Source organism: Plantibacter sp. VKM Ac-2885 (genome assembly GCF_015351205.1).
Classification (GTDB): domain Bacteria; phylum Actinomycetota; class Actinomycetes; order Actinomycetales; family Microbacteriaceae; genus Plantibacter; species Plantibacter auratus.
In genome coordinates this window covers 508156-561946 of sequence record NZ_JADKSK010000001.1, presented here as the reverse complement: position 1 = coordinate 561946, position 53791 = coordinate 508156, and the positions used below count along the sequence as shown (strand labels likewise).

The following is a 53791-nucleotide window of genomic DNA, read 5'->3' as shown; positions in this document are numbered from 1 at the left end:
AAGGAGAAGCGATCACCATGGCAGGACTCACCCTCGAAAAGGGCAACAACCTCTCGCTCACGAAGACCAGCCCCGGCCTGACCGTCGCGACGGTCGGTCTCGGGTGGGACCCGCGCACCACGAGCGGTGAGGCGTTCGACCTCGACGCCTCGGCGCTGCTCGTCGGCGCGAACGGCAAGGTGCGCTCCTCCGCCGACTTCATCTTCTACAACCAGCCCGCCTCAGCGGACGGCTCCGTCAAGCACCTCGGCGACAACCGCACCGGCGACGGCGAGGGTGACGACGAGCAGATCTCGGTCGACCTGAACGCGGTCGGGGCAGACGTCGAGCGCGTGATCATCGCCGTGTCGATCGACAAGGCCGACGAGCGTCGCCAGAACTTCGGCCAGGTCCGCGGCGCGTACTGCCGCATCGTCGACCAGGACGGCACCGAGATCGTCCGCTTCGACCTCAGCGAGGACGCCGCCCCCGAGACCGCCATGCTGTTCTCGGAGCTCTACCGCAACGGATCCGAGTGGAAGTTCAAGGCCGTCGGCCAGGGCTACACCACCGGTCTCGCCGGCATCGCCGGCGACTTCGGCGTCCCGCTCGGCTGAGCACCGACGCCTCCACCACGAGCAAGCCACACACGAGAGCAAGGTCGACCGCATGAGCACGCCACTCACTCCGCCAGACGCCAACGAACAGGCAGCAGCCTCCCTCGTGCTGCACGCTCCGGATGCACCGGACGTCGTGCAGGCCGAAGAGGCACCGGGCATGGTCCCGGTCCCGGCGGAGCGCCAGACGGAGATCCAGCAGCAGGCGCGCTCCTTCGTGACCGAGGTCGCGACGCTCGACCCGCGCTCGCCCGAGTTCACGCAGAAGATCGAGGGCATCTCCCAGATCGGCGGCAAGGAAATGGTGCAGTCGAGCGGGTACTCCTCCCGCATGCTCGACCGCTCGTCGACCTCGGTCGCCGGCGCGAAGCGTTCGGGTGACAGCGCGCAGATCAAGGTCGCGACCACGCTCGGCGACCTCCGCAGCACCGTCGAGGACCTCACGCCGAACCAGGCGGACCTCGGCGTCGGCCGCAAGATCCTCGGGTTCATCCCGGGCGGCAACAAGCTCGCCAAGTACTTCCAGAAGTACGAGTCCGCGCAGACCCAGCTCGACAAGATCATCAAGTCGCTCATGGCCGGCCAGGACGAGCTCCTGAAGGACAACGCCGCCCTCGCCGGCGAGAAGGTCCAGCTCTGGGAGACGATGCAGGCGCTCAGCGAGTACGCCGTCTTCGCGAAGGCCCTCGACGCCGCCTGCGTCGCCAAGATCGACGAAGCCCGCTCCTCCGGACGCATCGAGGAGGCCCAGAAGCTCGAGGCCGACGTCCTCTTCCCCGTCCGCCAGCGCCACCAGGACATCCTCACGCAGCTCGCCGTCTCGGTGCAGGGCTACCTCGCGATGGACCTCATCCGCAAGAACAACCTCGAGCTCATCAAGGGTGTCGACCGCGCTCGCACCACGACGATCGCCGCCCTGCGGACCGCCGTCGTCGTCGCGCAGGCCCTCGCGAACCAGAAGATGGTCCTCGACCAGATCGACGCGATCAACACCACGACGAACAACATGATCCTGCAGACGAGCGAGATGCTGAAGGATCAGACCACGCGCATCCACCAGCAGGCCTCCACCGCCGGTGTCAGCGTCGAGACCCTGCAGCGCGCGTTCGACAACGTCTTCCAGACTATGGACGCGATCGACACCTTCCGTGCCGAAGCCGCCAAGAACATGGAGGGCACCGTCAACGCGCTCGAGTCGGGCCTCGAGAAGGCGAAGCCGTACCTCGAGCGCAGCCGTCAGGCCGAGCAGCGCGAACTGCGGTAGCCTCACGCTCGGGTGACCGGGCGCACGGGTCGCTGAGGACGAAGGGGACGAGGGATGGCATTCGGACGACTGCTGAACGCACTGCGGACCGGCGGGGCCGAGCCGCTCGGCGTCGTCGACGCCACGCCGGCGCCCGTCGGTGAGACCGAGGACGAGCAGACGGCCCGGCACCTCGACGAACTCCGCGACTCGGTGCGCTCCGTGGGGCGCGACCTCCCCACGCTGCTCACCTCGCAGCTCCGACAGATCGACGACCAGTTGCGCCTCGTCGTCGCGACGATCGCCGACCAGGGTGCGTCGACCGAGCAGCGCGTGCTCCTCGCCGCGATGGTGACGGACTACCTCCCGAGCCCCCTGCGCTCCTTCCTCGCGCTGCCGGCCGCGGACCGCACCGACGACTCCCGCAGCACGATCGTCTTCGCCCGTCAGCTGGAGCTCATCGAGGAGACCATCCGCGACCTCCTCAACCAGATCCGCATCGGCGCGATCGCCGAACTCTCGACGCACGGTCGGTTCCTCTCCGACAAGTTCCAGGAGCCCGACGCCGGTCTCGTGCTGGGTGCGCACTGATGGCGTCGCTGATCGCGGGCGCGAACGCCGCGCTCACCGCCGAGAACCCCGGTCTCGACGCCGTGCTCATCGGGTTCGGCTGGGACGTCATCGCGAGCCGCGGGCCGCAGAGCGAGCCCGTGCCGCTGGCGATCATGTGCGGTGACGACGGCAAGGCGCTGTCCGACGACCACCTCGTGTTCTTCAACCAGGTCGAGAGCCAGGACGGCGCGGTCACCTTCTCGTCGGAGGCCGACGATGAGGAGATCGACGTCGAGCTGACGCGCGTGCCGGACGCCGTGTCGAAGATCGCCTTCCTGCTCTACATCGACCCCGACGTCCGCGGGCCCGGCGACTTCTCGCCCGTGCGCTCGGCGTTCGTCCGCGTCGCCACGCCCGACGGTCGGGAGCTCGTGCGCTTCGACGTGCCGATCGCCGAGGTCCGCAGCAGCCAGGCGCTGCTGCTCGCCGAGCTGTACCGGCACCGCTCGGACTGGAAGTTCCGCGCCCTCGGGCAGGGGTACGCCGGTGGTCTCGCCGGCGTGGCGCGCGACTTCAGAATCGACCTCTGAGCCGTGCCGCTCAACACCTCCCCGGTGCGACGGGACATCGACTACCTCCGTCGTCGGGTGAAGCCGAGGCCTGCGCCGGTCGCGCAGGAGGAACCCGTGGCGAGCGCCCCGGCGGCACCTGCCCCCGCGGCGCCCGCCGCGTCGCCAGCACCGTCGACAGGACTCACGCTCGGCGGGCCGTCGACGCCCGCCGCCGCACCCCCTGCCCCGGTGGCATCGGCAGCGCCGTCGGCACCGTCGGCACCGTCGACGGGACTCACGCTTGGCGGGCCCTCGACGCCCGCCGTGGTGACCCCCTCGGTGAACGCGGCGTCGCCGCCCCCGTCGACGCCCAGCACCCCACAGCCCTTCCCCGCCCCGACGGCCGAGGAGGTCCGCGTCCTCGACGACGAGACCCCGCTGGTCCGGCTCGACCCGCGTCAGTCGGCGATCGGCAGCCTCATCGTCGGCGGAGCGACGGCGATCGTGTGGGAGACCGTCGAACTCGTGACGGGCGTCGCGACCGCCGACGGCATCGACGGCACGCCCGTGACGACGCCCGGCAACCGGCCGCTGCTCGGCTTCGACGGCGGCGACGCGATCCTCGCGCTCCGGCACGTGCACCTCATCCGGCGAGCGCTGTTCGTCGGCGCAGCCGGTCGTCCGCTGACGGTCCAGCTCTTCGACGGCGAGAGCTTCGCCGCGGCTGACGACACCGGCGCACCGCCGGTCGTCTCGCTGCTGCGCATCGGGTCGAGACTCGAACTCCGCCTCGAACCCCTTCCCGCCGAGATCCCCCTCCAGACGCTCCTGCAGCAGTTCGGCTTCGAGCCGACGCCGTACGTCGTCGCCCGCGAACCCCGGAGACGATGACCATGCGCCACTTCAGTTACGTCGACGACAAGCGCGCGTCGCGGCTGTTCCACAAGCTCCCGAGCCCCATCAGCATCGACTCCCCGCCGGAACACGTGGCGGCGGCACTCGGCGCCACGCTCTACAGTCCCGGCACGCGCCCGACGCTCGCGAAGGACGTCGTGAAGCAGGCGAAGCACGGCTGCCTGAGCATGGTGCTGTGCCTCGAGGACTCGGTCCCCGACGACGCGGTCGAGTTCGCCGAGACGAACGTCGCGGAGGCGATGCAGCAGCTCGCCGCCAAGAGCTCGGGGTCCAAGCGCCCGGTGTTGCCGCTGCTCTTCATCCGCGTCCGCACGCCCGAGCAGCTCGAGCGGGTCGCCGGGCTCCTCGGTCCGGGACTCGACCTCCTGAGCGGCTTCGTCATCCCCAAGTACGAGAACAGCGACGGGGTGGCGGACCGCTTCTTCGAAGCGCTCGGTCGCGTGCAGCGCGACTACGGGCAGGACGGGTCGAACGGCGCGCGTCGGCTCCGGGTCATGCCGATCCTCGAGTCGCCGCGGATGATCCACCGCGAGACCCGCGACGACACCCTCTCCGGGATCGTCGACGTCACCAAGGCCCACCGCGAGGACGTACTCGCGGTCCGGATCGGCGCCACCGACCTCTCGAGCGCCTTCTCGCTCCGGCGCTCCCGCGACCTCACCGTGTACGACGTGAAACTCGTCTCCTCGGTCATCGCCGACGTCGTCAACGTCTTCGGTCGACCGGGCGACGACTTCGTCATCACCGGCACGGTCTGGGAGCACTTCCACAACGCGGAGCGGCTCATGCGCCCGCAGCTGCGCATGACGCCGTTCCAGGACGCGAACGAGGCGCAGCTGCGTCAGAAGCTGCTCCTCAAAGGACTCGACGGCCTCATCCGCGAGATCGCGCTCGACCAGGCGAACGGGTTGCTCGGCAAGACGGTCATCCACCCGAGCCACGTGCCGGTCGTCCACGCGATGTCGGTCGTGAGCCACGAGGAGTACGTCGACGCCCTCTCCGTCGTCGGCGACGTGGGTGGCGGCGCCAACGCCTCCCCCTACCGGAACAAGATGAACGAGATGAAGCCGCACCAGGCGTGGGCGCGCAAGACCCTGCTCCGCGCGGATGCCTTCGGGGTGGCAGCGGAGGAGACGACCTTCGTCGACCTCCTCGAGACGAGCATGCGGTGACCGTATGGACGGGCGCATGGACAGGCGGTTTCGTGCGCGACGCCGTCGGCATCGGCCTGCGCTCGGACGCGTCCCGGAGCCTGATCCCGGTGGAGGACCTCGTCGGTCTCGCGCTCCGCGACAACCCCAAACGCGCGCAGCTGCTCGTGTCGACGGTCCTCGCCAAACACGTGCCGACCGTGCCCGGCCTGGCACTCGCCGCCGGAGAACTGCTCGGACTGCTGGTGCGGAGCGCGCTCGACGGCAGCGATCCGGAGACGGCTCCGTTCGACACCGTGGCGCAGCTCTTGGCCCGTCGGGAACGGCCGGATGCTGACGGCCTCGCCGCCCTCACCGCCGTCCGCGAGCACCTCGCCCAGCTCCGCGATGCGGCCCCAGCTGCCGGGCCGGAGCTCGTCACCGTCGGTTATGCGGAGACGGCGACCGGGCTCGGCCACATCGTCGCCGACGCGCTCGGCTCGCCCTACCTCCACTCCACGAGGCACGAGGCGGACGTGCCCTTCACGCCGTTCGAGGAGGAGCACTCGCACGCGAGCGACCACCGCCTGTACCCGAGCGACCCCGCGTGGGCCACGGTCGGCGGCACCACGGTGCTCGTCGACGACGAGTTGAGCACCGGACGCACCGTGCGCAACACGATCACCGCGCTGCACGCCAACACGCCGCAGGCGCACTGGGTGGTCGCCGGCCTCATCGACCTCCGTTCGGATGCGGACCGACAGCGCTTCGACGACCTCGCCGACCGCCTCGGCACCCGGATCACCGTCGTGGCGCTCGGCGTGGGTGCCGTCGACCTACCGGAGGACGTCCTCGCCCGCGCGCGAGCGGTCATCGACGCCGCACCCGCCGCGTCGGTAGCCGGATCGACCGCAACCGGCGACGTCGTCGTCGTGGACGCCTCCGACCTGCCGCCCGTGCGGAGCGCGCGCTTCGGTGCGCCAGGACGCCTCGACGACGCGGTGACCGCCGCGATCGCCGACCGGGTCCTTCCGAAACTGCCGGACGGCGAGGTCGTGGTGCTCGGCTCCGAGGAGTTCATCGCGGTACCGCTGGCCGTCGCCGCCCACCTCGACCGCACCCGCGGAGCGACGCGCTTCTCGACCACCACGCGGTCCCCCATCGCCGTCATCGACCGTGACGACTACGCCATCGCGAGCGCGGTGTGCTTCACCAGCCACGACCGTACGATCGACGGCTTCGGACCCCGCTTCGCCTACAACCTCTCGCGCGGCGGCTCGCGGTTCGCGGCGGTGGCCCTGTTCCCGGAGCCGGGCGCCGACCGCGAGCTCCTGCTCCGGCCCGACGGCGTCGTCGAGGCACTGCGGACCGTCACCGACCACGTCATCGTCGTCCTCCTCTCCGAATCCGTCCCGACCCCAGCCGAATGGAACCCCGCACCGTGACCATCGACGCCGCCGCCCTCCCCGAGCCGCTCACCGGACCGGACTTCGGGTCCTACGACGCCTCGGAGGTGCGCTGGCTGCTGACCGACCTCGGTGACACCCGCCTCGAGGCCGACGCCTCCGAACGTGAGGCCGCGATCCAGAGCGGTCGCGCGCACTACGCCGAGTCGCTGCCCATCGAGTACCTGCCCTCCCCCGAGTACGAGGAGCTCTACCGGGACGCCCTCGCGCGGTCGAGCCGACGTCTCGCGGTGGCCGTCGGCGTCGTCACCGACCTCGTCCTGGCCTCCCGCGCGAACCGGCCGGTGCTGGTCTCCCTCGCCCGCGCCGGAACGCCCATCGGGATCCTCATGCGTCGCTGGGCGAAGGAGGTCCGCGGGATCGACGTGCCGCACTACACGATGAGCATCGTCCGCGGTGTCGGCGTCGACGGGACCGCACTGCGCTACCTCGCGGCGCACCACGACCCGGAGCAGATCGCGTTCGTCGACGGCTGGACCGGCAAGGGCGCCATCGCGCGCGAACTGACGGCGGCGCTGGAACGCTTCGCCGAGACCGACGGCATCCGCTTCTCCGACGAGCTGGCCGTCCTCGCCGACCCCGGACACTGTGTGCCCGTCTACGGCACCCGTGACGACTACCTCATCCCCTCGGCATGCCTGAACTCCACCGTCTCCGGCCTCGTGTCCCGCACGGTGTACAACCGCGAGCTGCTCTCCGACGACCAGTTCCACGGCGCCAAGTTCTACCGCGAGCTGAGCAGTCACGACGTCTCCGGCGCCTTCCTCGACGCGGTCTCCAGTCGCTTCGCCGAGGTGGTCGACGACGTCGCAGCGGGCGTGGAGGAGGCCTCAGCTGCCGATCGCGAACCGAGCTGGATCGGCTGGGAGGCCGTCGAGCGGATCCGGGAACAGTACGACATCCCGACGGTGAACCTCGTGAAGCCGGGTGTCGGCGAGACCACCCGCGTCCTGCTCCGCCGGGTGCCGTGGAAGGTGCTCGTGTCACCGGACGCCCTCGACGACGTCGCGCACGTGCTCCTGCTCGCCGAGCAGCGCGGTGTGCCGGTCGAGGTCGTGCCCGGGTTGCCCTACAGCTGTGTCGGACTCATCAACCCGTTGAGCGACGCCGCGGCGGGAGACGCCCAGTGAGCGCCCTCGTCGCCTGCGACCTGGATCGCACCCTCATCTACTCGCCGAAGGCGTTCTGGCTCGAGACGCCAGACCCCGAGGCGCCGTCGATCATCGTCTCGGAGCTCTGGAACGGCGTGCCGATCTCGTTCATGACGCGCGAGTCGGAGCGCCTGCTGATCGAGCTGCGCTCGCAAGCCGTGTTCATGCCGGTCACGACGCGGACGGTGGCGCAGTATCAGCGGGTGCAGCTGCCGGGCGGCGCACCCGCATACGCGATCACGAGCAACGGCGGCGAGATCCTCGTCGACGGCGTCCCCGACGCCGACTGGCGCGATCGCGTGCGAGCGCACCTCACCGACCACACCGCTCCGCTCGACGAGGCACTCGCGCGCTTCGAGGAGCTGGCGTCGCCGACCTGGATCCTCAAGACGAACGTCGCGGACGCGCTGTTCTTCTACTCGATCGTCGAGCGCGACGCGATCCCGGCGGGCTGGCTCGAACAGGTCGAGCAGGAGTGCGAACGGCTCGGGTGGACGGTGTCCCTGCAGGGACGCAAGCTCTACTGCGTACCCTGGACGCTCACGAAGCACGATGCCGTCAGTGAAGTCGCCCGCCGCCTCGACGGCCCACTCGTGCTCGCGGCCGGCGACTCGCTCCTCGACCAGTCGATGCTGGAGACCGCCGACCTCGCGTTCCGGCCGGCGCACGGCGAGCTCGACGACGAGGGCTTCACGATCGACACGCTGACGGTCACCGAGCGGCGCGGCATCCTCGCCGGCGAGGAACTGCTGCAGCTGATGACGGCGGCAGCCGTCCGGGGCCGCTGACCCGAGGCCCGATCACCAGGGCAGGTCGAGACTCGGTACCAGGCCGCCCGCGGCCGCGCCGGAGCCCGGGCACACGAGCACGCCGTCGGCGTCGGCGAGCCCGCGGAGCATGGCTGCCCCGTGCCATGGCGTCGGCTCCGCATGCGGCGTCGCCGAATCGGGATCGTGCACCGAGCGGTAGGGACGCAGGACCGTCCCGGAACGGACCCCGTCGACGGGCGAGGCGAGCACCGCCGGTCGCAGGGCCGGAAGCTCGAGTCCCTGGAGGCCGGCGAGCACCGGGTGCACGAGCGTGAGGACACTGAGCAGTGCGGCGAGCGGGTTGCCGGGCAGCCCGACGAACAGGCGGCCGTCCGGCAGCCGCGCGAGCAGCGCAGGGCCACCCGGGCGGACGTCGACGCCGTCCACGAGGAAGTCCGCTCCGGCGTCGCGGAGCAGCGCTCGGACATGATCGGCGCGGGAGTCGCCGGTACCCCCCGTGGTCACGACGAGGTCCCGCTGGTGGCGGGCAGGAGCGCCGACCGCACTCGTCAGCCCGAGGGCGTCCGCCGTGGTGGACGTGTCGTCGCCGACACGGACACTGGACGTGACGACGCCACCGAGCGAGGCGATCACTCCCGGGAGCGATGGACCGAAGCTGTCGCGCACGAACCCGGGTGCGGGCACGCCGCTCGTGACGACCTCGTCGCCCGTGAGGACCAGGCGGACGCGCGGGGTCGGTACGACGGACACGCGGTCGAAGCCCGCGCCGGCGGCGACCGCGAGGTGGACGGGACCCAGGCGAGTGCCGGCGTCGAGGACGGTCGACCCCGCGGGTGACTCGATTCCGGCGGGCCGGATGTGCCGCCCCGGCCGCGGCTCCCCGTTCGGTGCGGACGGTGCGAGGTGGAGGCGAGCTGATCCCGAACCGTGCTCGACCATGCCGTGCTCGAGCTGGAGGACCGCCTCGGCGCCCGCCGGGATCAGCCCACCGGTCAGGACGTCGACCGCGACACCATCGCTGAGTCCGACCGACCGGGCGCGTTCGGCGTCGCCGCCGGTCAGCAGGGTCCACGGGCCGTTCCCGGAAACCGCCCAGCCGTCCATCGCCGAGGAGGCGTAGTGCGGGATCGCGATGGGCGAGACGAGCGGCGCCGCGAGGACGTGCCCGAAGGCCTTGGCGAGCGCCAGGGTGTCGACGACGTCGGACCGCTGCGCGGCACCCGCCGCATGCGCGATGCTGCGGGCGTCCGACCAGGAGGACCTCGTCATGCGGTCGAGTCCGAGGCGACCAGCCGCTCGACGGCCGCGGTCGCAGCCTCGGCGGCGGCGACCGGATCCGCCCCGCTCGCGAGCGCCTTCCCGACGGCGATGCCGACGAGGTAGGTGGTCAGCGGGGCGGCCGGACGCAGCACGGCGTGCGCGGCCGTGCCCGCGAGTCCGAGGACGGCGTCGATGTCGACCGCGACGTCGCCGAGCTCCAGCTCAGCGGACACCCGGTCGGTCCAGTCGGCGAGGACGGCATGCAGGTCATCGGTCATGGGAGACGCTCCTCAGGGTCGGCGGTCGGCGTGGTGGACGCGGTCGGCGCCGGCGACTCGACGGCGGTGACGACCCCGAGTCCGGTGGCGTCGGCCCAGGTGTCGACGTCGGCCGAGCCGCCGTCGGGAATGGGCACCTGGCGGAGGACGAGTCCGGCGAGCAGCTGGCGGACGGAGACACCCGCGAGGTCACCGCTCGGTTGTGACGCCCGGAGTGCGGCGACCCGGTTTTCCAGGGCCTCCCGGTGGTAGACGGCGAGCAGCGACTGCTCACGACCGGAGTCGTCCACCGCGACCCAGCCGTCGGTGTCGGCCCCGGTCGCGGCTGTGGCTGCGTCGAGCACCGCGGCGAGCGCCGGCGCGGCATCCGGCATGTCGCAGGCGAGGACGGCGACCTGTGCGAGACCCTCGGCCGCGACGCCATCACGCAGGGCGTCCAGGCCTGCGGCGATGGCTGCGGCAGGGCCACCGAAGACGGGGCGCTCGCGGACGAAGCGGACCGGAGCGGTCGTCCCGGCCTCGGGGCCGACCACGACGACACGGCCGCCGGCCGCCCGCGCAGCATCGATCGCGAGCTGGAGGAGCGTCCGGCCGTCGCGGAGCAACGACGCCTTCGCGACGCCGCCGAGGCGGGAGGACCGCCCTCCCGCGAGGATGATCGCGTCGACGGGCATGGCACCAGCCTAAGCCGCGATCCAGCCCCCGAGGCGGCTGCGGATCCGGTGAGGCACCTTGCCCTCGTCCGATGGTGGTGATAGCCATGAGCCATGACTCGCATCACGGCGCGCAGACGCGTCACCCGCATCACGGTGGGACAGCCCGCACGCACCCGCGAGGACGTCCTCGCCGTCGAGGAGCCGCTCGAGATCCGCGTCGGTGGTCGTTCGCTCGCCATCACGATGCGGACGCCCGGTCACGACGTCGACCTCGCGATCGGCTTCCTCGTCTCGGAGGGCGTGATCGGCCGGGGTGACGACGTCCGCACCGCGCGGTACTGCGCCGGCGCGACGGACGAGGGCGTCAACACGTACAACGTGCTCGACGTCGCCCTGTCCCCCGGCGTCCCCGCCCCGGATCCGAGCCTGGAACGGAACTTCTTCACCACCAGCTCGTGCGGCCTCTGCGGCAAGGCGAGCATCGACGCCGTCCGGACGAGCTCGCGGTACTCCGTCGCGGACGACGACTTCCGCCTCGACCCGGCGCTCCTCGTGACCTTCCCCGACCGCCTCCGGGCACAGCAGGCGGTCTTCGAGCGCACCGGCGGTCTGCACGCGGCCGGCCTGTTCGACGCCCGCACCGGCGAGATGCTCGTGCTCCGCGAGGACGTCGGTCGGCACAACGCCGTCGACAAGGTGGTCGGATGGGCGGCGAAGGAGGGGTTGCTCCCGCTCCGCTCCATGGTCCTGATGGTGTCGGGGCGCGCGAGTTTCGAGCTCACGCAGAAGGCCTCGATGGCCGGCATCCCGATGCTCGCCGCCGTCTCCGCGCCGTCGTCGCTCGCCGCCGAACTCGCCACCGAACTCGGGATGACGCTCGTCGGCTTCCTCCGAGGCGACTCGATGGTCGTCTACAGCGGTGCGCACCGCCTTGCCGACCCGGCCGAGGACTCGGCACCAGCAGCACTCCAGACCGGAGCGAGCGCATGAGCGCCGAACCGCCCGTCGAGGACGTCACGGACGCCGACATCGAGGTCACCCACCCGAAGCACGTCGCCGTCGGCCTGCCCGGCATCCTGCATTCGATGGAGCCCGCCCTCCGGCAGCTCGGGCCGAAGCGGACCGCGGAGCTGTTCACCTCGATCAACCAGCGCGGCGGCTTCGACTGCATGAGCTGCGCCTGGCCCGACCCGGACGACCGCAAGAAGCTCGAGTTCTGCGAGAACGGCGCGAAGGCCGTCATCTGGGAGGCGACGCCGGTCGTCATCCCGAGCGCCTTCTGGGCCGAACACCCGCTCAGCGATCTCGCCGACAAGTCGGAGTACTGGCTCGGCATGCAGGGTCGGCTGTCGGAGCCCGTCTACAAGCCGGCCGGTTCGGACCACTACCGGCCGGTGAGCTGGGACGAGGCGTTCGCGATCGTCGGTGAGCAGCTGCGTGGGCAGGCGTCCCCCGACGAAGCCGTGTTCTACACGAGCGGCCGCGCGTCGAACGAGGCGGCCTTCGTCTACCAGCTCTTCGTTCGCGCCTTCGGGACCAACAACCTCCCCGACTGTTCGAACATGTGCCACGAGTCCACCGGCACGGCGCTCGGCGAGGTGATCGGCGTCGGGAAGTCGACGATCCGGTACGAGGACTTCGAGCAGGCCGACCTCATCATCGTGATGGGCCAGAACCCGGGCACGAACCATCCGCGCATGCTCACGGCGCTCGAGGACGCGAAGCAGGCGGGCGCGACGATCGTCTCGGTGAACCCGCTCCCCGAGGCGGCGCTCGAGCGGTACAAGAATCCGCAGACGGTCCGCGGCATGGTCGGGCGCGGCACGGTCATCTCCGACCAGTTCCTGCAGATCCGGCTCGGCGGCGACATGGCGCTGCTGCAGGCGGTCTCGAAGCGGGTCCTGGAGGCCGAGGCGGCAGCTCCGGGGACGATCCTCGACCACGCGTTCCTCGCTGAGCACTGCCTCGGACTCGAGGAGCTGACGGCCCACCTGGCCGACCTCGACGAGGCGGCGGTGCTCGAGGCGACCGGCCTCTCGAGCGAGCAGATCGACGAACTCGCCGAGCGCTACATCGCGTCGAACGCGACGATCGTCACCTGGGCGATGGGTCTGACCCAGCACAAGGCGGCGGTCAACGGGATCAAGGAGATCATCAACCTGCTCCTCCTCCGCGGGAACATCGGCAAGCCTGGCGCCGGTGCGTCGCCGATCCGCGGGCACAGCAACGTGCAGGGCGACCGGACGATGGGTATCTGGGAGCAGATGCCCGAGTCCTTCCTCGCCGCCATGGAGCGCGAGTTCGCGGTCCCGATGCCGCGGGAGCACGGGGTCGACGCGGTGAACGCGATCCGAGCGATGCAGCGGGGCGAGGTCCGCACCTGGATCTCGCTCGGCGGCAACTTCGTCGCGGCGATCTCCGACACCGCCGCCGCCGAGGCCGCGATCCGCGGAACGCAGCTGTCCGTGCAGATCTCCACGAAGCTCAACCACTCGCACGCGGTCACGGGCGAGGCGGCGATCATCCTGCCGACCCTCGGGCGCACCGAGATCGACCTGCAGGCGAGCGGACCGCAGATGGTCAGCGTGGAGGACTCGGTGTGCGCGGTCCACGCCTCGCACGGCCGTATCCCGCCGGCAGCGCCCGGTCTGCTCTCCGAGGTCGCCATCATCACGCGCCTCGCGCGTGCGACGCTCGGTGAGGACTCGGGCATCGCCTGGCAGGCGTTCGAGGACGACTACGACACGATCCGCGAACACATCGGACGGGTCGTGCCGGGCTGCGAGGGGTACAACGAGCAGATCCGCCGCGAGGACGGCTTCGTCCTGCCGAACGGACCGCGGGATTCCCGCACGTTCACGAACCCCGAGGGTCGCGCCCTGCTGACGGTCAATGAGCTCGAACCGATCCACTGCCCGCCCGGTCGGCTGCTCCTGCAGACCCTGCGCTCACACGACCAGTTCAACACGACGATCTACAGCCTGAACGACCGGTACCGCGGCATCAAGAAGGGCCGGAACGTCGTCTTCGTCAACCCGGACGACCTCCGCGACCTCGGCCTGGAGGACGGGCAGACGGTGGACGTCTTCAGCGAGTGGGCCGGGCAGCCGGATCGGGAGCTCCGCGGCTTCCGCGTCGTCTCCTACCCGACCGCTCGTGGATGTGCCGCGGCGTACTTCCCCGAGGCGAACGTCCTCGTCCCGCTCGATTCGACGGCAGACCGCAGCAACACCCCGGTCTCGAAGGCGATCGTCGTGCGGTTGCAGCCGGCCGCCTGACACCCGGAGCGACGTCGGCGCGGGCGACGGTCCGAGCGGTTCATTCGTACGCTCGGAGGAGCTGCCAGCGTCCGCGCGCGGCGTCGAGTCGGATGTCGAAGACGAAGGACCGGCCGTCTGCAGCGGTCGCCTGGAACCGCCAGGCGGGGGTCGCCGCGGGCGGATGGGTGACGAACGAGACGTTCGGCTCGAGCGGGGTCGGGGTGTCGGTGACGAGGTACCGGGCTCCGTCCCAGAACAGTCGCTCCGGCACGCCTGCCGGCGTCGTCCAGACCGCGATCTCGGTGCTCGTTATCAACATGCGTGGCCTCCCGTCGTTCGAACATACGTTCGATCGAGAGTGAGCCTAACCCGACATCCGACGACACGCCAGCCCGGATCGGCCGGGGATTCAGTCTCCCGGCGTGTCGGCGAGGAACCGTTTGATGTCCTCGCCCATCACCGCCGCCTCGGTGTGGTGCAGGTAGTGGCCGCCGTCGAGTCGGACGAGTTCACCCCGGTCGACTCCGGCGAGCTGCTCCTCGTGGAGGGGCACCCAGTCGGAGAGTTCCGGGTCGTCGCCGACGACGAACATGAGGATCGGCAGGTCGGCCGGGAACGCTTGGGATCGGGCCGCCTGGAAGTTGCCGGGCGTGTGGGCGATCTCGTCGAGAAGCGTCGGCGACATCGCATTGCGGTTCGTCAGGATCGCGAGTTGGCGCTTCGTGTCGGCGTCGTACGGGAGGCCCTCGTACGGGTCGGGCGCGATGGCGGTGAGGAGGCGGAGGATGCCGAGCGCCTGCAGCGTCTCGACGCCGTCGGTCGGTGTCGGCTCGTCGCTTCCGGGCTGGGTCGGGACGCTCGTGTCGATCCCGATGAACGCCGTCACCTCGGCGCGGAACCGCTCCAGATACTCGAGGGCGTAGATACCGGCGATCGAGTGTCCGGCGAGGACGTAGCGGTCGATGCCGAGGTGCTGCAGGGCGGCGTGCACCTCGCCGGCGATGTTGGCCGAGGTCCGGGGCACGTCCGTCTGATCGCTGAGGCCGTAGCCGAACGGCTCGACCACCACCACCCGGTACTGATCGCGGAGCTCGTCGACGAGCGGCTCGAAGTCGAGGCCGGGTGCCGCGGTGCCCTGCCCGGGCAGCAGGACGATCGTCTCGGCGCCGGAACCACTGATGACGACGTTCATGTCCTTGCCGTCGACGTCGACCAACTGCCCATAGGGCTGCAGGTCGCCCGCTTCCGACGAACTCGCGACGGCGTTCACGATGCTCGTCGTCGCGAGACCCGCTGCGATGAGGCCGGCGATCGTGGCGATCGAGATCAGTGGAACCTTCAGGAGCTTGCGCATCGTCACCCATCGTGAGGAGTCGGCGGCGGGCGGTCGCACCGCGCCGATTCCATCCTCACGGAGCGAGCGCATCGCCACATCCGCCGCTGGGCGAGGACATGCCCGACACGCCTACGCAATTGTGCGCAAGTGAAGCGCGGCTTCGAGTGCGACCGACGACTGAGCCGGCTGGAAGCGGTGGGCTTCCAGCCGGCTCCTGGTCGGTTCGCCTACTCGGCGGGCGGCGGGCTCTGCGGCTGCGTCGGCTGCTGCGACTCCGTCGGCTGCTTCGGTTCCTGCGGAGGCTGCTGGTCCTGCTGCGGAGGCGCGGGCGGAACCGGCGACGACGGGACCTGCGGCTGCGGAGGCCCCCACTGCTGCGGCGCGGGCTGTGCCGGAGCAGGCTGCCCGGGCGCGGAGCCCTGCCAGGACGGAGCGGGCCACTGCTGGCCCGGCTGCTGCGGGGCCGGCTGCCCCTGCTGCGGCTGCCCCTGGAAGCCCTGCCCGGGGTGCCCCTGCCCATACTGGCCGGGGTTCGGCTGGCCGGGGTTCGGCTGGCCGCCATACGGCTGCTGCTGCCCCTGGTACGGCTGCTGCTGCCCCTGGTGCGGCTGCTGCGGGTACGGCTGCCCCTGGTAGGGCTGCTGCGCCTGCTGCCCCTGGTACGGCTGCTGCCCCTGGTACGGCTGCTGGCCCGGGTAGCCCTGCTGCCCCGGGTAGCTCTGAACCGGGTAGCCGGGTGCGGCCTGCTGGTACACCTCCGGACGGTACGGCTGCTGCCCGTAGGACACCCGCTCGCCCTCCGGCTTCGGCGAGAACGCCCGGACGATGACGGGGATCACGGCGGAGATCGCCGCAGCGAGTGTCGTGGCCGCGGCGATGCGCCACCACCAGTCAGCCCAGGTGCCCTCGGGGAACGCCATGGGCAGCACGAGCACGAGGACCGTGGCGATGATGAGCGCGATCGTCACGATGCCGGTGGCCCTGACCACGGTGGACGTGGCGCGGGTGACGAAGTGGAGGAAGTACACCTGGATGATGATGAGCGCCAGACGCACGATGATGAGGATGCCGAGGAACAGCATGATCTGCGTGGACCAGACGAACCCGTCGGAGGTGTTCGGCGGCTGGAGCCACCCGTTCCACAGCTTCAGGAGGCCGACGGTGACGAGGAAGATGTTCACCAACGTCGACACCGCGAGGTACCACTTGTTGGGTCCGTGGCCGGCTGCGGCGTCGAGCGACACGGCCCCGACGAAGGCCGCGAGCAGCAGCAGCGTGAGCCAGACCCGCCCAGCGATGTCGGCCTGATCGCCGACGATGATGAAGTATCCGCCGATGATCGCCGCCGCGACGAGCGTTCCGATCGTCAAGGTCAGCGCGAGCACGGCCGACCGTGAGCGGCGCGGTGTGGTCTCGACCATTCGAAATCCCCAATCTGTCGTGAGTGCCAACAGTACCGGGGTGGCATCCGCATGGAAGGGAGGCCTCCCTACCTCCGGGGAGGACCCCGCTTCTCCACAACGGAGAAGCAGGGCCGCGGTCGGGCAGTCGGTCAGGGGCGGTGGTAGTCGGCTTCGGCGACGTGCTCGAGCCAGGTCGTGCTCGTTGCCGGGTCGTCCGCCTGTTCGAACATCGCGAGGTGCTCCATGTAGTCGTCGGGCGTGGCTCCGTGCCAGTGCTCCTCGCCGGGTGGGGTGTAGACCGTCTGGCCCGGCTGGACGACGAGAACGGCACCGTCGCGCGTGCCCATGAGGGCGACCCCCTCGGTGACGTGGAGGGTCTGCCCGTTGGCATGGGAGTGCCATGCGGTGCGGGCGCCGGGGAGGAACCGTACCTTCGCGACCATCATGTGCTGGCCGTCCTGCTGCGGCGCGGCCAGCAGGTCGAGGTAGACGTCGCCGGTGAACTGCTCGGCGGGGTTCTTGATCGTCGCGGGTTTCGGTTGGATCTGCATACGGACGACGCTACGGCCGTGCACGTCGGCGAGGGAGTGTCCAGCAGTACACCCTTCGGCGATCGCGACAGTACTGTGGACTCCGTCCCCGCCGAGCCCGCAGCGGTGTGACCCCGAGCCAAGGAGAAGCACATGTCGGTCGGCCTGCTCGCCGTTGTCGATGACATCCTCAGCGCAGCCCTCAAGGCGAGTGCGAAGACCGCCGGCGTCGTCATCGACGATGCGGCCGTCACCCCGCAGTACGTGCAGGGGCTCACCCCCGCTCGGGAGCTGCCGGTCGTGTGGCGGATCGCCCGCGGCAGCCTCATCAACAAGTTCGTCATCATCATCCCGATCGCCCTGCTGCTCACGGCGTTCGCCCCCTGGGTGCTGCCGTTCCTCCTCATCATCGGAGGCACCTACCTCTGCTTCGAGGGCGCGGAGAAGGTCATGGAGTGGTTCGGCATGCACCACGCCGAGGCGGAGGAGGACGTCCGCGACGAGAAGAAGCTCGTCTCCGGGGCCGTCCGCACCGACCTCATCCTCAGCACGGAGATCATGCTCATCTCCCTCGCCAGCCTCGACTCAGGGCTCGGCATCTGGATGACGCTGGGCGCCCTCCTGGTCATCGGCCTCGTCATGACGGCGGTCGTCTACGGCGCGGTCGCCCTGCTCGTGAAGATCGACGACATCGGACTCCGACTCATGAAGAACCCGTCACGCGGCGTCCGCCGCACCGGTGCACGGATCGTCGCGTCGATGCCCGCGGTCTTCCGCGTCATCAGCATCGTCGGCACGATCGCGATGCTCTGGGTCGGCGGCCACCTCGTGATCGCGAACCTCGCCGAGACGTTCTGGCACGGCCCGTACGACCTCCTGCACGTCGTCACCCACGCGATCGAGGCCGCCGGACCGGTCGTCGTCTGGATCGCCGACACCGCGATGTCCGCCGTGTTCGGTGTCGTGCTCGGTCTGATCGTCGTCGCGATCGTGACCGGGATCTCGCGCCTGCGGTCACGGAACCAGCCCGCGAAGGCTGCTCACTAGCGGCGACAGCCGCGCCGCCGAGCGTCAGCGGAGCGGGCGGGCGTAGCAGAGCGACATCGGGATGACCTCATACGGCGAGTAGATCGGGATGGGTTCGTAGCCGAGCCACTCGTAGAGCCGCACGGCCTCGGGCTGGCGGTCGCCGGTCTGCAGGATGAGTCGGGACGCCCCCTCGGCACGGGCGGTGTCCTCGACGGCGGTGATCAGGCGCTTCGAGACACCCCGGCCGCGGTGAGCCGGGAGGGTGACGACGCGCTTGAGCTCCCATTCGCCGTGCAGTCGGCGCAGGGCGGCGTGGCCGACCGGCTCGCCGTCGATGAGGGCCAGGAAGGTCGCGCTGATGTCGGCAGGATCGACGGTGAACGCGGTCAGCGCTCGCTCGGCGGCCGCCGGGTCCCAGTCCTCCCAGGCCGACGCGTACCGGGCGTCCATCTCCTCGTCCATCGCGGCGCGGAGCCGCACGGCCCGCTCGTCGTCCCAGGCGACTCGCTCGATGACGACGGGGTTCAGCTCGGGCATGCGGTTCCTTCGGGACGGGCTGCGGCGGCGCGATCGGCACGTCGACGCCGTCTGCCAGTGTCCCACGACGAAGACCCGCCAGACCCGTCAAGGACGGGTCTGAGCCTGGGATCAGTTCGCGGTGTCGGCGACCTGGACCGCCACGTGGTACTTCGTGCCCTCGACGTCGCTGATCGTGACGACGGCGTCGTACTCGGAGCCGCTCGACGGATCGGTCAGCGTGCAGTCGACGGTGGTGTCGTCGATGAGCTTCACGCGCTCGTCGCCGCAGTCGAGGTCGGGACGGGTACCGACCTGCTCCTCCAGCGCGCCGGCGGCCGTGTCCTCGATGTCCGAGGCCGGCACCGTGAGGCTCGCGCTGGCGCTGAAACTGCAGCCGGCGAGCAGGAGCGAAGCGGGGAGCGCCACGAGGGCACCGATGGACAGCAGGCGGTGACGGGTCATGCCGCCAGTATGGCTGCGCGGAGGAGACCGGGCGATGGGGACTCCTGCCCAGCCTGCGCTGCTACCGTGGCGAGACCCAGGAACCCGTCAACCGCGGAGGCACCGTGCTCACCATCCCAGGCGCCGTCGTCGGCCCCGCGCTCCGACTGATCCGCGCGAACCGCGCCTTCGTGAGCGAGGCCGGCGCGCGCCGCCGGATCCGGGAGCGCACCCTCCGGCCGGCGTCCTATGGTCCACCCAGCACCCTCCGCAGCGACGTCCGGGTCGACGTCGAACGTTTGGGAGACTGGCCGGTGTACACCGTGTCCCCCACGGGACGACCGGCGATCGGCGGGGTCGTGTACGCGCACGGCGGCGGCTGGGTCGGCGAGATCGCACCGCAGCACTGGACGCTGGCCGCCACCATCGCCGCGGAGACCGGCGCGGTGGTCACGCTGCCGATCTACCCGCTCGTGCCCTACGGCACCGCGGCCGTGGCGCAGGACGGCGTCGTCGAGCTGGTCCGGCGCAGCATCGAGCGGCACGGGCCGACCGTCCTCGCGGGCGACTCGGCCGGCGGTCAGATCGCCCTGTCGGCTGTGCTCCGACTCCGGGACGAGGGCGTCGTCCTCCCGATGACCACCCTGCTGTCACCAGCACTCGACCTCACTTGGAGCAACCCGCGGATCCCGCTCGTGCAGCCGAGCGACCCCTGGCTGGCGACGCCGGGTGGGCGCGTGTTCGCGGAGCATTGGCGCGGCGACCTGGACATCACCGATCCGACCGTGAGCCCCCTCTTCGGCGACCTCGCCGGGCTCGGACCACTCACGGTCTTGAGTGGGACACGCGACGTCCTCAACCCCGACGCCGAGTTGCTCGTCGAACGAGCCGAAGCGGCCGGCGTCACGGTCGACTACCACGAGGGCACCGGACAGTTCCACGTCTGGGCACTGCTGCCGACCCGCGCCGGACATGCCGCCACGCAGACGATCGTCCGCAGCGTCACGCTCGGGCTGCGCTGAGTCGCCCGAAACGGCTCGAGATCGCGGCGGAATCGGACATCTTCGGGCGACTCAGGGCCGGATCGAGACCGAGCTACGCGGTCCGACGCTTCCGGACCTCGCGCAGGACCATCTGCTCCGGGCACACGGTGGACAGGAAGTCGCCCACCGACAGCGCGAGGCGCTCACCGACGAGCGAGTAGAGGATGCGGTTCGCGTCGCGGCGCTCGGAGACGAGGCCCGCCTGGCGCAGGACGCTCAGGTGCCGGGAGATGGTCGGACCGGTGGCGTCGAAGCGTGCGGCGATCTCCCCCGCGGCGAGCTCGCCGTCTTTGAGGTCCTGCAGGATCTGCCGCCGCGTCGGATGAGCGAGCGCGGCGAAGATGTCCGACGCTGTATCTGCCATGTTTGCAATCTAGCACAATTGCGATATACAGTTTCGCTATATTGCTAACAAGCGAAGGAGACAGCATGCGAGTGGCCATCGCCGGTGGGACCGGGTTCGTCGGACGACACCTCGCCGAGCGACTGCAGCACGACGGGCACGAGATCGTCGTCGTCTCCCGACGCACCGGCGTGGAGATCGACGACGTCGAGGCATTGGCCGCCGCGTTCGCCGACTGCGACGCGGTCGCGCACTGCGCCGGGATCAACCGCGAGCTCGGCGACCAGACCTTCCAGCGCGTGCACGTCGACGGCACCCGGGCGGTCGTGGACGCGGCCCGCCGCGCCGGCGTCGATCGCGTCGTGCTGGTGAGCTTCCTCCGCGCGCGCCCCGACTGCGGCTCCGGATACCACGAGACGAAGTGGGCGGCCGAGGAGATCGTGCGGGTCTCGGGTATCGCGCACACCGTCCTCAAGTTCGGCATGATCTACGGCGCCGGCGACCACATGGTCGATCACGTCACGAAGGCCGTCCGCACCTTCCCGGTGTTCGCGACCGTCGGCTACCGCGAGCGTCTCGTGCGTCCCGTGCCGGTCGCGGACGCCGTCGACGTCCTCGTCGCAGCACTCGAGGGCCGGGTGTCGGAGCCGACCGTCGCGGTCATGGGCGCCGAGGAACTCGAGCTGGGTGCGGCCGTGCGCCGGATCGCGCACGTGGCCGGACGCCGCCCGCTGTACGTCCCGGTCCCCGTGTGGACGATCCGCCTGCTCGCGCGCGCGACGGAACGTCTCATGAAGACGCCACTCGTGGCGAAGGCGCAGGCGCAGATGCTGGCCGAGGGCGTGAGTGAGTCAGCTCCACCCGCACCGGAACTCCCTGCGGACCTCCGTCCGTCCCGCCGCTTCGACGAGTCCCGGATCCGTGCCGCGCTCCCCGCGGGCCGGTTCACCCTCGGCGACATCCGCCTGTCGCGCTCATCCCACTGAGTCGCCCGGAATTGCTCGAAATCCGTGCGGAATCGCGCAGATTCGGGCAGCTCAGGGCATTGAGGTCGGGGCGGGCCCCGTCGACTCGCGTTCGATGAGCATGGTCGCGAGCTCGAGGTGGTGGGAGAACGGCTTCTCCCCGGCATGCAGGCGGAGCAGGGTGTCGACCGCTGCGCGTCCGATGTCGTGCATGGACGTGTGGACCGTGGTGAGGCGGGGGACGGTCAGCATGGCCGAGTAGGTGTCGTCGTAGCCGACGACGCTCACGTCCTCGGGGACGCGAAGCCCGGCCCGCAGGACGGTGCGCACGACCGCGAAGGCGTCGGCGTCGTTGGTCGCGAACACGGCGGTCGGTGAATCCGCGCTGGCCAGCATGCGCGCGACGGCGTCCCCGGCAGTACCCATCCCCTCCTCGGAGACGAGGTCCGGATCGAGCGGGATACCGGCCCCGCGAAGTGCTTCGCGGTAGCCGACGGCGCGCGCCCGCAGGCCTGGATTCGCCGGGTTCCCTCCGACGAAGGCGATCCGCCGGTGGCCGAGATCGAGCAGGTGCTCGACCGCCTGCTGCCCGCCGGCGGCGTGGCTCGAGCCGATACTCGCGACCGAGCGGTCGAGCGGATCAGGCGAGTCGACCGCGACGAGCGCGATGCCCGCGTCGAGGCACGCGTCGACGACGTCGGCGGCGATGGGGGTCGTGACGACGATCATGCCGATCGCCCCTCGCGCCGCGACGCCGTCGACGAAGCCGCGGTCGAGCGCCACCTCGTCTCCGGTCGCATCCGTGGACCCGAAGCCGGAACCGGGCGACAGCACCCGCGTCACGAGATCGATGTCCGACCGCTGTGCCGCGGCGACCATGCCGTCGAGGACACGGAGGGAGTAGACGCTGTGCAGGGTGTCGAACACGACGTGGATGCTTCGTGGAGCACCGGGGATCGACCGGGGTGTCGGGCGGTACCCGAGCTCGCGCACGGCCGTCTCGACCCGGGCACGGGTCGCCTCGGACATGCCCGATCGACCGTTGATCACCTTCGAGACGGTCGCGATCGAGACACCGGCGCGCTCTGCGATCGACGCCAGCGTCGGACCCGTCATCGGTGTTCGTGCCATGGAGTCCCCTCCCTCGTCCCACAGCGGGCGGCCGCCGGTCGCGCCCAGCCTAGCGAAACAGTTTCGAATCGACGCGTTGACGACGTCACGCAGTCTCGCTTACCGTCGGGATCACGGCGCACGACGCCGAAAGACTTTCGTCATCCCGATCTGCACTGGAGCACGTCATGACCACCATCCCGTTCACCGGCGACTGGATCGTCCGCGCACCCCGAGGCCCCTTCGCCGCTGTCCAGGGCGGCGCTGACGACTCGCGAGCCGTGACCCTCCCGCACGACGCCCTGCGCGACGCCGAGCGGTCGCCGGACGCACTCGCCAAGGGCGGGGCCGCCTACTTCCCCGCCGGCGCCTTCAGCCAGGTGAAGACCTTCGAGGTCCCTGCCGAGTGGTCCGGTCGCATCGTCCGGCTCGAGATCCAGGGCGCGTTCAGACACGCGATGGTGTACCTCAACGACGAGTTCGCCGGCAATCGTGCCGACGGCTTCGCGCGCTTCTTCGTCGAGCTCACCCCGTTCCTCCGCTTCGGCGAGACGAACACGCTGCGCATCGAGACCCGCGCAGGGCAGGACTCCCGCTGGTACGCCGGAGCCGGCCTGCACCGCCCGGTCCTCCTGCACGTCGACGAACCCACGCACATCGAGCCCGACGGTGTCCGCATCACGACGATCCGGGTCGAGGACGACCAGGCGGTGCTCGAAGTGGCGACGACCGTCGTCAACCGGGGTCTCACCAGGAGTGCACGCATCCTCGCGACGGAACTCGCCGGCCCTGACGGGAGCGTGGTCGAGGGCGAGCGCACGCCGGTCACCGTCGCGCCAGGCGATAGCGCGCTCATCCGCCAGCGCCTGTACGTGCCGGACCCGGCCCTGTGGAGCGTCGACTCACCGGCGCTGTACTCGGCGCGGACCTCGCTCGAGGTCGACGACCGACCCGCCGACGAGGCAGCCGTCGTCCACACGGTCCACGGCATCCGCACGGTCACCGTCGACCCGCGCAAGGGTCTCCGCATCAACGGTGAGCCGGTACTCCTGCGCGGGGCCTGCATCCACAGCGACAACGGTCCGCTCGGTGCAGCGTCGATCGCGCGCGCCGAGGAACGGCGTATCCAGCTCCTCAAGGACGCCGGCTTCAACGCGATCCGCGCGGCCCACAATCCGGCGTCGCCCGCCATGCTCGACGCCTGCGACCGCATCGGCATGCTCGTCATTGACGAGGCCTTCGACATGTGGGGCCGGGGCAAGACGGACAACGACTACTCCCTCGACTTCGCGCAGTGGTGGCGGGCCGATCTGGAGTCGATGGTGGCGAAGGACATGAACCATCCGAGCGTCATCATGTACTCGATCGGCAACGAGATCGTCGAGGTCGGCACCCCGCACGGCGCGATCCAGGCGCGGGAACTCGCCGAGCACGTGCGGGCGTTGGATCCGACACGACTCGTGACGAACGGCGTGAACGCGACCCTGGCCGTGCTCGACGATCTGGACGGCATCATGGCGGCGGACCAGGGGTTGAACGAGCTGATGGGCGAAGCGGGCGCGAACATGATGAGCCTCATCGGTTCCTCCGAAGCTGTCACGACGCGCACCGAGGAGTCCAGTGCGGCCCTCGACGTCCTCGGCCTCAACTACGCGGACGGCCGCTACGCGAGCGATGCCGAGCGGTTCCCGCACCGCGTGATCGTCGGCTCGGAGACCTTCCCGACCCAGATCGGCGACCTCTGGCCGCTCGTCGAGGCGAACCCGAACGTGATCGGTGACTTCACCTGGACCGGCTGGGACTACCTCGGCGAGGTCGGCATCGGTGCGACCTCCTACGCTGAAGATCCCGAGGCGAACGGTGCACTCGAGCGCGAGTTCCCGTACCTCACCGCGTGGTGCGGCGACTTCGACATCATCGGCTGGCGGCGGCCGGTGTCGTACTACCGGGAGATCGTCTTCGGTCTGCGGTCCGAGCCGGCCATCGCGGTCCTCCGACCGGAACGGCACGGGCAGACGATCACGATGCAGTCCCCGTGGGCGTGGAGCGACTCGGTCGACTCGTGGACGTGGCCCGGCTTCGAGGGCGCGCCGGTGACGGTCGAGGTCGCCGCCGACGCCGACGAGGTGGCCCTGCTGCTCGACGGTGTCGAGGTGGCGCGCGGGCCGGTGGGTGGGCGCCGGCCGAAGCTCGCCGAGTTCGAGACCGTCTACCGGCCGGGCACGCTCGAGGCGGTCGCGTTCCGCTCGGGCGCGGAGGTCGGCCGCACCGCGCTCGTCTCCGCCACCGGCCCGACCAGGCTCGTGGCGACCGCCGACCGGACCACGCTCCGCGCCGACGACACCGATCTCGCCTTCATCGCGATCGAGCTGCGTGACGCGGCCGGCGTCCTGGTCACCGGCGCCGACCGCGAGGTCTCGGTCAGCGTCGCGGGTGCGGGTCGGCTCGCGGGCTTCGGAACCGGTACCCCGAAGACGACCGAGCGCTTCGACGCGACCACGCGCACCACGTTCGACGGACGGGCGCTGGCGATCGTCCGGCCGAGCGGGGCCGGCGCCATCACGGTGACGGTGAGCGGTGCCGGCCTCGACGACGTCGTCCTGGATCTGGAGGCGGTGGGGCGCTGAGTCGCCCGGATCTGCACAGGATCAAGCGGAGATCAAGCAGATCCGGGCGACCGAGTCCGCCTAGTGCGGGTCGAGGCGGTTGAGCATCGCGACCGTCTGGTCGTACTCGCCCCGGACCTCGGCGTAGCGCAGGAACTTGACGTTCTCGACCTGGATCTCCGTGGCGTCGGGCTGCGACTCGATGAGGCCCATGACCTCGTCAGCGAACGCGTCGAGTGGCATCGCGAAGTCGCTCTCCTCCTGGCCGGGCATGAGCGAGGTGCGGACGGCCGGCGGGACGAGCTCGACGACGCGGACGCCCGTGGCCGCCAGCTGGAGTCGGATCGACTCGCTCAGCATGTGGATGGCAGCCTTGCTCGCGTTGTAGGTCGGCGTCACCCGCAGCGGGGTGAATGCGAGCCCGGACGAGACGGTCATGATCGTCGCGTCCGGTCGACTGCGGAGCTGCTCGAGGAACGCGCCGATGAGCCGGATGGGCCCGAGGACGTTCGTCGTGATGATCTCCTCGGCGGTCGCGACGAAGTCGGAACCGGTCCAGTCCTCCCCGCGCATGACGCCGGCCATCGTGATGAGCACGTTCAGCTCCGGGTGCTCCGCGATGACCTGCTTCGCGGCGGTTTCGATGCTCGCAGGGTCGGCTGTGTCGATCCGCACGGTGTGGAGGCCGGGCTCGTCGGCGGCGATCGACTCGAGGAGTTCGGTGCGTCGCCCGCCGATGATGACGGTGTTGCCGGCTGCGTGGAGGCGTCGTGCGAGAGCGAGGCCGATGCCGCTCGTCGCGCCGGGGATGAAGACGGTGTTTCCGGTGATCTGCATGCATCGAGTCTCCGTCGGTGACGACGGCCGCACCAGGGTCCGGCCATCCATGGATCCGCGATCCCTGGATCGCCTGGCCGCGGAGGCGGATACTGGCGGGATGGATCGCCCAGCGCTCGCCGACTTCCTCCTCCGACACCGATCGACGTTGCAGCCCGCGGACGTCGGTCTGAGCAGCGGACCTCGGCGACGGACGGCCGGGCTCCGACGCGAGGAGGTCGCGCAGCTCGCAGCGATGTCGACCGACTACTACGCGCGGCTCGAGCAGCAGCGGGGTCCGCAGCCGAGCACGCAGATGCTGGGTTCACTCGCGCGGGCGCTCCGGCTGAGTGCCGAGGAACGCGACTACCTGTACCGGATCGCCGGACACAACGCACCGACCCGCCTCGCAGCGACCGACTACGTCGCGCCGGCGCTCCTGCGCGTCCTCGACCGGCTCACCGACGCACCCGCGCTCATCCTGTCGGCGCTCGGCGAGACGCTCGTGCAGAACGACCCTGCCCGGGCGCTGTTCGGTGATGCGAGCCGGTACCGGGGCCTGGAGCGCAGCGCGATCTACCGCTGGTTCCTGCACCAGGAGGAACGCGAGCGATACCCCGCCGAGGACCGGGACCGACAGAGTCGAGCGCAGGTCGCGTCGCTGCGTGCGGCCTACGGCTCGCTGGGGGCACAGTCGCCGGCGGGCGAGATCGTCGAGGCGCTCACCGGGCACAGTGAGGAGTTCCGACGACTGTGGGCGACGCACGAGGTCGGTCGGCGCTTCGAGGACCACAAGGTGCTCATCCACCCCGAGATCGGCCCCATCGAGCTGGACTGTCAGGCCCTGTTCACCGAGGACCAGTCGCAGGCGCTCCTCGTCCTCACGGCCGCACCGCACACCGAGGCCGCAGGCAAGCTCAAGCTCCTCGCCGTCCTCGGCACCCAGACCTTCGAGGGTGCGCGGTAGCGGAAGCGCCGGCCGAGCGGTTCAGGCCGTCGGTGCCGTCCGCAGCTTCCGACGGCGGACAGCCCCGCCGATCGCGACGCCGACGATCCCGACGATCACCGGGACGACCAGCCCGAGGACGACGACAGCGAGGACTGCCAAGACGAAGCTCGGCGTCAGGCCGCCGCCGATGAGGTCGACCACGAGCAGCGGGATGAACGCCAGCAGGACGAGCCAGGCGAGACCAGGCTGACGCGACACCGCGAGGATACCGACCGCGAGCCAGACACCCGCACCCCAGAGCAGGAGGCCGAGGGTGAAGCGCCAGGAGTCGTACGCCTGGTACGGCAGGAGTTGCGGACCGGGTGCGGCCAGATCCGGGTTGCCGATCACGACCAGCGAGGCGACCACGAGGCCGACGGCGGCGAGCACGAGGGCAAAGACACCGAAGACACGCACGGCTACCTCCTAGGGTCACGAATTCAATCAGGTGTGGCCCAGCCAACCACACCGAGGGGAGATGTCCCCATTCCCTGCCCGTCGCGCACCGCGTACGTTCGAGGGATGGACGACGACGGACACACCGAGACCGGCGAGCAACCACACGCACCGGAGCAGCACAAGCTGCTGATCGAGTGGCTGGAGATCATGCACCCGCGCCTCGCACGATTCGAGGACTTCCTCACACCGCGCGAGGTCGTCACCGATTACTCGCGGGACTCGCTCGTCTCCCTCGAGCGGCTCATCCTCCACCGTTGGCCGGACCGCCACGCCTTCGCGCAGGAGCAGGACACCGATTTCAACGACGGTGCCACGCGATACATCGGCGAGACCTACCTGCGGATCGCCGGGGGCGGGTGGTTCGTGAACCACGATCCGAAGTTTTTGTACTCGGGTCGGCTCTGCATTCTGCTCGACGTCGAGATGCCCGTCCCGATCTCGCCGCTCAACCTGATCATCACGATGTTGAGCCGGCGCACCGGCAATGTCCTCACAAGGATCTGGGACGGGCAGACGAAGAACGTCACCGAGCGGCGTCTCACCGAACCGGGCTGGGAGCCGAAGCGCGAGCCGTTCCCCGGCGCGATCCCGATGTCCCGCTTGAGCTCAGCCCTCACGCCTTCCGTCCGCTGACCCCCTGGGTCTCAGCCACCCACGCGGTCGAACGGCCAGGCGAGATGTGCTGGACTTGCCTGATGACCACACCGCTCGAACGCGCGCTCGCCCTGCAGGCGATGCACGTACCCGGAGACCCGCTGATCCTGCCGAACGCCTGGGACGTCGCCTCCGCCCGCACCGTCCTGGCGTCCGGCGCCCGCGCCATCGCGACGACGAGTGCCGGGGTCGCCTGGTCGCTCGGGTACCGCGATGGGAACGAGCTGACTCGCGACGTCGCCCTCGATACCGTGCGACGGATCGCATCGTCGGTGTCCGTCCCGGTCACCGCGGACATCGAGGGCGGCTACGGAGAGACACCGGACGAGGTCGCCAGCTCGATCGCCTCCTGTATCGACGCGGGCGCCTCCGGCGTGAACCTCGAGGACTCGCTCCGCCCGATCGCGGAACAAGAACGACGGATCGCGGCAGCATGCTCTGCCGCTGACGAGGCGGGTATCCCGCTCTTCATCAACGCCCGGATCGACACGCATCGACTCGGCGACATCGGAGGCGACCGCTGGTTCGACGAGACGGTGACGCGTGCCGCTGCGTATGGACGGGCCGGCGCGAGCGGGATCTTCGTACTCGGAGCCCTCCGAGTCGACACGATCGAGCGGCTCGCCGATGCGACGACCCTGCCGCTCAACGTCGCCTTCGGTCCGGGAACGCTGTCGATCAGCGAGCTCGCGAGAGCCGGCGCGAGTCGCATCAGCGCGGGCTCGTCGATCGCGGAGGCCGCCTACAGCCTCGCGCAGCAGTGGGCGACGGCGATGCTCGAGACGCCCGATGCGGCTCCCGCATCACCGCCCACGCTCGGCTGGGCCGCACTGAACCAGCTCATCCGGGACTGAACGCCCGCGAGCGAAACCCCGCAGCACCGGACTGTCTCCATCGACGCGTCGGAATGGTCGTGCGGCGCGGGAACGCGACCTGGGCTGAGAACACCTCTGCGCTCAGGACGTAGGCAAGCCGGTCGCGAGCGGCCACAATGAAGTCAGGCGGAAGGCGGACCATGGACAATGATCTGCGAGGCGGCACGGATCCGGAGGCGATCCCTGCAGGCATCGTGGGCGCAGTGATCCGGGTTGCGGTCTCCCTCACCCTTGCGGCCATCCTTCTCGCGTTGACTCCGGTTGTTACTGTGTCCGACGGCATACCGTCCTGGGTTGCCATCGTGATGTTCGGAGCCGCGCTGGTGGCCGTCATTGATGGGTTGCGCACATCGGTGATCTGGTGGCGCCAGAAGGCGCCCACCGATTGGAAGACCCGGCTGGCGACGGCGCGATCACGGATCTGGCCGTAGGCCCGATCCGACGCCCTCCGATACCCTGAGGGCAGTGAACCGTTCTTTCGCTCTGTGACCCAGAGGCCTTTCAGCGACACCCGTTCGCTCCTCCCACGAGGGGCGGTGATTTCGTGCGCCCGGAACGGGAGCTCCCTGCGGAGTTCCCCTGCACCCCGGCCCCCACTCGAAACCACTCCGGAAAGAACACCCACGCATGACGTCCATCGACGCTTCCTCCACCCCCTCCGACGACCGCTCGGCTCTTCGCGCGAACTGCGCTGACTGCTTCGCGCTCTGCTGCACCGCCTTCGGGTTCCAACGATCAACCGACTTCCCGATCGACAAACCCGCGGGAACGCCCTGCCTCAATCTGGCGGACGACTTCTCCTGCACCATCCACGAATCCCTGCGCCCACGAGGGTTCCGTGGATGCACCGTCTTCGACTGCTTCGGCGCGGGCCAGCTCGTCTCGCAGGAGCTCTTCAGCGGCACGAGCTGGCGGGAACGCCCCGACACGAGCGCCGAGATGTTCGCCACGTTCTCCGTGGTGCGCCAGCTGCAGGAGATGCGCTGGTACCTCGTCGAAGCCACCGAGCGGACGGCCGCGTCAGACCTGGTGGTGCACGTCAGCCGGCTCCGTACCGGGATCCAGCGGACGCTCGACGGTGGCACCTCCGGGATCCTCGCCTGCGACGTCGAGTCCCTCCGCGCTGACATCCGAAGTGTGCTGATCGACGTCAGCGAGGAGGCGCGGGGCGGGTACCTGGCCGGCGCCGACACCGAGCCGGGCGACGACCTCCACCCCTCGGCGGACCTCGCCGGCCGCGACCTGCGCGCTCGTCGACTGTGCGGAGCAGACCTGCGCGGGGCTATTCTCATCGGCGCAGACCTGCGTGGAGCGGACCTGGCGGGCGTCGACCTGCTCGGCGCCGATCTCCGCGGTGCACGACTCGACGGAGCCGACCTCTCGGACGCCCTGTTCCTCACCCAGATGCAGCTCAACGCGGCTCTCGGCGACGAGTCGACGCTCCTGCCGACCGCCCTCGACCGACCGGGGCACTGGACGACGGCGCGTCGCGCTTCCTCTCCGACAGATGGGGAGTTGTCCCCGTAGGCCTCGGGCGGCCGTCCCCGATACCGTCGATGACATGATCCGCATGCACCGCACCCTCGCCTTGACCGCCCTCGTCGCAGCGACCGTCGGAATCGCCCTGACCGGGTGCTCGAGCCCGCAGCAAGCCCCCGACGACGCCCTGGCGCTCGGCACGGGTGTGGCCGTCGAGGTCGGGACGGGCGTCGAGAAGTCGTTCGCCATCGACGACGTCCGGGAGGGGAAGCTCAGCGACCTCGCCGAGATGGGCGTGCAGTCGACGCCGTCGGACGAAGGGAAGACCCCGTACTTCGTCACGTACTCGGTCACGCTGACGGACGGCGACATCAAGGACGCCGACCGCTCCGCACTCCCCGTGCCGACGACGGACGAGTGGAAACTCAGCGGCACGGGCAGCTACCAGCCCATCAAGGTCTTGGGCCAGTTCGACTGCACCCCGGACGGCAACGCGACGGCCGGGGTGTCCCCCGACGCCCCGCTCGTCGCCTGCCAGGCCTTCCTCGGCGACAAGGGCGCCTTGCCCACGGTCATCGAGGTCAAGGACCTCGGCACCTGGGCGACGAAGGACTGAGCTCCCGCGACTCGAGCTGCACCTGCACCGGCGAACGGTCTTCCACCGTGCGCCGGCGCAGGGTAGTGTCTGCCGTGCGATAAGCGAACAGCGTGTTCCATTATCGAATTCTTGACGATGAAGTGAGGAATCGATGCAGTTCCACCACCACGGCTACGTCTCCGGCGATCCGCGGGTCCTGCCCGCAGCGGGCGTCGGGGTCGATCGACCCGAGGACCTCCCGGACGAGGTCGACGTCCTCATCGTCGGCAGCGGGCCGGCGGGCATGATCGCGGCCGCCCAGCTGTCCCGCTTCCCGTCCATCACCACGCGCATCGTCGAGCGTCGACCGGGACGCCTCGCGATCGGTCAGGCGGACGGCATCCAGGCCCGCAGTGTCGAGACCTTCGACGCCTTCGGCTTCGCTGAGCGCATCACCGCCGAGGCGTATCGCATCACCGAGATGGCGTTCTGGCAGCCCGACGCGGAGGACCCAGGTCGGATCGTCCGCGGCGCCCGACCACTCGACGACACCACCGGCGTCAGCGAGTACCCGCACCTCATCGTGAACCAGGCCCGAGTGCTCGACTACTTCGCCGAGTACATGGCGAACGCCCCGACCCGGATGCGACCCGACTACGGGTGGGCGTTCCAGGGACTCGAGATCGACGACGACGCGGAGTACCCGGTCGCGGTCACGCTGCTGGACACGAGCGACGAGTCCGCCGGCGAGACCAGGACCGTCCGCGCGAAGTACGTCATCGGAGCCGATGGTGCCCGGAGTGCCGTCCGCCAGGCGATCGGCTGCACCTTGGCCGGCGACCAGGCGAACCACGCGTGGGGCGTCATGGACGCCCTCGCCGTCACCGACTTCCCCGACATCCGCACGAAGTGCGCCATCCAGTCGGGTTCCGGCGGCAGCATCCTGCTCATCCCTCGCGAGGGCGGACACCTCTTCCGGATGTACGTCGATCTCGGCGAGGTGCCGTCGGGCGGCAGCGAGGCCGTGCGGTCGACCTCGATCGAGCAGATCATCGACCACGCGAACACCATCCTGAGCCCCTACCGGCTCGACGTGAAGCATGTCGCCTGGCACAGCGTCTACGAGGTCGGCCATCGCCTGACGGACCGCTTCGACGACGTCCCGATCGACGAACTCGGCTCGCGCACGCCGCGTGTCTTCATCACCGGTGACGCCTGTCACACCCACAGCGCGAAGGCCGGGCAGGGGATGAACGTGTCGATGCAGGACGGCTTCAACCTGGCGTGGAAGCTCGGCCACGTGCTCGAGGACCGGAGCCCCGAGAGCCTGCTGGCGACGTATTCGGCCGAGCGTCAGGTCGTCGCCCGGGAGCTCATCGACTTCGACCGCGAGTGGTCGAGCCTCATGGCCAAGCGGCCGGAGGAGTTCGACGATCCCTCCGAGCTCGCCGACTTCTACGTACGGACGGCGGAGTTCCCGGCGGGCTTCATGACCGAGTACACCCCGTCGGAAATCGTCGGCGAGGCGACCCACCAGCACCTCGCGAGCGGCTTCCCGATCGGCAAGCGGTTCAAGTCCGCACTCACCTCGCGCGTCGCGGACGCCAACCACTGCCATCTCGGACACCACGCCACGGCCGACGGGCGCTGGCGGATCTACGTCTTCGCGGATGACGCCTCGCCGGCGTCTGGCCGATCGGCGGAGCTCGCCGCCTGGCTGCAGGACGCACCGGAGTCACCGCTCCGCGTGGTGCCCGACGGCGTGCGGGCCGACGACTGGTTCGACGTGAAGGTGGTCTACCAGCAGCGCCACACCGACATCGACCTCGGCGCCGTCCCGCCGGTGTTCCTGCCGCGCGTCGGCCCGTTCGACCTCATCGACTACGAGAAGGTCTACGCCCGCCATCCCGACGTCGACATCTTCGCCGAGCGCGGCGTCGACCGAGCGGGTGCCGTCGTCGTCGTGCGTCCGGACCAGTACGTCGCCCACGTGCTCCCGCTCACGGCCACCGCGGAGCTCGCGGCGTTCTTCGACGGCGTGATGGGACGACAGGCGACGACCGCGAACGCCTGATCGTCAGGCGAGCTCGGCGTCGATGTCGGCGAGGTCCAGCACGAAGCGGTACCGGACGTCGTTGCGGGCCAGCCGATCGAGCGCGACGTCCACGTCGGCTGCCGGGACCACCTCGACGTCCGCTGTCACGCCGTGGGTGCCGCAGAAGTCGAGGAGGTCCTGCGTCCACCGGCGACCACCGCTCCCGGCCGACGTCAGACGCTTCCGGCCGAGGAGCAGGTCCATGGCCTGGATGTCGATCGGGCCGAGGTAGCCGAGCGAGCAGAGCGTCCCGTCGAGGTCGAGGACGCGGAGATACGGCACGAGATCGTGCTCCACCGAGACGGTGTCGATGACGAGGTCGAGGCTGCCGGCTGCCGCAGCCATGGCGTCGGCATCGGTCGAGACCACCACTCGGGACGCCCCGAGCCGCAGCGCATCGGTCGCCTTGCCCTCAGACGTGGTGAAGACGGTGACCTCGGCGCCAAGCGCGCGACCGAGGCGGACGGCGAGGTGACCGAGACCCCCGAGGCCGACGACGCCGAGTCGCGTCCCCTCCCCCACGCCGTTGGTGCGGAGTGGCTCCCAGACGGTGATGCCCGCACACATCAGGGGTGCGACACCGGCCGGGTCGAGGGAGGTCGGGCGGTGGTAGACGAAGCTGTCGCGCACGACGTAGCGCCCGGAGTACCCGCCGAGCGTCGTGCTGCCGTCGACGCGGTCGCGGCCGGCGTACGTGAGCGTCGGGAACTCGACGCAGAAGTTCTCCTGATCGCGCAGACACATCGTGCAGGTTCCGCACGAGTCGACGATGTTGCCGACGGCGACGGCGTCGCCGGGCGCGAAGGACGTCACGTCCGAGCCGACGGCGACGACTTCGCCGACGAACTCGTGACCGGGCACGAGCCCCGCACCCGGGCCCACGGAGGCGAGCGCGTGCAGGTCGCTGTGACAGACGCCGCAGTGCGTGACACGGACATCGACGTCGTCCGGTCGGAGCTCGCGGCGTTCGATGACGGTCTGCTGGAGCGACCGAGGGGCGGCCGTGGACATGAGGGCGGTTGTGCGCATGCGGTCGATACTACCTACTAGTTGGTAGCATCGATACACTCGAGCGATGAACACCGCAGAACAGACTCGTCAGCGCATCCTCGACGCCGCGACCGAGGAGTTCGCCACCCACGGCATCGCCGGCGCACGGGTGGACAGGATCGCCCAGCGCTCAGGCATGAGCAAGCCGATGATCTACGCCTATTACGGCGCCAAGGACCAGCTGTTCGACGCCGTCTTCGACGCGCACGTCATCGCCAACGGCGATCGCGTGCCGTTCACGGCGGCCGAGCTCCCCGAGTACGCGGCCCGGCTGTACGACGACTACCTCGCCGATCCGGCGCTCGCCCGCCTCGTCATGTGGAAGCGGCTCGAACGCGAGAGCACCGGGTACCTCTACAGCGGCCTCGAGGACCACGACCTCCGCCACCTCCGGGACATCGAGGCGGAGCAGCGAGCGGGATCGATCCGTCCCGACCTCGACCCGGCCGACGTCTGGGCGCTGCTCATCTCGACCGCGGCGACGTGGGCGCAGGCGTCCATGACCGTGGTCGCCACGTCCGCAGACGCATCCGAGGTCCACGACCGTCGGCGCACAGCGCTGGCTGCGACGATCCGCGCCGGGCTCTGCACTCAGGAGTAGCGCGGCGAGGATCAGCACCACGGCGAGCGCCGCGCTGAGCACCGTCGTACCGATCACGAGGAGCGCCACGATCGCGCCCAGCCCCAGTAGGACGGCGATCGCGAGGCGCCGTCGTGCACCGATCGCGACCGGAGGCGGAACCGCCTCGACACGGGCGAACACCGTCGCGACCAGTGCGGTCAGTGTCAGTGCCACCGCCAGCCAGAGGGGCCGTCCGAACCACCACCCGAGGCTGTCCGGCGCGGGGAGGGCGATGCCGGTCAGAAGCGCGAACACTGCCGACGCACCGGCCATGGCGAGGAGTACCGGCATGTGCCAGAGGTAGATCGTCATGGCGCGACGGGTGACGAAGTCGGTCACGAACGCGACCCGGCGACGCGCGCTCAGCCGAGTGAGTCGCTCGCGGACGAGCGACAGCAGTGCCGTGTGGGCGACCCCGACGAGGAGCAGCGCCGCGGTGGGCGGGTTGATGTTCGCGATGAGGTCGCTCGAGTACACGCCGGCCCACCAGGTGAGCACGAGGACGACGACCGCCCCGACACCGGCGAGCGCCCGGACACGCCGGCTGAGCGCGCCGATCGAGCCGTCCGCCAGGAAGAACCCGAGTTGCTGGAGCGCGGTCCAGACGAGGACGAGGTTGATGAATCCGAGGGCGTCGACACCAGTGGCAGCACGCAGGACGTCGACCAGCACGGCGGCGATGGCGAGTGACGCGATCGACCGGAGCGGTGCGCGCTCGTGGGCGGCGGCGAGCGCAGGCAGCAGTGCCTGGCAGAGCAGGAAGACGCCGAGGAACCAGAGTGGCTGGCCGAACCGGAAGCCGGCCATGGCGACGAGGTCGGCGGGGACACCGGCCACGGTCAGTATCGCGAGGGCGGCTCCCACACAGCCGATGGTGACGACCGCGGGGAGCAACAGGCGATGGAGCCGCGCGGCGACGAACGCCGAGGCCGGCGCACCGTGCGACCGGTGGCGTCGGTACGCGAGCAGGCCGGCGAACCCGCCGATGACGAAGAAGAGCGGCATGACCTGCAGGACCCAGCTGAGCGGGGCGATCCAGGCGGTGCCGTCACTCGCGTTCTCGAACACCGGACCGGCGGAAGTCACCGTCACGCCGACCATCATCGCGTGCAGGACGACGACACCGACGATGCAGCAGGCACGCACGAGGTCGATGCCGCGGTCACGGTCACCCCGGGTGCGATCGAGCCCGGTGCGGACCGGTCTGGTGCGATCGATTCTGGCGTCGATCGGTGCTGCGTGGGTGATGGCCATGACGGTCCTCCTCGGTGATGTTCGAGGAGGTTACGAACGCGGCACCCGAGGGCACATCACCCGGCGGTGTCGTCGCGCCCCGTACCCAGGGGTGAGGCGCCGACGCGCGGAGTCCGCGTCAGCACGGTGCGACGAGTCCGGTGTCGTAAGCGAAGATGACGGCCTGCACGCGGTCGCGCGCGCCGACCTTGGCGAGGACCTTGCCGACATGGGTCTTCACGGTCTGCTCCGCGATGAACAGGGTCGCGGCGATCTCGCTGTTCGACCGCCCATGGCCGATGAGGACGAGCACCTCGCGCTCGCGCTCGGTGAGCTCCGCCAGTCGCGCGGCGCCATGCGAGGCGCGGGGCTTCTGCGCAGCGAACTGGGCGATCATCCGCCGGGTGACGCTGGGGGCCAGCAGTGCGTCACCGGCCGCCACCACCCGCACGGCGTGCACGAGGTCTTCGGGCAGCGCGTCCTTGAGGAGGAAGCCGCTCGCCCCGGCCTGCAGGGCGTCGTAGACGTAGTCGTCGATGTCGAAGGTGGTGAGCATGATGATGCGGGGGACCTTCGCCGCCGGGTAGCCCGGGCCGAGGATGCGCTTCGCCGCCTCGATGCCGTCGAGCTCGGGCATGCGGACGTCCATGAGGATGACGTCGGGGTCGAGCCGCGCCGACAGCGTGACCGCTTCGGCTCCGTTCGCGGCTTGCCCCGTCACCCGGATCCCGTCGTGGGCGTCGAGGAGCGCGGCGAACCCCGCTCGGACCATGGCCTGGTCGTCGGCGATGAGGACGTCGATCGTCATTGGCGGTCCTTCGTCGAGCTGGATCGGGGGCGAGAGGGCGTCGAGGTCGGCTCGCCGGTGGGCAGCACGGCCGTCACGAGCCAACCGCCGACACCGTCGGGGCCGGCGTCGAGGGTGCCGTCGAGGAGGGCGGCGCGTTCGAGCATGCCGCGGAGGCCGTGACCAGCGCCGTGCTCCCCCGCGCTCTGCGCAGGACCGTTGTGGATGCGCAGCTGCACCGCGGTCGCATCGACTCGGACGTCGACGACGATGGGCGCGCCCGGTGCGTGCCGGACCGCATTGCTCATCGCCTCCTGCACGATGCGGAACGCCGCGATCTGCACGGTCGGCGGGACGGGGACACCCTCGTCGCCACGGTCCATCGAGAGGGTGATGTCGGCGCCGACGCGACGCAGGCCGTCGGCGAGCGCCGGGAGGTCGTCCAAGCCCTGTTGCGGAGCGAGTTCTGCGACCTGGTCCTCGGTGCGCAGGACGCCGAGCAGACGCCGCATCTCGACGAGCGAGCCGCGCGCGGTGGCGGCGATGTCGTCGAACTCCGCCGCGGCGTCCTCGGCTAGGCCGGGCACGCGATACTTCGCCGTCGAGGCCTGCACCTGGATCACGGACATGCTGTGCGCGACCACGTCGTGGAGCTCGCGGGCGATCCGGGTACGCTCCTCGACGAGCACGCGCCGGGACTGCTCGGCGGCGGAGATCTCACGCTCCCGGGTCAGTTCCTCGCCCACCCGGACGCGTCCCGAGACGAGCAGCGCCACGAGATATGCCACCCCCGCGACGGATGACGCGACGATGAGGTCCGCGGCCATGGCTGTCGCGTCGGCGGCGGACGGGACGAGGAGCGCCGCGACGAGCGAGCCCGCGATGCCGACGAGCAACGGGATGAGTCCCAACAGCCAGTCGTGGAGGAAGGTGACGACACCGACGAACACGGCGAAGGCGATGAGCGCGGGCACCGACCATGGCCACGGCCACACCGGATCGTGGTCGGGCGAGGCGACCAGCGGGAGCACGAAGGCCGCCGCGGAGAACAGCACGACCGCGACGCGTGGGAGCACGACGGACAGGAGTGGCGCGCCACAGACCGCGGCTCCGAGGAGGAACGACGCCGGGAGCACGGTGCCGTAGAGGAGGCTCTGGATCGGAACGAGGACGCTCAGCAGGACGACGCCGACGCCCGCGAGGACGAAGAGTCCGACGGTGCGGCGGGAGGTGCCGCGCGCCGTCCGATCCATGAGGGTCATTGTCCCATCAGCGCCAGGGCCGGCGGGTGCTCCTCGGTGTCTGACTCCGCCGGCGTCCCGTCGCCGGCCGCATCGGACCTCTCACGGCGACGACGACGGATGGCTGCGACCCGGTCGACGACCAGGCCGAGGACGAGCGCGACGCCCACACCGAGCACGGAGCTGAGGAACGGCTGGTCCTCGAAGAGCTTGCCGGCGACCACGCCGATGATCGCGCTGTAGGCGGCCCAGGTGGCGCCCCCGATGACACTGAGCGGCAGGAACCGTCGCCACGGGTATCGGAGGGCACCGGCGGACATGTTGACCACGACGCGGCCGACCGGGATGTACCGCGCCCCGAGGATCAGCGGGGCGCCTCGATGCCCGAGCGTCCGCCCTGCCCGATCGAAAGCCGCCGCGATCCGGGGACGCCGCATCCACGCGAAGCGCGTCGTGCCGACCCCGCGGCCGATGAGGTAGGCGATGTTGTCGCCGATCGCCGCACCCACGGCCGCGACGGCGCAGAGGAGCAGGAGGTTCGATCCGCCGGTCGAGACCGCGACGGCTGCCGCGGCGACGAGCACCGTCTCGCTCGGGATCGGCGGGAAGAACCCGTCGATGACCGCGGTCGCGAACATCACCACGTACAGCCACGGTGAGGTCACTGCGTTGAGGATGAGCTCGTTGATGACGTCCATGCTCCGACGCTACGAAGCGGACGGCGCCGCAGCATCACCCTGGGGTATCGCGGACCCCCTACCCCGGTGGTGTTCTGCGGCGCCGCCGGTGCCAGTCCTCGCCGGTGCCGGTCCTAGTCGACGACGGCCGGGACCTTCGGTTCAGCGTGCCCGCGCGGCGCGAGCGCTTCGTGCGTGCTGATCTCGTAGGCGTTCTCGGCGTGGAGGACGACGTCGAGGCCCTGCGCCTCCGTCTCGGCCGAGACTCGGATGCCCATCGTCTTGTCGAGCACCTTCGCGAGCACCCAGGTGATGGAGAAGGTGTAGACGAAGACGGCGACGATCGCGAGCGCCTGCTTGCCCAGGAGCAGGAAGCCGCCACCCGCGAGGAGCCCCTCTCCACCGCTCGGCGCGAGCGGCACGGCGAGGACACCGATGAGGAGGCCACCGACGACGCCGCCGACGAAGTGCAGGGCGGTGACGTCGAGGGCGTCGTCGAAGCCGAGGCGGACCTTGAGGCTGACCGCGAAGTAGCAGACGACCGCTGCGGCGGCACCGATCGCGAGCGAGCCGAGCGGGGTGACCGCACCGCAGGACGGCGTGATGGCGACGAGTGCGGCGATCGCGCCCGAGCAGGCACCGAGGGTGGTGGGGTGACCGTCGCGCAGCTTCTCGACGACGAGCCAGACGATGACGCCCGCGCAGGTCGCGGCGACGGTGTTGAAGACGGCGACGGCGGCGTTGTTGTCCGCGGCACCGAGGGCGCTGCCGTCGAAGCCGATCCAGCCGACGAAGAGCAGGCCGGCACCGAGGAGCGTGAGTGGAAGGCTGTGCGCCTTGGGCTGTGACGGGAAGCCGTTGCGCTTGCCCAGGACGATGGCGAGTGCGAGGGCGGCGACCCCGGAGTTGACGTGGATCGCGGTGCTGCCGGCGTAGTCGATCGAGCCGATCGTGTTGGCGAGCCACCCGCCTTGCACGCTGCCGTCAGCGGAGTCGAAGGCGAAGACCCAGTGCGCGACCGGGAAGTAGACGAGCGTCGACCAGACACCGGCGAAGACCATCCACGCGCTGAACTTCATCCGACCGGCGGCCGCTCCGGCGACGATCCCGATCGTGAGACCGGCGAACATCAGGTGGAGTGCGGCGAGCGCCAGCGGCGGGAGCGCGCTTCCCTCGGGGGCGACGAGCAACTGACCGAGGCCGGGGTACTCGGTGGGGTCGCCGACGAGCCCGAGGCCGCCGAGGCTGTCACCGAAGACCATCGAGTAGCCGAACGCCACCCAGAGGATCCCGACGAGACAGAACGACGCGAAGATCATCATCATCATGTTCATGGTGACGCGACGGCTGACCATGCCGCCGTAGAACATCGCCAGGCCGGGCAGCATGAGTGCCACGGCCACCACCGCCGTCAGGAGCCATGCCGTGTTGCCCGCGATTGCAGCCGTGTCCATCCGGACCTCCAGGGTTCGCGCGGGATCCGAAACGGACGACCGCATTTTCAATAGGTCATCCAATTGTCGTGACGACCGGTTTCAATGCAGTATCGAATCCGTTTCGTGTTCGTTACGGGTTCGCGTGTCAGGTCCGGACGGGTTTCGCCCCTCGGCAGACTTGAAAGATGGACGACGTCGACGTTGAGTGGTTCGATCAGCCGATCGAGGAAGCGGTCGAGATCCACGACGCATCCGACGATTGGGCCGACATGGGCAGGCACTGGGAAGACCTGCTCAAGGACTCGCTCCACCCCCTCCCCGCCCACGTCGATCACGTCGGCTCGACCGCGGTCCCCGGTCTTGCCGCCAAACCGGTCATCGACATGCAGATCCAAGTGCCGGACATCGCAGATGAACCCGCCTACCTACCCGCCCTGGAAGAGCTAGGGATGGTTCTCCGCGCTCGCGGTGCGAACTTCCGCTTCCTGCGACCGCCCGCGGGACGCCCACGGAATGTGCACATCCACGTCTGCGGAATGGACTCGGTCTGGGCCGAGGAACACCTCGCCTTCCGAGACGCTCTTCGAGGGAATCCTGGCCTGGCACGCGAGTACGAGCGCATCAAACGAGGATTGGCAACGACCGTTTCGGAACGCGCCGACTACAACCGCGGCAAGGAGTCGTTCATCCGAGAGGTCGTCGCGAGGCACACATCTCCCTGACCCGAAACTCGACGCAGGGAGATGTGCGTCACAGAGGCCAGTCGTCGGGGTACCGGAACGGAACGGCGACGATCTGCACGTCGTCCTCATAGGTGAGGCGGCCCGGCGTCATCGTTCGGAGCTCGCCCCAGGGGATGTCGTATCGATCGAGGAGTGCGAGATAGCCGCCGGTGAGAGTGAGGAGATCGATAGCCGTCTCCCTGAACCACGATCGTGCGCCAGAGTGTTCGTAACTGCCCGGCGAGACGAGGGATGGGTTCGCGTATGCGGCATTCAGCCGATCGTTGCTTTGACGCCACCATGCCGCGTCCTTCCCCGACAGCCGCCCGGTGTCATGCAGCCCGTTCGCCATGGCGAACACACCGGGGAAGCGGCCGTTTCGATTCGGAACGGCACTCTGGAAGCGAACGAACATTCCTCGACTGTATGCGGGAGCACGAGTGCACCGGCAGGAGTGTCCAGCCTTCTGGTCGGGCGCGGAGAGCGTCTCTCTGCGATCGGCCGAAGCTGATCATGGGAGATCGGCACCCGTCACGAGCGAGTGGATCGGCGGAAGCCGGTGCCGCGCAGTGTCACGTGCCTCATCGACGATGGTGACCACTGACACGACCTCGGCCCCACCTTCCTTCGCGAGCTCCGCGACCGCCAGAGCCTGGCTTCCTGTTTCCACCCAGTCATCGACCAGAACGAGTCGAGCCCCAGGCTGCAGGTGATCACGGCGCATCGACAGCGTGCGTTGCTGCCCTCGGTAGTCGACCTCGGTCCACCTGCTGATCAACGAGCCGGGGAACATGGCTCCATCCTTTCTGACGGCCACGAACCCGATGCCCAAGGCGACCGCCACTGCTGGCGCCAGAACGAAACCGCGTGACTCGATACCCGCGATGTAGTCCGGCCGGTCGCGCCCGGCAATATCAGCCAGTGCCTTGACGATCGCGCTGAGCGCCGCGTGATCCTGCAGCATGCTCCACACGTCCGCATCGCCATCGATCCACCGGAAATGCTCCAACGCGTGCCACCGCCCCTGCCCCACCACGTCGCGCGTCATGAAACAACGGTATCGAGGCCGAGACCGGACAGGCGAAGCACAAGCGCGCAGCGTTCTCTCGCTGCGCGCTTGTCAGGCGCAGCATAGGCTGCTCGCATGGTCAAGGCGAACGATCCCCAGTACCGGACGCCACGGCTGATTCTGGGATGGACGTGGGCGACCCTCGGTGTCGTGCAACTCGCGTTCAGGTTGCCCGCCGGCGCTGACAGTCAGGGCTATCTGTTCGGGGTCATCCTGGGTGCCGCGCAGATCGTCCTCGGCGCGGTTGTATTGATCCAGGCGTGGCGGCTCCCGAAACGCCCACACATCGACGCAGCCCGGACCGACGCCGGAGACGGGCGATGACCCGCTCCCGCAAGCTGTGGCTCGTGGCGGCCGTCCTCTTCTTGGCGCTCGTGGCCGTGCAGCTGTGGATCATCGTCTCGAACTGGTCCTGGACGAGTCGAGACTGGTTCCAGATCGTGCTCGCACTGGTGCAGGTCTCGCTCGCGCTGACCGTCATCACGTCGAGCCTGCGGTCGGGACGTCGGGACGGCCAGGTGCATACCCGACCCGACGACGAGCCGCCGACGAGTTAGCCGACAGCGAGGTCCAGCGCGAGGGCGTCGCGCTCCACGTCGGCGAACGCCGCGCGGTCGAGGAGGAGGCTATGCACGGTCGCGGCGTGCGCAATGTCATCTTCCGAGCCCGCGCCGGTGTCGGCTGCGTCCTGAGCCGTCTCCGCGGAGACCGACACGCAGCAACCGCCGCGGCGCCCGCACCAGCGGCTCCGAGCTTCACCCGAGCGCCCGGGGGCAGGTCACAGACCCTCCCAGGCGCTCCCCGATCCGTCGAATCGACTACTCAGGCTTTGTAGGCTTTCTCCTCAGCAGACTTCCGCACCCCTGCCGGGATCATCGCGTACAGAGCTGCCGCCTTCGCAGGCTGCGTTACGAGCTCCTCAACGAGGGCGTTCATAGCACCGAGCATAGGCTCGGCAACGTCAGCGTCGGACCCCTCGAGGAACAGAGCCACCAGCTCCTGACCGTCGTCGCCGTGCAGGGTCGTGTTCCCGACGTACCTGATGGTCGTGAGCAGCTGCCACAGTGACTCGCCAATCCTGTTCTTCAACGCCGCGATGAGATCATCGAGGCGATCCTTTGGCGAAGCGTCCGCCTCCTCGCGTAGCAGTCGTTCGAGCGCCGCGCGTGCCAGCGCCGCAGACGCGCGTCGGGAGAGCGGGAAGACGGCCCGGGCCTCCTCGTAGAGCTCGGCAGCCGAGGCAGGCATGTCCGGATGCGGCGCCTGGAGCGTCGATGTCATCGGATAGATCACCTGATCGTTCCGCCACACCGTGGACGCGTTACACGACAGACAGAGGCTCGCCTTCCATTCCGACTGCCTCCCCTCGAAACCGATGGAGAACCGTCCCCCGTCGAACACGAATGAACCTGCGTCGTCGCTGAATTCTTCAGACCTGGTCCCCCCTTGGGGCATCGCAAGCCGAACACGCAATTCTTCCCACACGTGATGGCTGTACGAGGCGCACCGGAGGCAGTTGAACCGGTCGAGGTCCACCCGCGGCGAGATAGTGGTCGGCATGGCGAGAGCCTAGCGAACCCGAACACAGCGTGAGCCCTCGGCCGCTTCGATGGCTCAGATGGGAGCGCCCGGCTGCTACCCGGGAGCGCGCAGATTCGACCTCTGCCGTGTCAGCAGTGGATCAAGAGCCACCTGCTGTGATGGCCGCGATGTGGTAACCCGCGGCGATGGCTGGCCCCGAACCCATGAACGACGTGAAGACGTTCTCGGCCATACGAGACGCGGTGGCTCGCCAGCTATCCTTGTTCGCTGTCGACTGCCCCGCCGCCGCCCAGAGCGAGACCCACAGTCGGTCGGCGGCAACACGATAGTCGAAGTTATCCAGAATCGTTTCCTCGTCAAGCGAGGTGCGCAGGTCATCTAGGAGCTTGAACATGTAGTTCTTCAGCCCGTCGGTGATTGACGTGTCGCTCTGCAGGAGCGCGAGAGCATCATCCACAACCGAGCGCAGGCCCGCGACGGCCTCATCGGGCAGAGGCGGTTCCTCATAGTCGAGCATGTCGGCGAAAGTTTCCAGATGATCGAGATGGGGCGCGACGAACACGGCATTCGCGTCAGATCCGCCAGTCCAGGCGGCAGGCACGTTCAAGGCCATCAGCACCCACTGGTGGTAGGACTTCCTGTACACCCGCAGCGGTCTGCGCTGCTCCATCTCGGTCAGAGATCGGTCGATGGACGAGAGCAGTTCGAAGACCTCCAGCTGCATCTCCATACCCGCCCCAGAAGAGAGCTTGCGTACGGCGCGCGCTTCGATGTTCGACCCGTACCGCGCCGCCCAATCCTTATAGATCTCAAGCAGTCGACGGGCGGCGTTCTCCATGCCGTGAGCCTACCGACAAGAGCCATCGAATACCCACACCCTGGATGAGGCCAGGAGCCGGACGAGGAAACCATGACGCAGGAAACGGATCCAGCTCAGAGCGCCGCCGGGGTCGCTGAGCAGGCGGCCACACGTGCGGCGAACTCGCTGACGCTCCGGAAGCTGCGCGTCTCCTACGACGACATCGCGAAGCAGATTGGTTACGCGAACCGGTCGGGTGCGTACGAGGTGGTTCGGAAGGCGCTTCAGGACATCACGCGGGAGCCCGCGAAGGAGCTGATCGAGCTGGAGCTCGACACCCTCGACATGATGCAGTCGTCACTCGCGAAGCGCATCATGGCCGGCGACAACATCTCCTTCAACACGGGGCTGAAGATCATGGGCCAGCGGGCGAAGCTCACCGGCCTGTACGAGGCATCCGAAGACACGAGCAGCCTCGCTGAGATCAGGGCCACACTCCTCGGGTTCAAGCAGGGTCTTGGGGAGGCGGACCTCGGCGATGGCAGCAACGACAGCGGTCCCCACGCTCCCCACGTCGATGAACCCGAAGCAGGCGCGGTCGGTCCGAGACTGCACCGGCACGGTCAACCTGCGGGAGGGGTCGATCCGGTCGGGGAAGACCTACTCGTCGATCCTCGCCTGGCTGATCTTCGTCGCTGACGCCCCGGCATCGAGGTCGCCGCGGAGTTCCCGTCCGAGTCGCAGGTCGACGACGAGAAGGAAGCCCGGGTCATCGGCCTCCTCAACGCCCCCGATCGATCAGCCTCGAGACGAAGGTGCGCCACGCGAACCCCGAGTGGCACGACGTCCGCATCGGGGAAGAGGTCACAGCTATCCGGATCGAGGAGAACCTCCGGAAGCCGCTGCGGCTCAGCCGAGACGACCTGGACGACGACGAACTTGAAGCCGACGACCGGAAGCGCGCCGAGGAAGAGCGCGCCGGGCGAGAGGCCGCAGCGTGACATACGACGGAGCGATGTGGCTGATGGCCGGCGCGATCGTCGCCTTCGTCCTCATGCTCGCGGGGGTGGTCGCGCTGAACCCGCGCCACCAGCCCTAACGGCTCCGCTCATCTGAGACGCGATCGAATAACTGCACCCGTTGGTATCGTCGTCGACCACGATCCGTCCAGCTCACGATCGCGGTGCAGCCCGACCAGTCCCTCTCATCCAGCAGCTTGTCCGTCCCTGCGTACTGAACAACGAGCGAACCGCCGCCCACCAGCGGCCCCTGCCCGAGGAACTCCGCACCAATCTTCTTCGCGCCGCCAGTGACGATCACGACAGGAAGCATGACCGTGGCATTGCCCCCGTTGTAGAGCGTCCACTCCACGACATGGCCTGAGTAGGTGTTCTGCATATGAGTCGTCGAGACCTTGCGCTTGGACCGGACGAGCGACATAACTACCGTCTTCGCGTCCGCGCGGTTCCGGTACGCGACCACTGAAGTCACCCCTGTGAATAGCAGCGCGAATACAGACACTATGAGCGCCGCGATCGGCACCCATTCAGGCACCCCGCCGACGGGGACGGCAACGGGCAGGGGTGACGGGGTCATCTCGCGAGCTTACAGATCCACGAAACCGTCTGCGCTAGGCCATGTTGAGCGACCGGACATCGTGACGCACGAAGCGATAGCCGAGATGGCCATCGCCGCCTACTCACGCTCGCTGGGCGGTGTGTTGTTCGCTGGCGGACTCGTCATCGGCGCGCGCAGTGCGATCGAGCGCATCTCGCAGGCGGTCCAGAGCCTCGTTCGCTTGCGTGAGGATGATCTCCACCTCAGAGTTCGGGCGGCCGGCGCACTCGCGCACATTGAGAGCGTGCGTGTACGCGGACCAGGACACACCAGGCAACGGAGACTCGAGGCGCTCCCTGTAAGCACTGTTCACGAGCTGACTGACGCGCTGATGCGAAACACCGAGCACGACACCGACATCTCGCATGGGAACGTCGGCGCCAACTAACTCGGCGGCGAGCCCTGCGGTCTCGACGAGCGCGCAGGATTCAAGCCAAGCCGCCGTCTTGCGTTCCCCCTGAATGCGAGCGACCCGATCAGCGATGTCCGAGACACCGTTCGCTTCGAGCACTCGGAGCTCTACGCTCACATTGTCAAGGGCTTCGTCTGTGCTGGCTGCCACGAACTCGCGCGCCATCAACTCAGCCTCGCCGAGATGTCGCGCCTGGGTGAGCCCGTCAATCCCGTCAACGCGGATCATCCACCATTTGCCGTCTCGTGTTGCCGTCGCTGAATAACTGGTCATTTGCTCTCCTCGATCGCCTTGTCGATCTGCCGAACTACCCCCGGGGAAATGGCCTTGTGGCCTTCCGGGATCGACACTGAGTCGACTCCGTTGGGCGCGTACCACTTCCGGTGGCTACCCACCATGTTGGGTGCTGGCGTGAAGCCTGCCTTGCGCAGCTTCTTCAGCATGATCCGGGTGGGTTGTTCGCTAACCATGAATATAGTCTAGTTTGCTAGACACTTTCCTGCTAGCGCACTAGACAAATCTGAACCCCCAGAGAGAGGGGCATGCTGCGCTGGCCCGACCGGCCCCGTGGCATTGCCTCAGCTCTCGTCCTTCCAGGCTTCGAAGACGGTGACCCGGGAGGTTCGCCACTTCCCGTTGGGACCACGCCAGGGTGCCTGCGCCGTTGCGCCGTTGAGATCGATCGAGGATCGCGGCGGACCTCCGGACTCGGCTCCCTGCCCCTCCATGGGGAGCGACGAGACAGGCGCCGCCTTCACCGTCTCGTTGCTTAACAGTCGATCGATGGTGCGAGACTCGTAGGTTCGACGATCGGCGAGAGTCAGAACGATCTCCGACGCCATGACGGTGCCCTCACCCCGGTTGGACAGCGTCTAGGTCTCGACGTATGTGGTGTAACGTGCCGAAGGTCGTCATATGAACCTCTTTCGACCGAGTGAGCGCGAGCCAGACCGACTGCTTGTCGGCGCGGTTCCGTTAGTTCACCCACGAGTTGACCGCAGACAAGCCGAGCGCGAGCACGGAGATCACGAACGCTGTAGTCGGTAGCCAATCCATCTGGCGAGCCTAGCGACCGGCCGCGGAAGCTTCGAGATCGGGGACGACGCGTTCAGCCGGATCGTGACCTGATGCGTGCCACCAGACTGACGCTCGCCGCCCTGTCGACCGCAGCCGTCGCCGTCGCCGTCTGCCCCGTGATGCAGGCGCTAACCCTCATCAGGACGAGCCTGCGGTCCCGACCCGACGACGAGTTAGCCGACAGCGAGGTCCAGCGCGAGGGCGTCGCGCTCGACGTCGGCGAGCGCAGCGCGGTCGACCAACAGGCTGTGGAGGGTGGCGGAGGCGGTGCGTCGCGCGAAGGCCCTGATGCTGTCCGTCCCGCTCGCACCCTCGGCGGCCTCGACCGGCGGGTACTGGGCGGCGATGTCGCCGGAACCGTACCGGTAGGCCTTCTGCATGCCCTCGTTGGCGTGGAGTGCGGCCGCTGCCGCCCACTCCGGCGTCTCGCTGCCGCCGAGGACGAGGGTCCCCTGCTCGACGCCGTCGCGGATGAGTCCGGCGATGAACGTGAACAGCGTGCGGTAGTCGTCCCAGAACGACGCGAGGTCGTCAGGATGCTCCGCCGCGAGCCGCTCGATCTCGTTGTAGTCGAAGGGCGCCTCGCAGATCGCGATGCCGTCCTCGTAGAGGACGCGGTAGAGCTTCGCGGGAACATCAGCCTCGATCGAACCGAGGGCCTCCGCGGCGCCGACCGACTGGCGGTTCGAGGCGGCGGTCGCCCGCAGCACCTCGCGCTTGTTCGCGAACCAGTAGTAAAGCGAGGACTGCTTCATCCCGCACGCCTCGGCCAGCATCGTCATGCTCGTGCGCTCGTACCCGCGCTCCGCGAACAGCCTGGTCGCGACCTGGATGATCTCCTCACGAGGATCCTCGGCGGCGATCCCGCTCGCGCGAGGACGACCGGGCGATGCTCCTGTGCGGCCGGCCATCGATCACCACTCCCTGCTCGCGGACACCTCCGCCAATCCTACGGGCGGGCGGCTCGACGGCCTTGAACACTCACGATCGTCCCATCGGATGGGACGTGGTGACACTAGGCGATGGTCAGGTTGTGGAGGCGCAACACTCTCAGAAGATCTGGGGACTGCAGGTGAAGGACATCGATGTCGATGTTGTCCAGCCTCGCGCTCGTGATGCCATCATCCGCCTGTTCGAAGATGGCCCAGAGCACGATGTCCGCTCCATGGCGGGATCCGAATTGGATGCCGTCGAACGGTCCGCCATCGCTGGCGTCTCGCCCGAGAATGAAACGGCCCACGCGCTGGGTGAGCGCACGAGGCTGGCTGTTCTGCAGCGCTGAGCTGTCGAAGTCGCTCAGGCCGAACTCCTGGATGGCCATTGCAGCGAACGAGTCGCGTAGAGCTGCGATCGTTCGAGAGTTCGCCACGTCGCAGTAGCGACCGGCGAGGTCTGCGCGACCCACCCTGCGGTTACTGAACCAGGAGGCGTCGACCGTTCCTGCATCGACGGTGGGATAGAGCTCGTCGTCGCTGTCACTCACCTCTATTGCGGCCATGGCCGCGACAACTGCTGGGTCCGGCCGAAACCTGGCCAGGATCTCGACGAGGCAGCCATACAGGGAGCCCCCCCCCCGCATAGAGCGTTCGATAGGAGCCGTCCTCTGAGTCCCATCTCCCCGTGAACCGACCTCCGTTGGCGAGGCTCCAATCGGTCCAAGCCCATGGGTCGGGTCCGTAACCGACTCTGAAAACCGTTCCTGGGCTGTCGCGAAAGACGAATCGAGGTCCTGACTCAGACTCAGCTGGCACTAGCCCACCGCGGTGAATGCTCGTGCGGCTGCAATCACCCGCGGGCCGACCTCTTCGATGTCGCCTTCGCGGATCAGGCGAGCCGGTGACTCGTCATCGAGCTGAGGATTCAGCCCTTGAAACCAAGACTGCGCGATACGCGGGTGGTCACGTTCAATGAGGATGCCGGCAACCTGGAGTGCGGTCCGGAGGCGCAACTCGGTGGCAGCAGACGGAACACGTGTTCCCTCCGCCCACTGCCGAACGGCTCGGGTCTCGCGCACATTGCCAAGGTAGGCGAGCAGCTGGGCTCCGAGGATTCCACGGAGGTCCTCGACCAGTTCAGGCACTTCCGCACGGATCGATCGCTGGAACGCGCCCAGACCAGGAGTCGAGTTCGTGATCGTCATGCTCCGAGTTTAGCGCTTTACCAGCTTGAATCACACCCACAATCACACATCTCGCACCTTATCCGTTCTCGGCGAGAGTGACCACGCAGATCCAGCGGCGGCTCACCTCTCGGCCAGCAGCTCCCGCATGGCCGCCTCGATCACGGCCGTCTCGGCGGCACGCATGCCAGGCCGCCCCGCGACATGACCGAGGTCGGACTCGATGATCCGCACCTCGCTCCGACGCATCATCGCCGACTCCAGGACGTTGTCCTCGACGGTGAAGTAGAGGTCGGTCGACGACGGCATGACGATGCTCCGCGCGCTCACGCCCCCGAGCGCCTCGGCCAAACCGCCCTCGACCCCTCGCCCGGGATCCGCCCGCTGCCAGGTGCGCAGCATCGCGAGCAGGTCGTTCGCGTCCCACCGCTCGTGGTCGGCCGCCCAGCCCTCGAGGAGGTCGGCGACGTCGGCGTACCCGAGCTCTCGGTAGGTCCCGTCGCGGAAGAACGCCTGCGAGTAGGCCCACCCCGCATACACCGTCCCGAATGCGCGGAGTCCGGCCTGCGGCGGTGTCGTGTAGCGGCCGCCATCGAAGGCCGGATCTGCCCGGAGCGCCGCCTCGACACCCGCCAGGAAGACGGCGTTGTGGGGGGAACACCGCGCGGCACCGGCGACGGGGAGGAACGCGTCGACGAACTCCGGGTACCGCACCGCCCACTCGTACGCCTGCAGCGCGCCCATCGACCAGCCGGCGATCAGCCGCCAGCGGTGGACACCGAGGTGCTCGGCGAGCTGCCGTTGCGCACGGACGTCGTCGCCGATCGAGACCTCGGGGAACGCGGCACCGCGCACCTCCTCAGCCGCGTTCGACGGCGACGTCGAGACGCCGTTGCCGAACAGGTTCACCGAGACGATGAACCAGCGGGCCGGGTCGAGCGCCCGGCCCGACCCGATCCACGGCTCGTAGCTCGCGTGCGTCCCGGTGTAGTAGCTCGGGAGCAGGACGGCGTTGTCGCCGTCGGCGTTCAGCGCGCCCTGCGTCGTGTACGCGAGCCGCGCCTCCGGGAGGTCCGCGCCGGACTCCAGTGCGAACCTCCCGAGGTCGAGGACCTGGTGCATCGGGATCAGAAGAACTTCAGGTAGCGAGCGGTCTCCCAGTCCGACACGTGCGCCTGGTACTCGTTCCACTCCTGGCGCTTGTAGTCGATGAACGCGTCGTACATCGCCTCGCCGAACACGGCACGCGACAGCGAGTCGGTGGCGAACTCGTCGACCGCCTCGCCGAGGCTGCGCGGCAGCATGCCGATGCCGAGCTGCGCGACCTGCGCCTCGGTGTAGTCGTACATGTTCTCGGTGTGCGGCGCTCCCGGGTCGAGGTCCTCACGGATGCCCTCGAGGCCTGCGGCGAGGATGAGCGCCGCCCCGAGGTACGGGTTGCAGCTGATGTCGGCCGCCCGGCACTCCACGCGCCCGCCCTGGAGCGGCACGCGGAGCATGTTCGTCCGGTTGTTGTTGCCGTAGCTCACGAAGACCGGCGCCCAGGTGGAACCCGACATGCTGCCCTGACGCACGAGCCGCTTGTAGCTGTTGACCGTCGGCGCGATGACCGCCGAGAGTGCCGGCGCGTGCTTGAGGACACCGGCGATGAACTTGTAGCCGAGCTCCGAGATGCCGCAACCACGCGGGTCGTCATCGGTCTCGAAGAGGTTCTCGCCGGTCTCGATGTCGGCGAGCGACATGTTGAAGTGCGCACCCGACCCGCTCCGGTCGGCGAACGGCTTCGGCATGAAGGTCGCGAAGTAGCCGTGCTTGCGGACGATCTCGTTGGCCATCAGCCGGAAGAACACGGCGCGGTCGGCCATGGTGAGCGCGTCGGAGTAGTTGAAGTCGATCTCGAACTGCCCCGGGGCGTCCTCGTGGTCGAACGAGTACACGCCCCAGCCCATCTCGGTCATCGCCTCGACCAGCTCGGTGAGCCAATCGAGGTTGTCGAGCGCGGCGGTCGCCGTGTAGCAGGGCTTCGCGAGGTCGTCGCGGTCGCTGACCTCGGTCACGCCCTCCGGGGTGTCCTTGAGGACGAAGAACTCGGTCTCGATCCCGAGGTTGAAGGTGAAGCCCATCTCGGCCGCGGCATCGAGCTGGCGCTTGAGGATGTTGCGCGACGCCGCCTCGAACGGCTCGCCCTTCGTGTAGAGGTCGCTCGCGAAGAAGGCGACGTCCTTCCGCCACGGCAACTGCACGGCGCTGTCGAGGTCGGGACGGGCGGAGAGCTCCTCGTCGCTGATCGCCTGCGGGAGGCCGTCGAGCGCGGCCCCCGTGAAGAGCTCCGATCCCCCGGCCATGCGCTCGAGGTGCGACAGCGGTACGAACTTGGTCTTGATGCTGCCGTGCATGTCCACGAAGCTCGCCATCGCGTACTTGACGCCGGCCTCCTGCAGGCGAGCGCGGACGGACTCCACGGTGGTAACGGTCTCGACGACGGTCATGGGATGCTCCTCCGGTTGCGTCGCTGCCCTCGCCGCGACTCATTTCGATACTGTATTGAAAGTATGCGCGGGTGGAGTTTCGATGCAGTGTCGAAAGTGTTTCCGGGGTGTGAACCCTGCGCCGAGGTGCACTGGAACGCAGAACCGGCGCCCGCCGCGAGTGCGACGGACGCCGGTTTCGGGAGTCGTGGTTACGGAACGATGACCGCGCGACCGCGGATCGTGCCCGCGTGCAGATCCTCGTAGGCCTTCGGGGCGTCGTCGAGCGAGTACGGCTGCACCTCGACGTCGACCTTGCCCGCCTTCGCGAGCTCGAAGACCTCGATGAGCTCGCTCCGCGAACCCCAGTACGGCACCCGGACGGCGGCGTCGTAGGCGATCGACCCGAAGCCGATGGTCGCCGATCCGCCGCCGATGCCCACGATCGTCACGTCCGCCTCCATGGCGGCGACCGCGGTGGCCGTGGCGATCGTCGGGTTGGCGCCGACGAAGTCGAACACCGCGTCGACCCCGACGCCACCGGTCAGCTCGCGGATCTTGCCCGCGGCCGACTCGTCGCTGATGAGCGTGACGTCGGCGCCGACGTGCTTCGCCAGCTCGAGCTTCTCGTCGCTCACGTCGAGGACGATGACCGTCGCGCCGGAGAGCGCCTTGAGCATCTGGATGCCGACGTGACCGAGGCCACCGGATCCGATGACGACGGCGAAGGTGCCGGCACCGAGCTTCGGCAGGCTGCGCTTGATCGCATGGTACGGCGTGAGACCGGCGTCGGTGAGCGACACGTTCTTCACGGGGTCGAGGTCGCCGATCGGCACCAGGTGACGCACGTCGTCGACGATCATGTACTCGGCCATCGAACCCTGGCTGCCGAGTCCGGGAGGACGGATCCCCTCGGCGACGGCGTTCGTGCAGTAGTTCTCCTTGCCCTGCGAGCAGTTCAGGCAGTGACCACAGCCCCACGGTCCGTAGACGGCGACCGCGTCGCCGATCTGCAGGCTCGTCTCGACACCCTCACCGAACGACTCGATGACGCCGGCGCCCTCGTGTCCGAGCGTGAGCGGCAGCGGGTACTGCTGCGCGAGGTAGTCCTCCTCGGGGAGGCTCATGACGTAGTCGTCGGAGTGGCAGACACCGGCGGCGGTGACCTTCAGGAGGATCTCACCCGGCCCCGGTGTCGGCTTCTCGATCTCGACGACCTCGGGGGCCGAGCCGATCTTCGTGTACCGCAGTGCCTTCATGGTGGGACATCCTCCTCGAGCGTCGGAACCGCACGCCGCAGTCGCTCACTAAGCGACGTGTGTCAGATAAGTCTGACCGTTCCAGTATGCGCCTCGATCCGGCGGCCGGCACCCCGTTGACAGCGCTCTGGCACCGACACCCGTCAGCGCGGCTCCCAGGCCAGCACGACCTCGAGGAGCTCAGCTCGCGACAGCCCGCTGTCGACCTGGAGGACCGGCTGCGGCAGGGTCACGAGCCAGGCCTCGTGCGACGCCCGACTCCGGCCGTCGAACGCAGGGTCGTCGTAGCCGCTCGCCCATTCACGGAACTCCCGCCACGCACGGTCGTCATGCGGTTCGCCGGCCCGCCGCTCGATCTCTCGGGCCTCCAGACGCCGCAGCCGCTCCGCCGGATCGAGGGTCACGAAGACGATCGCGTCGCATTCGGCGACGATCTCGTCACCCCAGCCGGGCATCGAGCCCGACAGGACCCAGGCCTCGCGCGGTACGAACAGCTCGCGCATGAGTTGCACCCGCTCCGCGTCAGAACGCTTGGTGACATAGGGCGGGTCGGTCGGCACCCAGA

General features: G+C 69.1%; 62 protein-coding genes and 1 pseudogene (1 of these 63 cut by a window edge). 28 read left to right on the top strand and 35 right to left on the bottom strand.

All coding sequences use genetic code 11. The annotated features are described in order from the left end of the window. Positions 1 to 17: 17 nt before the first annotated feature. The 9 genes from ITJ66_RS02680 to ITJ66_RS02640 are packed head-to-tail and all read left to right on the top strand — an operon-like array spanning position 18 to position 8392. Positions 18 to 596, top strand: coding sequence for a TerD family protein (locus ITJ66_RS02680; RefSeq protein ID WP_079704611.1), 579 nt, complete (start codon positions 18 to 20; stop codon positions 594 to 596). Positions 597 to 648: 52 nt separating this feature from the next. Next, positions 649 to 1860 (top strand): toxic anion resistance protein, encoded by a 1212-nt coding sequence (locus tag ITJ66_RS02675; RefSeq protein ID WP_079704610.1) that lies wholly within the window; start codon positions 649 to 651, stop codon positions 1858 to 1860. 54 nt (positions 1861 to 1914) lie between these two features. Next, positions 1915 to 2430: a hypothetical protein gene (locus tag ITJ66_RS02670; RefSeq protein WP_079704609.1), complete on the top strand. Its 516-nt coding sequence runs from the start codon at positions 1915 to 1917 to the stop codon at positions 2428 to 2430. Continuing rightward, entirely contained in the window at positions 2430 to 2981 is a 552-nt protein-coding gene (locus ITJ66_RS02665; RefSeq protein WP_194643246.1) for a TerD family protein, read from the top strand. Before ITJ66_RS02670 ends, ITJ66_RS02665 begins: the two co-directional genes overlap by 1 nt. 3 nt (positions 2982 to 2984) lie before the next feature. Continuing rightward, a complete protein-coding gene (locus ITJ66_RS02660) occupies positions 2985 to 3833 on the top strand; it encodes a hypothetical protein (RefSeq protein ID WP_194643244.1) in 849 nt (282 codons plus the stop codon). 2 nt (positions 3834 to 3835) lie between these two features. Next, entirely contained in the window at positions 3836 to 5029 is a 1194-nt protein-coding gene (locus tag ITJ66_RS02655) for an HpcH/HpaI aldolase/citrate lyase family protein (RefSeq protein ID WP_138945983.1), read from the top strand. Further along, positions 5026 to 6432, top strand: a complete 1407-nt coding sequence (locus ITJ66_RS02650; protein ID WP_194643242.1) for a phosphoribosyltransferase domain-containing protein — start codon at positions 5026 to 5028, stop codon at positions 6430 to 6432. The genes ITJ66_RS02655 and ITJ66_RS02650 overlap by 4 nt, the downstream gene beginning before the upstream one ends. Next, positions 6429 to 7583, top strand: a complete 1155-nt coding sequence (locus ITJ66_RS02645; RefSeq protein ID WP_165766968.1) for a cysteine protease StiP family protein — start codon at positions 6429 to 6431, stop codon at positions 7581 to 7583. Before ITJ66_RS02650 ends, ITJ66_RS02645 begins: the two co-directional genes overlap by 4 nt. Next, a complete protein-coding gene (locus ITJ66_RS02640) occupies positions 7580 to 8392 on the top strand; it encodes an HAD family hydrolase (protein WP_194643240.1) in 813 nt (270 codons plus the stop codon). The genes ITJ66_RS02645 and ITJ66_RS02640 overlap by 4 nt, the downstream gene beginning before the upstream one ends. 12 nt (positions 8393 to 8404) lie before the next feature. Here ITJ66_RS02640 and ITJ66_RS02635 read toward each other — a convergent pair whose 3' ends face one another. The 3 genes from ITJ66_RS02635 to ITJ66_RS02625 are packed head-to-tail and all read right to left on the bottom strand — an operon-like array spanning position 8405 to position 10586. Continuing rightward, positions 8405 to 9643: a molybdopterin molybdotransferase MoeA gene (locus ITJ66_RS02635; protein ID WP_194643238.1), complete on the bottom strand. Its 1239-nt coding sequence runs from the start codon at positions 9641 to 9643 to the stop codon at positions 8405 to 8407. Continuing rightward, positions 9640 to 9912, bottom strand: a complete 273-nt coding sequence (locus ITJ66_RS02630) for a DUF6457 domain-containing protein (RefSeq protein WP_194643236.1) — start codon at positions 9910 to 9912, stop codon at positions 9640 to 9642. The genes ITJ66_RS02635 and ITJ66_RS02630 overlap by 4 nt, the downstream gene beginning before the upstream one ends. Next, a complete protein-coding gene (locus ITJ66_RS02625; protein WP_194643234.1) occupies positions 9909 to 10586 on the bottom strand; it encodes a molybdenum cofactor guanylyltransferase in 678 nt (225 codons plus the stop codon). The genes ITJ66_RS02630 and ITJ66_RS02625 overlap by 4 nt, the downstream gene beginning before the upstream one ends. A 93-nt stretch (positions 10587 to 10679) precedes the next feature. Here ITJ66_RS02625 and fdhD point away from each other — a divergent pair, with 93 nt between their 5' ends. Continuing rightward, positions 10680 to 11558, top strand: coding sequence for a formate dehydrogenase accessory sulfurtransferase FdhD (fdhD, locus tag ITJ66_RS02620; protein ID WP_194643232.1), 879 nt, complete (start codon positions 10680 to 10682; stop codon positions 11556 to 11558). Continuing rightward, the gene (locus tag ITJ66_RS02615) at positions 11555 to 13846 is read left to right on the top strand and encodes an FdhF/YdeP family oxidoreductase (RefSeq protein WP_194643230.1); all 2292 of its coding nucleotides are present in this window, start codon (positions 11555 to 11557) and stop codon (positions 13844 to 13846) included. Before fdhD ends, ITJ66_RS02615 begins: the two co-directional genes overlap by 4 nt. Before the next feature lie 40 nt (positions 13847 to 13886). Here ITJ66_RS02615 and ITJ66_RS02610 read toward each other — a convergent pair whose 3' ends face one another. The 4 genes from ITJ66_RS02610 to ITJ66_RS02595 all read right to left on the bottom strand — a co-directional run bounded on the left by ITJ66_RS02610 (position 13887) and on the right by ITJ66_RS02595 (position 17118). Further along, positions 13887 to 14147, bottom strand: a complete 261-nt coding sequence (locus ITJ66_RS02610; RefSeq protein WP_064295852.1) for a hypothetical protein — start codon at positions 14145 to 14147, stop codon at positions 13887 to 13889. Between the two features lie 90 nt (positions 14148 to 14237). After that, positions 14238 to 15182: an alpha/beta fold hydrolase gene (locus ITJ66_RS02605; RefSeq protein WP_194643227.1), complete on the bottom strand. Its 945-nt coding sequence runs from the start codon at positions 15180 to 15182 to the stop codon at positions 14238 to 14240. Between the two features lie 209 nt (positions 15183 to 15391). Continuing rightward, entirely contained in the window at positions 15392 to 16585 is a 1194-nt protein-coding gene (locus ITJ66_RS02600; protein ID WP_194643225.1) for a hypothetical protein, read from the bottom strand. 131 nt (positions 16586 to 16716) lie between these two features. After that, complete coding sequence (locus ITJ66_RS02595; protein WP_137242684.1) at positions 16717 to 17118, bottom strand: cupin domain-containing protein; 402 nt, start codon at positions 17116 to 17118, stop codon at positions 16717 to 16719. A gap of 132 nt (positions 17119 to 17250) precedes the next feature. Between ITJ66_RS02595 and ITJ66_RS02590 the strand changes: the two genes are divergently transcribed. After that, entirely contained in the window at positions 17251 to 18144 is an 894-nt protein-coding gene (locus tag ITJ66_RS02590) for a DUF808 domain-containing protein (RefSeq protein ID WP_194643223.1), read from the top strand. Positions 18145 to 18168: 24 nt separating this feature from the next. Here ITJ66_RS02590 and ITJ66_RS02585 read toward each other — a convergent pair whose 3' ends face one another. Then, entirely contained in the window at positions 18169 to 18663 is a 495-nt protein-coding gene (locus ITJ66_RS02585; protein WP_079000799.1) for a GNAT family N-acetyltransferase, read from the bottom strand. A gap of 111 nt (positions 18664 to 18774) precedes the next feature. Continuing rightward, entirely contained in the window at positions 18775 to 19107 is a 333-nt protein-coding gene (locus ITJ66_RS02580) for a DUF4333 domain-containing protein (protein WP_137242687.1), read from the bottom strand. 104 nt (positions 19108 to 19211) lie between these two features. Between ITJ66_RS02580 and ITJ66_RS02575 the strand changes: the two genes are divergently transcribed. Beyond that, complete coding sequence (locus ITJ66_RS02575) at positions 19212 to 20108, top strand: alpha/beta hydrolase fold domain-containing protein (protein WP_194643221.1); 897 nt, start codon at positions 19212 to 19214, stop codon at positions 20106 to 20108. Between the two features lie 73 nt (positions 20109 to 20181). Here ITJ66_RS02575 and ITJ66_RS02570 read toward each other — a convergent pair whose 3' ends face one another. Continuing rightward, positions 20182 to 20493, bottom strand: a complete 312-nt coding sequence (locus ITJ66_RS02570) for a metalloregulator ArsR/SmtB family transcription factor (protein WP_064295846.1) — start codon at positions 20491 to 20493, stop codon at positions 20182 to 20184. Between the two features lie 65 nt (positions 20494 to 20558). Between ITJ66_RS02570 and ITJ66_RS02565 the strand changes: the two genes are divergently transcribed. Beyond that, a complete protein-coding gene (locus tag ITJ66_RS02565) occupies positions 20559 to 21458 on the top strand; it encodes an NAD-dependent epimerase/dehydratase family protein (RefSeq protein ID WP_194643219.1) in 900 nt (299 codons plus the stop codon). A 51-nt stretch (positions 21459 to 21509) separates the two neighbouring features. On the opposite strand, the gene ITJ66_RS02560 is transcribed toward ITJ66_RS02565, so the two are convergent. Further along, positions 21510 to 22568, bottom strand: a complete 1059-nt coding sequence (locus ITJ66_RS02560; protein ID WP_199862347.1) for a LacI family DNA-binding transcriptional regulator — start codon at positions 22566 to 22568, stop codon at positions 21510 to 21512. A 167-nt stretch (positions 22569 to 22735) separates the two neighbouring features. On the opposite strand from ITJ66_RS02560, the gene ITJ66_RS02555 reads away from it, so the two are divergent. Further along, on the top strand, positions 22736 to 25174 hold the full coding sequence (locus tag ITJ66_RS02555; RefSeq protein WP_194643217.1) for a glycoside hydrolase family 2 TIM barrel-domain containing protein: 2439 nt from the start codon (positions 22736 to 22738) through the stop codon (positions 25172 to 25174). 60 nt (positions 25175 to 25234) lie between these two features. Here ITJ66_RS02555 and ITJ66_RS02550 read toward each other — a convergent pair whose 3' ends face one another. Further along, entirely contained in the window at positions 25235 to 25990 is a 756-nt protein-coding gene (locus ITJ66_RS02550) for an SDR family oxidoreductase (RefSeq protein ID WP_194643215.1), read from the bottom strand. 100 nt (positions 25991 to 26090) lie between these two features. Here ITJ66_RS02550 and ITJ66_RS02545 point away from each other — a divergent pair, with 100 nt between their 5' ends. After that, a complete protein-coding gene (locus ITJ66_RS02545; protein ID WP_194643213.1) occupies positions 26091 to 26936 on the top strand; it encodes a helix-turn-helix transcriptional regulator in 846 nt (281 codons plus the stop codon). A gap of 21 nt (positions 26937 to 26957) precedes the next feature. On the opposite strand, the gene ITJ66_RS02540 is transcribed toward ITJ66_RS02545, so the two are convergent. Further along, a complete protein-coding gene (locus ITJ66_RS02540) occupies positions 26958 to 27374 on the bottom strand; it encodes a hypothetical protein (RefSeq protein WP_137242693.1) in 417 nt (138 codons plus the stop codon). A 105-nt stretch (positions 27375 to 27479) separates the two neighbouring features. Here ITJ66_RS02540 and ITJ66_RS02535 point away from each other — a divergent pair, with 105 nt between their 5' ends. From ITJ66_RS02535 to ITJ66_RS02510, 6 genes are all read left to right on the top strand, one after another. Continuing rightward, positions 27480 to 28049 carry a hypothetical protein gene (locus ITJ66_RS02535; RefSeq protein ID WP_137242694.1) on the top strand — a complete coding sequence of 190 codons (570 nt, stop codon included), beginning with the start codon at positions 27480 to 27482 and terminating at the stop codon, positions 28047 to 28049. A 62-nt stretch (positions 28050 to 28111) separates the two neighbouring features. After that, entirely contained in the window at positions 28112 to 28924 is an 813-nt protein-coding gene (locus ITJ66_RS02530; protein ID WP_194643211.1) for an isocitrate lyase/phosphoenolpyruvate mutase family protein, read from the top strand. A 161-nt stretch (positions 28925 to 29085) separates the two neighbouring features. Then, positions 29086 to 29376 carry a hypothetical protein gene (locus ITJ66_RS02525; RefSeq protein WP_194643209.1) on the top strand — a complete coding sequence of 97 codons (291 nt, stop codon included), beginning with the start codon at positions 29086 to 29088 and terminating at the stop codon, positions 29374 to 29376. Positions 29377 to 29572: 196 nt separating this feature from the next. Further along, positions 29573 to 30472: a pentapeptide repeat-containing protein gene (locus ITJ66_RS02520; RefSeq protein WP_194643207.1), complete on the top strand. Its 900-nt coding sequence runs from the start codon at positions 29573 to 29575 to the stop codon at positions 30470 to 30472. 34 nt (positions 30473 to 30506) lie between these two features. After that, positions 30507 to 31040 (top strand): hypothetical protein, encoded by a 534-nt coding sequence (locus ITJ66_RS02515; protein ID WP_194643205.1) that lies wholly within the window; start codon positions 30507 to 30509, stop codon positions 31038 to 31040. Between the two features lie 133 nt (positions 31041 to 31173). After that, positions 31174 to 33075 (top strand): FAD-binding monooxygenase, encoded by a 1902-nt coding sequence (locus ITJ66_RS02510; protein ID WP_194643203.1) that lies wholly within the window; start codon positions 31174 to 31176, stop codon positions 33073 to 33075. A 3-nt stretch (positions 33076 to 33078) separates the two neighbouring features. Here the strand turns inward: ITJ66_RS02510 and ITJ66_RS02505 are convergent, their stop codons facing one another. Continuing rightward, the gene (locus tag ITJ66_RS02505; protein WP_192019633.1) at positions 33079 to 34125 is read right to left on the bottom strand and encodes an NAD(P)-dependent alcohol dehydrogenase; all 1047 of its coding nucleotides are present in this window, start codon (positions 34123 to 34125) and stop codon (positions 33079 to 33081) included. Positions 34126 to 34255: 130 nt separating this feature from the next. Here ITJ66_RS02505 and ITJ66_RS19690 point away from each other — a divergent pair, with 130 nt between their 5' ends. Further along, a complete protein-coding gene (locus ITJ66_RS19690) occupies positions 34256 to 34747 on the top strand; it encodes a TetR family transcriptional regulator (protein ID WP_370582637.1) in 492 nt (163 codons plus the stop codon). 165 nt (positions 34748 to 34912) lie between these two features. Here ITJ66_RS19690 and ITJ66_RS19685 read toward each other — a convergent pair. The 5 genes and pseudogenes from ITJ66_RS19685 to ITJ66_RS02475 all read right to left on the bottom strand — a co-directional run. Then, positions 34913 to 36022: pseudogene (locus tag ITJ66_RS19685) on the bottom strand (acyltransferase); the annotation flags it as partial. A 118-nt stretch (positions 36023 to 36140) separates the two neighbouring features. After that, entirely contained in the window at positions 36141 to 36809 is a 669-nt protein-coding gene (locus ITJ66_RS02490; protein ID WP_137242701.1) for a response regulator transcription factor, read from the bottom strand. After that, the gene (locus ITJ66_RS02485; RefSeq protein WP_228501443.1) at positions 36806 to 38041 is read right to left on the bottom strand and encodes a sensor histidine kinase; all 1236 of its coding nucleotides are present in this window, start codon (positions 38039 to 38041) and stop codon (positions 36806 to 36808) included. The genes ITJ66_RS02490 and ITJ66_RS02485 overlap by 4 nt, the downstream gene beginning before the upstream one ends. Before the next feature lie 5 nt (positions 38042 to 38046). After that, positions 38047 to 38727: a DedA family protein gene (locus ITJ66_RS02480; protein WP_191940116.1), complete on the bottom strand. Its 681-nt coding sequence runs from the start codon at positions 38725 to 38727 to the stop codon at positions 38047 to 38049. Between the two features lie 113 nt (positions 38728 to 38840). Then, positions 38841 to 40160, bottom strand: coding sequence for an ammonium transporter (locus tag ITJ66_RS02475; protein WP_137242704.1), 1320 nt, complete (start codon positions 40158 to 40160; stop codon positions 38841 to 38843). A 167-nt stretch (positions 40161 to 40327) separates the two neighbouring features. Between ITJ66_RS02475 and ITJ66_RS02470 the strand changes: the two genes are divergently transcribed. Beyond that, positions 40328 to 40864 (top strand): GrpB family protein, encoded by a 537-nt coding sequence (locus tag ITJ66_RS02470; protein WP_194643197.1) that lies wholly within the window; start codon positions 40328 to 40330, stop codon positions 40862 to 40864. 28 nt (positions 40865 to 40892) lie between these two features. Here ITJ66_RS02470 and ITJ66_RS02465 read toward each other — a convergent pair whose 3' ends face one another. After that, positions 40893 to 41279 carry a hypothetical protein gene (locus ITJ66_RS02465; protein WP_194643195.1) on the bottom strand — a complete coding sequence of 129 codons (387 nt, stop codon included), beginning with the start codon at positions 41277 to 41279 and terminating at the stop codon, positions 40893 to 40895. Between the two features lie 96 nt (positions 41280 to 41375). Beyond that, positions 41376 to 41912: a phosphoribosyltransferase family protein gene (locus ITJ66_RS02460; protein WP_194643193.1), complete on the bottom strand. Its 537-nt coding sequence runs from the start codon at positions 41910 to 41912 to the stop codon at positions 41376 to 41378. A 96-nt stretch (positions 41913 to 42008) separates the two neighbouring features. On the opposite strand from ITJ66_RS02460, the gene ITJ66_RS02455 reads away from it, so the two are divergent. Further along, on the top strand, positions 42009 to 42257 hold the full coding sequence (locus tag ITJ66_RS02455) for a hypothetical protein (protein WP_194643191.1): 249 nt from the start codon (positions 42009 to 42011) through the stop codon (positions 42255 to 42257). Further along, positions 42254 to 42490 (top strand): hypothetical protein, encoded by a 237-nt coding sequence (locus tag ITJ66_RS02450; protein ID WP_194643189.1) that lies wholly within the window; start codon positions 42254 to 42256, stop codon positions 42488 to 42490. The genes ITJ66_RS02455 and ITJ66_RS02450 overlap by 4 nt, the downstream gene beginning before the upstream one ends. Here the strand turns inward: ITJ66_RS02450 and ITJ66_RS02445 are convergent. The 3 genes from ITJ66_RS02445 to ITJ66_RS02435 form a co-directional block, all read right to left on the bottom strand. After that, the gene (locus ITJ66_RS02445; RefSeq protein ID WP_194643187.1) at positions 42487 to 42648 is read right to left on the bottom strand and encodes a hypothetical protein; all 162 of its coding nucleotides are present in this window, start codon (positions 42646 to 42648) and stop codon (positions 42487 to 42489) included. The genes ITJ66_RS02450 and ITJ66_RS02445 overlap by 4 nt on opposite strands. Positions 42649 to 42755: 107 nt before the next feature. Then, positions 42756 to 43493: a DUF4145 domain-containing protein gene (locus ITJ66_RS02440; protein ID WP_194643184.1), complete on the bottom strand. Its 738-nt coding sequence runs from the start codon at positions 43491 to 43493 to the stop codon at positions 42756 to 42758. A gap of 121 nt (positions 43494 to 43614) precedes the next feature. After that, positions 43615 to 44313 carry a hypothetical protein gene (locus ITJ66_RS02435; RefSeq protein ID WP_194643182.1) on the bottom strand — a complete coding sequence of 233 codons (699 nt, stop codon included), beginning with the start codon at positions 44311 to 44313 and terminating at the stop codon, positions 43615 to 43617. Between the two features lie 72 nt (positions 44314 to 44385). Between ITJ66_RS02435 and ITJ66_RS02430 the strand changes: the two genes are divergently transcribed. After that, positions 44386 to 44973, top strand: a complete 588-nt coding sequence (locus ITJ66_RS02430) for a hypothetical protein (RefSeq protein WP_194643180.1) — start codon at positions 44386 to 44388, stop codon at positions 44971 to 44973. A gap of 116 nt (positions 44974 to 45089) precedes the next feature. After that, on the top strand, positions 45090 to 45275 hold the full coding sequence (locus ITJ66_RS02425; protein ID WP_194643178.1) for a hypothetical protein: 186 nt from the start codon (positions 45090 to 45092) through the stop codon (positions 45273 to 45275). A 94-nt stretch (positions 45276 to 45369) separates the two neighbouring features. Here the strand turns inward: ITJ66_RS02425 and ITJ66_RS02420 are convergent, their stop codons facing one another. The 11 genes from ITJ66_RS02420 to ITJ66_RS02370 all read right to left on the bottom strand — a co-directional run. Next, positions 45370 to 45870, bottom strand: a complete 501-nt coding sequence (locus ITJ66_RS02420; protein WP_194643176.1) for a hypothetical protein — start codon at positions 45868 to 45870, stop codon at positions 45370 to 45372. A gap of 103 nt (positions 45871 to 45973) precedes the next feature. Continuing rightward, entirely contained in the window at positions 45974 to 46576 is a 603-nt protein-coding gene (locus ITJ66_RS02415) for a hypothetical protein (RefSeq protein WP_194643174.1), read from the bottom strand. Continuing rightward, positions 46573 to 46773, bottom strand: coding sequence for a type II toxin-antitoxin system HicA family toxin (locus ITJ66_RS02410; RefSeq protein WP_194643172.1), 201 nt, complete (start codon positions 46771 to 46773; stop codon positions 46573 to 46575). The genes ITJ66_RS02415 and ITJ66_RS02410 overlap by 4 nt, the downstream gene beginning before the upstream one ends. Before the next feature lie 108 nt (positions 46774 to 46881). Further along, positions 46882 to 47145, bottom strand: a complete 264-nt coding sequence (locus ITJ66_RS02405) for a hypothetical protein (protein WP_194643170.1) — start codon at positions 47143 to 47145, stop codon at positions 46882 to 46884. A 408-nt stretch (positions 47146 to 47553) separates the two neighbouring features. Beyond that, positions 47554 to 48291, bottom strand: coding sequence for a TetR/AcrR family transcriptional regulator (locus tag ITJ66_RS02400; protein ID WP_194643168.1), 738 nt, complete (start codon positions 48289 to 48291; stop codon positions 47554 to 47556). A gap of 104 nt (positions 48292 to 48395) precedes the next feature. Continuing rightward, on the bottom strand, positions 48396 to 48863 hold the full coding sequence (locus ITJ66_RS02395) for a hypothetical protein (RefSeq protein WP_194643167.1): 468 nt from the start codon (positions 48861 to 48863) through the stop codon (positions 48396 to 48398). Positions 48864 to 49130: 267 nt separating this feature from the next. After that, a complete protein-coding gene (locus ITJ66_RS02390; RefSeq protein ID WP_085511227.1) occupies positions 49131 to 49520 on the bottom strand; it encodes a hypothetical protein in 390 nt (129 codons plus the stop codon). A gap of 102 nt (positions 49521 to 49622) precedes the next feature. Further along, the gene (locus ITJ66_RS02385; RefSeq protein ID WP_194643165.1) at positions 49623 to 50621 is read right to left on the bottom strand and encodes an alpha/beta fold hydrolase; all 999 of its coding nucleotides are present in this window, start codon (positions 50619 to 50621) and stop codon (positions 49623 to 49625) included. A gap of 5 nt (positions 50622 to 50626) precedes the next feature. Next, complete coding sequence (gene glnT / locus ITJ66_RS02380; protein WP_064295821.1) at positions 50627 to 51988, bottom strand: type III glutamate--ammonia ligase; 1362 nt, start codon at positions 51986 to 51988, stop codon at positions 50627 to 50629. Positions 51989 to 52179: 191 nt separating this feature from the next. Beyond that, a complete protein-coding gene (locus ITJ66_RS02375) occupies positions 52180 to 53226 on the bottom strand; it encodes an NAD(P)-dependent alcohol dehydrogenase (RefSeq protein WP_191940106.1) in 1047 nt (348 codons plus the stop codon). Between the two features lie 143 nt (positions 53227 to 53369). Then, positions 53370 to 53791: the 3' portion of an AAA family ATPase gene (locus ITJ66_RS02370; RefSeq protein WP_194643163.1), read on the bottom strand. The gene runs 112 nt beyond the window's last position; 422 of the gene's 534 nt are visible here — the last part of the coding sequence; its start codon lies off the right edge, out of view — the gene reads right to left on this strand; it ends in the stop codon at positions 53370 to 53372.

What these genes read in the sequence shown, in the direction of transcription:
- ITJ66_RS02625 (WP_194643234.1), bottom strand. Translation starts at nt 10,586, where the DNA reads ATGCCCGTCGACGCGATCATCCTCGCGGGAGGGCGGTCCTCCCGCCTC.
- ITJ66_RS02680 (WP_079704611.1), top strand. Translation starts at nt 18, where the DNA reads ATGGCAGGACTCACCCTCGAAAAGGGCAACAACCTCTCGCTCACGAAG.
- ITJ66_RS02510 (WP_194643203.1), top strand. Translation starts at nt 31,174, where the DNA reads ATGCAGTTCCACCACCACGGCTACGTCTCCGGCGATCCGCGGGTCCTG.
- ITJ66_RS02630 (WP_194643236.1), bottom strand. Translation starts at nt 9,912, where the DNA reads ATGACCGATGACCTGCATGCCGTCCTCGCCGACTGGACCGACCGGGTG.
- ITJ66_RS02415 (WP_194643174.1), bottom strand. Translation starts at nt 46,576, where the DNA reads ATGACCAGTTATTCAGCGACGGCAACACGAGACGGCAAATGGTGGATG.
- ITJ66_RS02385 (WP_194643165.1), bottom strand. Translation starts at nt 50,621, where the DNA reads ATGCACCAGGTCCTCGACCTCGGGAGGTTCGCACTGGAGTCCGGCGCG.
- ITJ66_RS02515 (WP_194643205.1), top strand. Translation starts at nt 30,507, where the DNA reads ATGATCCGCATGCACCGCACCCTCGCCTTGACCGCCCTCGTCGCAGCG.
- ITJ66_RS02530 (WP_194643211.1), top strand. Translation starts at nt 28,112, where the DNA reads ATGACCACACCGCTCGAACGCGCGCTCGCCCTGCAGGCGATGCACGTA.
- ITJ66_RS02455 (WP_194643191.1), top strand. Translation starts at nt 42,009, where the DNA reads ATGGTCAAGGCGAACGATCCCCAGTACCGGACGCCACGGCTGATTCTG.
- ITJ66_RS02590 (WP_194643223.1), top strand. Translation starts at nt 17,251, where the DNA reads ATGTCGGTCGGCCTGCTCGCCGTTGTCGATGACATCCTCAGCGCAGCC.
- ITJ66_RS02570 (WP_064295846.1), bottom strand. Translation starts at nt 20,493, where the DNA reads ATGGCAGATACAGCGTCGGACATCTTCGCCGCGCTCGCTCATCCGACG.
- ITJ66_RS02410 (WP_194643172.1), bottom strand. Translation starts at nt 46,773, where the DNA reads ATGGTTAGCGAACAACCCACCCGGATCATGCTGAAGAAGCTGCGCAAG.
- ITJ66_RS02420 (WP_194643176.1), bottom strand. Translation starts at nt 45,870, where the DNA reads ATGACCCCGTCACCCCTGCCCGTTGCCGTCCCCGTCGGCGGGGTGCCT.
- ITJ66_RS02585 (WP_079000799.1), bottom strand. Translation starts at nt 18,663, where the DNA reads ATGCCCGAGCTGAACCCCGTCGTCATCGAGCGAGTCGCCTGGGACGAC.
- ITJ66_RS02535 (WP_137242694.1), top strand. Translation starts at nt 27,480, where the DNA reads ATGGACGACGACGGACACACCGAGACCGGCGAGCAACCACACGCACCG.
- ITJ66_RS02665 (WP_194643246.1), top strand. Translation starts at nt 2,430, where the DNA reads ATGGCGTCGCTGATCGCGGGCGCGAACGCCGCGCTCACCGCCGAGAAC.
- ITJ66_RS02635 (WP_194643238.1), bottom strand. Translation starts at nt 9,643, where the DNA reads ATGACGAGGTCCTCCTGGTCGGACGCCCGCAGCATCGCGCATGCGGCG.
- ITJ66_RS02375 (WP_191940106.1), bottom strand. Translation starts at nt 53,226, where the DNA reads ATGAAGGCACTGCGGTACACGAAGATCGGCTCGGCCCCCGAGGTCGTC.
- ITJ66_RS02595 (WP_137242684.1), bottom strand. Translation starts at nt 17,118, where the DNA reads ATGCAGATCCAACCGAAACCCGCGACGATCAAGAACCCCGCCGAGCAG.
- ITJ66_RS02615 (WP_194643230.1), top strand. Translation starts at nt 11,555, where the DNA reads ATGAGCGCCGAACCGCCCGTCGAGGACGTCACGGACGCCGACATCGAG.
- ITJ66_RS02545 (WP_194643213.1), top strand. Translation starts at nt 26,091, where the DNA reads ATGGATCGCCCAGCGCTCGCCGACTTCCTCCTCCGACACCGATCGACG.
- ITJ66_RS02435 (WP_194643182.1), bottom strand. Translation starts at nt 44,313, where the DNA reads ATGGAGAACGCCGCCCGTCGACTGCTTGAGATCTATAAGGATTGGGCG.
- ITJ66_RS02610 (WP_064295852.1), bottom strand. Translation starts at nt 14,147, where the DNA reads ATGTTGATAACGAGCACCGAGATCGCGGTCTGGACGACGCCGGCAGGC.
- ITJ66_RS02440 (WP_194643184.1), bottom strand. Translation starts at nt 43,493, where the DNA reads ATGCCGACCACTATCTCGCCGCGGGTGGACCTCGACCGGTTCAACTGC.
- ITJ66_RS02520 (WP_194643207.1), top strand. Translation starts at nt 29,573, where the DNA reads ATGACGTCCATCGACGCTTCCTCCACCCCCTCCGACGACCGCTCGGCT.
- ITJ66_RS02555 (WP_194643217.1), top strand. Translation starts at nt 22,736, where the DNA reads ATGACCACCATCCCGTTCACCGGCGACTGGATCGTCCGCGCACCCCGA.
- ITJ66_RS02560 (WP_199862347.1), bottom strand. Translation starts at nt 22,568, where the DNA reads ATGGCACGAACACCGATGACGGGTCCGACGCTGGCGTCGATCGCAGAG.
- ITJ66_RS02670 (WP_079704609.1), top strand. Translation starts at nt 1,915, where the DNA reads ATGGCATTCGGACGACTGCTGAACGCACTGCGGACCGGCGGGGCCGAG.
- ITJ66_RS02525 (WP_194643209.1), top strand. Translation starts at nt 29,086, where the DNA reads ATGGACAATGATCTGCGAGGCGGCACGGATCCGGAGGCGATCCCTGCA.
- ITJ66_RS02600 (WP_194643225.1), bottom strand. Translation starts at nt 16,585, where the DNA reads ATGGTCGAGACCACACCGCGCCGCTCACGGTCGGCCGTGCTCGCGCTG.
- ITJ66_RS02565 (WP_194643219.1), top strand. Translation starts at nt 20,559, where the DNA reads ATGCGAGTGGCCATCGCCGGTGGGACCGGGTTCGTCGGACGACACCTC.
- ITJ66_RS02450 (WP_194643189.1), top strand. Translation starts at nt 42,254, where the DNA reads ATGACCCGCTCCCGCAAGCTGTGGCTCGTGGCGGCCGTCCTCTTCTTG.
- ITJ66_RS02430 (WP_194643180.1), top strand. Translation starts at nt 44,386, where the DNA reads ATGACGCAGGAAACGGATCCAGCTCAGAGCGCCGCCGGGGTCGCTGAG.
- ITJ66_RS02400 (WP_194643168.1), bottom strand. Translation starts at nt 48,291, where the DNA reads ATGGCCGGCCGCACAGGAGCATCGCCCGGTCGTCCTCGCGCGAGCGGG.
- ITJ66_RS02605 (WP_194643227.1), bottom strand. Translation starts at nt 15,182, where the DNA reads ATGCGCAAGCTCCTGAAGGTTCCACTGATCTCGATCGCCACGATCGCC.
- ITJ66_RS02480 (WP_191940116.1), bottom strand. Translation starts at nt 38,727, where the DNA reads ATGGACGTCATCAACGAGCTCATCCTCAACGCAGTGACCTCACCGTGG.
- fdhD (WP_194643232.1), top strand. Translation starts at nt 10,680, where the DNA reads ATGACTCGCATCACGGCGCGCAGACGCGTCACCCGCATCACGGTGGGA.
- ITJ66_RS02580 (WP_137242687.1), bottom strand. Translation starts at nt 19,107, where the DNA reads ATGACCCGTCACCGCCTGCTGTCCATCGGTGCCCTCGTGGCGCTCCCC.
- ITJ66_RS02460 (WP_194643193.1), bottom strand. Translation starts at nt 41,912, where the DNA reads ATGACGCGCGACGTGGTGGGGCAGGGGCGGTGGCACGCGTTGGAGCAT.
- ITJ66_RS02475 (WP_137242704.1), bottom strand. Translation starts at nt 40,160, where the DNA reads ATGGACACGGCTGCAATCGCGGGCAACACGGCATGGCTCCTGACGGCG.
- ITJ66_RS02470 (WP_194643197.1), top strand. Translation starts at nt 40,328, where the DNA reads ATGGACGACGTCGACGTTGAGTGGTTCGATCAGCCGATCGAGGAAGCG.
- ITJ66_RS02485 (WP_228501443.1), bottom strand. Translation starts at nt 38,041, where the DNA reads ATGGATCGGACGGCGCGCGGCACCTCCCGCCGCACCGTCGGACTCTTC.
- ITJ66_RS02490 (WP_137242701.1), bottom strand. Translation starts at nt 36,809, where the DNA reads ATGACGATCGACGTCCTCATCGCCGACGACCAGGCCATGGTCCGAGCG.
- ITJ66_RS02550 (WP_194643215.1), bottom strand. Translation starts at nt 25,990, where the DNA reads ATGCAGATCACCGGAAACACCGTCTTCATCCCCGGCGCGACGAGCGGC.
- ITJ66_RS02465 (WP_194643195.1), bottom strand. Translation starts at nt 41,279, where the DNA reads ATGTTCGTTCGCTTCCAGAGTGCCGTTCCGAATCGAAACGGCCGCTTC.
- ITJ66_RS02505 (WP_192019633.1), bottom strand. Translation starts at nt 34,125, where the DNA reads ATGCGCACAACCGCCCTCATGTCCACGGCCGCCCCTCGGTCGCTCCAG.
- ITJ66_RS02390 (WP_085511227.1), bottom strand. Translation starts at nt 49,520, where the DNA reads ATGACGATCACGAACTCGACTCCTGGTCTGGGCGCGTTCCAGCGATCG.
- ITJ66_RS02655 (WP_138945983.1), top strand. Translation starts at nt 3,836, where the DNA reads ATGCGCCACTTCAGTTACGTCGACGACAAGCGCGCGTCGCGGCTGTTC.
- glnT (WP_064295821.1), bottom strand. Translation starts at nt 51,988, where the DNA reads ATGACCGTCGTCGAGACCGTTACCACCGTGGAGTCCGTCCGCGCTCGC.
- ITJ66_RS02675 (WP_079704610.1), top strand. Translation starts at nt 649, where the DNA reads ATGAGCACGCCACTCACTCCGCCAGACGCCAACGAACAGGCAGCAGCC.
- ITJ66_RS02405 (WP_194643170.1), bottom strand. Translation starts at nt 47,145, where the DNA reads ATGGCGTCGGAGATCGTTCTGACTCTCGCCGATCGTCGAACCTACGAG.